The 57,671-nt window shown below is 63.3% G+C and carries 48 protein-coding genes, 1 tRNA gene and 2 pseudogenes (2 of these 51 only partly in view); 32 read left to right on the top strand and 19 right to left on the bottom strand.

Translation table 11 applies throughout. From position 1 onward, the window contains the following. Positions 1–700, top strand: partial view of a phosphoglycerate dehydrogenase gene (gene serA / locus VGN93_RS18550; protein WP_319321085.1) — the 3' portion only. It extends 896 nt beyond the left edge of the window; only the last 700 of its 1,596 coding nucleotides appear in the window; its start codon lies beyond the left edge, outside the window; its stop codon occupies positions 698–700. Positions 701–736: 36 nt separating this feature from the next. Here the strand turns inward: serA and VGN93_RS18545 are convergent, their stop codons facing one another. Then, on the bottom strand, positions 737–1,639 hold the full coding sequence (locus VGN93_RS18545; RefSeq protein WP_327508607.1) for a DMT family transporter: 903 nt from the start codon (positions 1,637–1,639) through the stop codon (positions 737–739). Positions 1,640–1,841: 202 nt separating this feature from the next. Between VGN93_RS18545 and VGN93_RS18540 the strand changes: the two genes are divergently transcribed. Both VGN93_RS18540 and VGN93_RS18535 read left to right on the top strand, forming a co-directional pair. Beyond that, positions 1,842–3,137 (top strand): adenylosuccinate synthase, encoded by a 1,296-nt coding sequence (locus VGN93_RS18540; RefSeq protein WP_327508606.1) that lies wholly within the window; start codon positions 1,842–1,844, stop codon positions 3,135–3,137. 69 nt (positions 3,138–3,206) lie between these two features. Further along, a complete protein-coding gene (locus tag VGN93_RS18535; RefSeq protein WP_327508605.1) occupies positions 3,207–5,360 on the top strand; it encodes a hypothetical protein in 2,154 nt (717 codons plus the stop codon). A 72-nt stretch (positions 5,361–5,432) separates the two neighbouring features. On the opposite strand, the gene rpoH is transcribed toward VGN93_RS18535, so the two are convergent. Then, positions 5,433–6,338, bottom strand: coding sequence for an RNA polymerase sigma factor RpoH (rpoH, locus tag VGN93_RS18530; RefSeq protein ID WP_319321095.1), 906 nt, complete (start codon positions 6,336–6,338; stop codon positions 5,433–5,435). A gap of 241 nt (positions 6,339–6,579) precedes the next feature. Next, complete coding sequence (locus tag VGN93_RS18525) at positions 6,580–7,623, bottom strand: RluA family pseudouridine synthase (protein WP_327508604.1); 1,044 nt, start codon at positions 7,621–7,623, stop codon at positions 6,580–6,582. A gap of 38 nt (positions 7,624–7,661) precedes the next feature. On the opposite strand from VGN93_RS18525, the gene VGN93_RS18520 reads away from it, so the two are divergent. Both VGN93_RS18520 and VGN93_RS18515 read left to right on the top strand, forming a co-directional pair. Further along, positions 7,662–8,048 carry a hypothetical protein gene (locus VGN93_RS18520; RefSeq protein ID WP_319321101.1) on the top strand — a complete coding sequence of 129 codons (387 nt, stop codon included), beginning with the start codon at positions 7,662–7,664 and terminating at the stop codon, positions 8,046–8,048. Between the two features lie 6 nt (positions 8,049–8,054). Next, positions 8,055–8,879 carry an RNA methyltransferase gene (locus VGN93_RS18515; protein WP_327508603.1) on the top strand — a complete coding sequence of 275 codons (825 nt, stop codon included), beginning with the start codon at positions 8,055–8,057 and terminating at the stop codon, positions 8,877–8,879. A gap of 61 nt (positions 8,880–8,940) precedes the next feature. On the opposite strand, the gene VGN93_RS18510 is transcribed toward VGN93_RS18515, so the two are convergent. Continuing rightward, positions 8,941–10,089: a hypothetical protein gene (locus tag VGN93_RS18510; RefSeq protein WP_327508602.1), complete on the bottom strand. Its 1,149-nt coding sequence runs from the start codon at positions 10,087–10,089 to the stop codon at positions 8,941–8,943. Positions 10,090–10,261: 172 nt separating this feature from the next. Next, positions 10,262–10,843 carry a DUF1134 domain-containing protein gene (locus VGN93_RS18505; protein ID WP_319321110.1) on the bottom strand — a complete coding sequence of 194 codons (582 nt, stop codon included), beginning with the start codon at positions 10,841–10,843 and terminating at the stop codon, positions 10,262–10,264. A 218-nt stretch (positions 10,844–11,061) separates the two neighbouring features. Here VGN93_RS18505 and chpT point away from each other — a divergent pair, with 218 nt between their 5' ends. Together chpT and VGN93_RS18495 are read left to right on the top strand one after the other, a co-directional pair. Next, a complete protein-coding gene (gene chpT / locus VGN93_RS18500) occupies positions 11,062–11,715 on the top strand; it encodes a histidine phosphotransferase ChpT (RefSeq protein ID WP_327508601.1) in 654 nt (217 codons plus the stop codon). A gap of 117 nt (positions 11,716–11,832) precedes the next feature. Next, the gene (locus VGN93_RS18495; protein WP_256121028.1) at positions 11,833–12,195 is read left to right on the top strand and encodes a response regulator; all 363 of its coding nucleotides are present in this window, start codon (positions 11,833–11,835) and stop codon (positions 12,193–12,195) included. Between the two features lie 146 nt (positions 12,196–12,341). Here the strand turns inward: VGN93_RS18495 and ctrA are convergent, their stop codons facing one another. Continuing rightward, the gene (gene ctrA / locus VGN93_RS18490) at positions 12,342–13,040 is read right to left on the bottom strand and encodes a response regulator transcription factor CtrA (protein WP_037163974.1); all 699 of its coding nucleotides are present in this window, start codon (positions 13,038–13,040) and stop codon (positions 12,342–12,344) included. Between the two features lie 527 nt (positions 13,041–13,567). On the opposite strand from ctrA, the gene VGN93_RS18485 reads away from it, so the two are divergent. Then, positions 13,568–13,918 (top strand): flagellar export protein FliJ, encoded by a 351-nt coding sequence (locus VGN93_RS18485; protein WP_319321362.1) that lies wholly within the window; start codon positions 13,568–13,570, stop codon positions 13,916–13,918. Positions 13,919–13,996: 78 nt separating this feature from the next. Here VGN93_RS18485 and VGN93_RS18480 read toward each other — a convergent pair whose 3' ends face one another. Continuing rightward, complete coding sequence (locus VGN93_RS18480; protein WP_327508600.1) at positions 13,997–14,278, bottom strand: GNAT family N-acetyltransferase; 282 nt, start codon at positions 14,276–14,278, stop codon at positions 13,997–13,999. Positions 14,279–14,420: 142 nt separating this feature from the next. Between VGN93_RS18480 and VGN93_RS18475 the strand changes: the two genes are divergently transcribed. Further along, positions 14,421–14,870 (top strand): paraquat-inducible protein A, encoded by a 450-nt coding sequence (locus VGN93_RS18475; protein ID WP_327508599.1) that lies wholly within the window; start codon positions 14,421–14,423, stop codon positions 14,868–14,870. A 64-nt stretch (positions 14,871–14,934) separates the two neighbouring features. Here VGN93_RS18475 and VGN93_RS18470 read toward each other — a convergent pair whose 3' ends face one another. Next, positions 14,935–15,210, bottom strand: a complete 276-nt coding sequence (locus VGN93_RS18470) for a DUF1153 domain-containing protein (protein ID WP_319321127.1) — start codon at positions 15,208–15,210, stop codon at positions 14,935–14,937. Positions 15,211–15,648: 438 nt separating this feature from the next. Here VGN93_RS18470 and VGN93_RS18465 point away from each other — a divergent pair, with 438 nt between their 5' ends. From VGN93_RS18465 to VGN93_RS18455, 3 genes are all read left to right on the top strand, one after another. Continuing rightward, positions 15,649–16,398 carry a helix-turn-helix transcriptional regulator gene (locus VGN93_RS18465; RefSeq protein WP_327508598.1) on the top strand — a complete coding sequence of 250 codons (750 nt, stop codon included), beginning with the start codon at positions 15,649–15,651 and terminating at the stop codon, positions 16,396–16,398. 186 nt (positions 16,399–16,584) lie between these two features. After that, complete coding sequence (gene mnmA, locus VGN93_RS18460; protein ID WP_319321131.1) at positions 16,585–17,781, top strand: tRNA 2-thiouridine(34) synthase MnmA; 1,197 nt, start codon at positions 16,585–16,587, stop codon at positions 17,779–17,781. 133 nt (positions 17,782–17,914) lie between these two features. Continuing rightward, positions 17,915–17,991, top strand: a tRNA-Met gene (locus VGN93_RS18455). Here the strand turns inward: VGN93_RS18455 and VGN93_RS31335 are convergent. Further along, complete coding sequence (locus VGN93_RS31335) at positions 17,948–19,081, bottom strand: recombinase family protein (protein WP_414714125.1); 1,134 nt, start codon at positions 19,079–19,081, stop codon at positions 17,948–17,950. The two genes, VGN93_RS18455 and VGN93_RS31335, sit on opposite strands and share 44 nt — an antisense overlap. 312 nt (positions 19,082–19,393) lie before the next feature. Beyond that, positions 19,394–19,687: pseudogene (locus VGN93_RS18450) on the bottom strand (hypothetical protein); the annotation flags it as partial. Positions 19,688–19,782: 95 nt separating this feature from the next. Between VGN93_RS18450 and VGN93_RS18445 the strand changes: the two are divergent. Then, a complete protein-coding gene (locus VGN93_RS18445; RefSeq protein WP_327508597.1) occupies positions 19,783–20,628 on the top strand; it encodes a hypothetical protein in 846 nt (281 codons plus the stop codon). Between the two features lie 209 nt (positions 20,629–20,837). On the opposite strand, the gene VGN93_RS18440 is transcribed toward VGN93_RS18445, so the two are convergent. Continuing rightward, the gene (locus VGN93_RS18440; protein ID WP_327508596.1) at positions 20,838–21,917 is read right to left on the bottom strand and encodes a type I restriction endonuclease; all 1,080 of its coding nucleotides are present in this window, start codon (positions 21,915–21,917) and stop codon (positions 20,838–20,840) included. Between the two features lie 390 nt (positions 21,918–22,307). Here VGN93_RS18440 and VGN93_RS18435 point away from each other — a divergent pair, with 390 nt between their 5' ends. Both VGN93_RS18435 and VGN93_RS18430 read left to right on the top strand, forming a co-directional pair. Beyond that, the gene (locus tag VGN93_RS18435; RefSeq protein WP_327508595.1) at positions 22,308–22,949 is read left to right on the top strand and encodes a hypothetical protein; all 642 of its coding nucleotides are present in this window, start codon (positions 22,308–22,310) and stop codon (positions 22,947–22,949) included. Positions 22,950–23,059: 110 nt separating this feature from the next. Beyond that, entirely contained in the window at positions 23,060–23,221 is a 162-nt protein-coding gene (locus VGN93_RS18430) for a hypothetical protein (RefSeq protein WP_319321195.1), read from the top strand. A gap of 162 nt (positions 23,222–23,383) precedes the next feature. Here VGN93_RS18430 and VGN93_RS18425 read toward each other — a convergent pair whose 3' ends face one another. Next, complete coding sequence (locus tag VGN93_RS18425; protein ID WP_327508594.1) at positions 23,384–24,223, bottom strand: fumarylacetoacetate hydrolase family protein; 840 nt, start codon at positions 24,221–24,223, stop codon at positions 23,384–23,386. 119 nt (positions 24,224–24,342) lie between these two features. Between VGN93_RS18425 and VGN93_RS18420 the strand changes: the two genes are divergently transcribed. Next, positions 24,343–25,017, top strand: a complete 675-nt coding sequence (locus VGN93_RS18420) for a GntR family transcriptional regulator (RefSeq protein ID WP_327508593.1) — start codon at positions 24,343–24,345, stop codon at positions 25,015–25,017. A 3-nt stretch (positions 25,018–25,020) separates the two neighbouring features. Here the strand turns inward: VGN93_RS18420 and VGN93_RS18415 are convergent, their stop codons facing one another. Beyond that, on the bottom strand, positions 25,021–26,448 hold the full coding sequence (locus tag VGN93_RS18415; protein ID WP_319321204.1) for an efflux transporter outer membrane subunit: 1,428 nt from the start codon (positions 26,446–26,448) through the stop codon (positions 25,021–25,023). 654 nt (positions 26,449–27,102) lie between these two features. Here VGN93_RS18415 and VGN93_RS18410 point away from each other — a divergent pair. Further along, a complete protein-coding gene (locus tag VGN93_RS18410) occupies positions 27,103–27,321 on the top strand; it encodes a hypothetical protein (protein ID WP_319321206.1) in 219 nt (72 codons plus the stop codon). 158 nt (positions 27,322–27,479) lie between these two features. Continuing rightward, a complete protein-coding gene (locus VGN93_RS18405) occupies positions 27,480–29,036 on the top strand; it encodes a VOC family protein (RefSeq protein ID WP_327508592.1) in 1,557 nt (518 codons plus the stop codon). A gap of 54 nt (positions 29,037–29,090) precedes the next feature. Here VGN93_RS18405 and VGN93_RS18400 read toward each other — a convergent pair whose 3' ends face one another. Together VGN93_RS18400 and VGN93_RS18395 are read right to left on the bottom strand one after the other, a co-directional pair. Next, positions 29,091–29,648 (bottom strand): NADPH-dependent FMN reductase, encoded by a 558-nt coding sequence (locus tag VGN93_RS18400; protein ID WP_327508591.1) that lies wholly within the window; start codon positions 29,646–29,648, stop codon positions 29,091–29,093. A 72-nt stretch (positions 29,649–29,720) separates the two neighbouring features. Further along, a complete protein-coding gene (locus VGN93_RS18395; protein ID WP_327508590.1) occupies positions 29,721–30,674 on the bottom strand; it encodes a ring-cleaving dioxygenase in 954 nt (317 codons plus the stop codon). 377 nt (positions 30,675–31,051) lie between these two features. Between VGN93_RS18395 and VGN93_RS18390 the strand changes: the two genes are divergently transcribed. The 7 genes and pseudogenes from VGN93_RS18390 (at position 31,052) to VGN93_RS18360 (ending at position 44,383) form a co-directional block, all read left to right on the top strand. Further along, a complete protein-coding gene (locus VGN93_RS18390; protein ID WP_327508589.1) occupies positions 31,052–33,370 on the top strand; it encodes a methyl-accepting chemotaxis protein in 2,319 nt (772 codons plus the stop codon). Positions 33,371–33,899: 529 nt separating this feature from the next. Continuing rightward, complete coding sequence (locus tag VGN93_RS18385) at positions 33,900–34,964, top strand: efflux RND transporter periplasmic adaptor subunit (RefSeq protein ID WP_327508588.1); 1,065 nt, start codon at positions 33,900–33,902, stop codon at positions 34,962–34,964. Further along, positions 34,961–36,034: an efflux RND transporter periplasmic adaptor subunit gene (locus tag VGN93_RS18380; protein WP_327508587.1), complete on the top strand. Its 1,074-nt coding sequence runs from the start codon at positions 34,961–34,963 to the stop codon at positions 36,032–36,034. The genes VGN93_RS18385 and VGN93_RS18380 overlap by 4 nt, the downstream gene beginning before the upstream one ends. Continuing rightward, a pseudogene (locus VGN93_RS18375) lies at positions 36,031–39,118 on the top strand (efflux RND transporter permease subunit). Before VGN93_RS18380 ends, VGN93_RS18375 begins: the two are co-directional and overlap by 4 nt. A 343-nt stretch (positions 39,119–39,461) precedes the next feature. After that, positions 39,462–40,679 (top strand): polysaccharide biosynthesis/export family protein, encoded by a 1,218-nt coding sequence (locus VGN93_RS18370; RefSeq protein WP_327508909.1) that lies wholly within the window; start codon positions 39,462–39,464, stop codon positions 40,677–40,679. A gap of 91 nt (positions 40,680–40,770) precedes the next feature. After that, on the top strand, positions 40,771–42,798 hold the full coding sequence (locus tag VGN93_RS18365) for a capsular polysaccharide biosynthesis protein (RefSeq protein ID WP_327508586.1): 2,028 nt from the start codon (positions 40,771–40,773) through the stop codon (positions 42,796–42,798). Positions 42,799–42,991: 193 nt separating this feature from the next. Further along, a complete protein-coding gene (locus tag VGN93_RS18360; RefSeq protein ID WP_327508585.1) occupies positions 42,992–44,383 on the top strand; it encodes a capsular biosynthesis protein in 1,392 nt (463 codons plus the stop codon). Positions 44,384–44,464: 81 nt separating this feature from the next. Here VGN93_RS18360 and VGN93_RS18355 read toward each other — a convergent pair whose 3' ends face one another. The 4 genes from VGN93_RS18355 to cysQ form a co-directional block, all read right to left on the bottom strand. Then, positions 44,465–45,151 carry an ABC transporter ATP-binding protein gene (locus tag VGN93_RS18355; protein WP_327508584.1) on the bottom strand — a complete coding sequence of 229 codons (687 nt, stop codon included), beginning with the start codon at positions 45,149–45,151 and terminating at the stop codon, positions 44,465–44,467. After that, the gene (locus tag VGN93_RS18350) at positions 45,148–45,942 is read right to left on the bottom strand and encodes an ABC transporter permease (protein WP_319321241.1); all 795 of its coding nucleotides are present in this window, start codon (positions 45,940–45,942) and stop codon (positions 45,148–45,150) included. The genes VGN93_RS18355 and VGN93_RS18350 overlap by 4 nt, the downstream gene beginning before the upstream one ends. Before the next feature lie 25 nt (positions 45,943–45,967). After that, positions 45,968–47,377, bottom strand: a complete 1,410-nt coding sequence (locus VGN93_RS18345; RefSeq protein WP_327508583.1) for a hypothetical protein — start codon at positions 47,375–47,377, stop codon at positions 45,968–45,970. Between the two features lie 206 nt (positions 47,378–47,583). Next, positions 47,584–48,390 (bottom strand): 3'(2'),5'-bisphosphate nucleotidase CysQ, encoded by an 807-nt coding sequence (gene cysQ, locus VGN93_RS18340; protein WP_327508908.1) that lies wholly within the window; start codon positions 48,388–48,390, stop codon positions 47,584–47,586. A gap of 193 nt (positions 48,391–48,583) precedes the next feature. Between cysQ and VGN93_RS18335 the strand changes: the two genes are divergently transcribed. The 7 genes from VGN93_RS18335 to livM all read left to right on the top strand — a co-directional run. Further along, on the top strand, positions 48,584–49,834 hold the full coding sequence (locus VGN93_RS18335) for a sarcosine oxidase subunit beta family protein (protein ID WP_327508582.1): 1,251 nt from the start codon (positions 48,584–48,586) through the stop codon (positions 49,832–49,834). Positions 49,835–49,841: 7 nt separating this feature from the next. Then, complete coding sequence (locus VGN93_RS18330) at positions 49,842–50,117, top strand: sarcosine oxidase subunit delta (RefSeq protein WP_327508580.1); 276 nt, start codon at positions 49,842–49,844, stop codon at positions 50,115–50,117. Further along, complete coding sequence (locus tag VGN93_RS18325; RefSeq protein ID WP_327508579.1) at positions 50,114–53,071, top strand: sarcosine oxidase subunit alpha family protein; 2,958 nt, start codon at positions 50,114–50,116, stop codon at positions 53,069–53,071. The genes VGN93_RS18330 and VGN93_RS18325 overlap by 4 nt, the downstream gene beginning before the upstream one ends. Before the next feature lie 10 nt (positions 53,072–53,081). Further along, complete coding sequence (locus tag VGN93_RS18320; protein WP_327508578.1) at positions 53,082–53,636, top strand: sarcosine oxidase subunit gamma; 555 nt, start codon at positions 53,082–53,084, stop codon at positions 53,634–53,636. Between the two features lie 120 nt (positions 53,637–53,756). Beyond that, positions 53,757–56,183 (top strand): FAD-dependent oxidoreductase, encoded by a 2,427-nt coding sequence (locus VGN93_RS18315; RefSeq protein ID WP_327508577.1) that lies wholly within the window; start codon positions 53,757–53,759, stop codon positions 56,181–56,183. Positions 56,184–56,466: 283 nt separating this feature from the next. Next, positions 56,467–57,369, top strand: a complete 903-nt coding sequence (locus VGN93_RS18310; protein WP_319321262.1) for a branched-chain amino acid ABC transporter permease — start codon at positions 56,467–56,469, stop codon at positions 57,367–57,369. Between the two features lie 3 nt (positions 57,370–57,372). After that, positions 57,373–57,671, top strand: the 5' portion of a protein-coding gene (gene livM, locus VGN93_RS18305) for a high-affinity branched-chain amino acid ABC transporter permease LivM (RefSeq protein WP_327508576.1). It continues 1,093 nt past the right edge of the window; only the first 299 of its 1,392 coding nucleotides appear in the window; it begins with the start codon at positions 57,373–57,375; its stop codon lies beyond the right edge, outside the window.

Here is a 57,671-nt window from a genome sequence, read left to right as displayed (position 1 = left end):
ACAGATGTCGGACTATCTGGTGCGTGGTGCCGTTTCCAACGCCATCAACATGCCGTCGATCACCGCCGAGGAAGCGCCGATCCTGAAGCCGTTCATCCGGCTTGCCGACGTGCTCGGCGCCTTCGTCGGCCAGGTCACGGAAAGCGCGATCAAGGAAATCGAGATTCTTTACGATGGCGCGACCGCGACGATGAACACCAAGGCGCTGACCAGCGCCGCACTTGCCGGCCTCATCCGCACCCAGGTTTCCGACGTCAACATGGTTTCGGCGCCTGTGATGATCAAGGAAAAAGGCATCATCCTCTCCGAGGTCAAGCGCGACAAGTCGGGCGTCTTCGACGGCTATATCCGACTGACCGTCAAGACGGAGAACCAGACGCGTTCGATCGCCGGCACGGTCTTCTCCGATGGCAAGCCGCGCTTCATCCAGATCAAGGGCATCAACCTCGACGCTGATGTCGGCAACCACATGGTCTACATCACCAACACCGACGTTCCCGGCATGATCGGCTTCATCGGCACGACGCTCGGTGCGGCCGGCGTCAACATCGCGAACTTCCAGCTCGGCCGCGACAAGCAGGGCGGCGACGCCATCGCGCTGCTCTATGTCGATGCCGCCCTCTCCGACGAGGTGCTGAACAAGCTGCGCACCAATGAAGCGATCCGCCAGGTCAAGTCGCTGGTCTTCAACGTCGACTGATCTTCGTCCTCCCAAGACGCAAAGAAACCCGCCGGCTCATCCGGCGGGTTTTTTGTTGTCCTTCGGCCGGCCCCATTCGGCAATGGCGATGCCGCCGAGCACGAGGAGGAGGGCGATGACGTGGAAGGGGTAGAGCGTCTCGCCGATCAGCAGCACGGACAGAATGGTGCCGAAGACCGGGATGGCGTTGATGAAGAGGCCGGCGCGGTTGGCGCCGATCATCTCGACGCCGCGCACATAGAGCACCTGCGAGAGCAGCGACGGGAAGATGCCGGCATAGAGCACGATCGCCCAGCCGGTCGTATCCGGAAAGATCGCAGCACCACGCGACAGTTCCCAGAAGAACAGCGGGATGGCACTCAGAAGCGCGCCGAAGGCGGGGGCGGCGATAAAACTCTGCCAGTGCAGGTCCGGCTTCCAGCGCAGCGACACGGTATAGGCGGCGTAGACGATGGCCGCGCAGAGCATCAGCGCATCGCCGAAGTTGAATTCCAGTGCGGCCAGTGCCGAGAATTCGCCATGAGCGGCTGTTATCAGCACTCCGATGAGCGTGACGCTGAAGCCGACGATCTGGGCGATGGAGGCCTGGATGCGGAACAACACGAAGTTGAAGACGAAGATCAGCATGGGAATGCCGGCCTGCTCGATGACGGCATTGATGGCGCTGGTATAACCGAGTGCGGTATAGAGCAGGGCATTGAAGGCGGTGAAGCCGAAGATGCCGTAGAGCAGCAACTGGAGCCAGTGCTGGCGGATCACCGGCCAGTCGCGCTTCACCTGCGGCAGCATGAAGGCGAGGATGATGATGAGCGCGAGGATCCAGCGGTAGGTCGTCAGCACCATCGGGCTGACATGGCCGACGGCGAGTTTGCCCGCCACCGAGTTCGCGCCCCAGAAAAGGGCGGTGACGCTGAGATAGAAATAGGCTCTGCTGTTCAAGGCGGGGTGATCCGGACGGTGGAGGCATGTGCGCGGGGTGCGCCGGCAGGTGGCCCACATAAGGCGAAAAAGCGCGCAATGTCATGTAAAAAGCGGATTGTGGCCGTCATAACAGGGTCGCATTCCCAAAGACAACACAGTATAGATGCGCGGGTTTGTGTCAGGCACGCGGCTATCCGCGTGCAAATACGGGAAAGATGAAATGACGAACGTCGTGGTGGTCGGATCGCAATGGGGTGACGAAGGCAAGGGCAAGATTGTCGACTGGCTTTCCGAACGCGCGGATGTCATCGTCCGCTATCAGGGCGGCCACAATGCGGGTCATACCCTGGTTATCGATGGTGTCAGCTACAAGCTGGCGCTGCTTCCGTCCGGCCTCGTGCGCGGCAAGCTCAGCGTCATCGGCAACGGCGTCGTCGTCGATCCTCACCACTTCGTCGCCGAAATCGAGAAGCTGCGCGGCCAGGGCGTGAACATCACGCCGGAGGTCCTGCGCATCGCCGACAACGCGCCGCTCATCCTGTCCCTTCATCGTGACCTGGACGGCTTCCGTGAAGACGCCGCCTCCAACAGCGGCACGAAGATCGGCACGACACGGCGCGGCATCGGCCCGGCCTATGAAGACAAGGTCGGCCGTCGCGCCATTCGCGCCATCGATCTTGCCGACAAGGAAGCGCTGCCGGCGAAGATCGACCGGCTGCTGACCCATCACAATGCGCTGCGGCGCGGCCTCGGCCTGCCGGAAATCTCGGTGGAATCGATCGAGAAGGAACTGATGGAAGTCGCCGACCGGGTGCTGCCCTATGTCGATCAGGTCTGGCGCATCCTCGACGACCACCGCAAGGCCGGTTCCCGCATCCTCTTCGAAGGGGCGCAGGGCGCGCTGCTCGACAACGACCACGGCACCTATCCCTTCGTGACCTCCTCGAACACGGTCGCCGGACAGGCCGCCGCCGGTTCCGGTCTCGGCCCGACGGCGATCGGTTATGTCCTCGGCATCACAAAGGCCTACACGACCCGCGTCGGCGAGGGGCCGTTCCCGTGTGAACTGAACGACGCGATCGGCGAGCACCTTTCGACCGTCGGCCGCGAAGTCGGTGTCAATACCGGTCGTCCGCGCCGCTGCGGCTGGTTCGATTCGGTTCTCGTGCGTCAGACGGTGAAGACCTCGGGCATCACGGGCATCGCGCTGACGAAGCTCGACGTTCTGGACGGTCTCGACGAGTTGAAGATCTGCGTCGCCTACAAGCTCGACGGCAAGGAAATCGACTATCTCCCGGCAAGCCAGGGGCAGCAGGCTCGCCTGGAGCCGGTTTACATCACGCTCGAGGGCTGGAAGGAATCGACCGTCGGCGCGCGCAGCTGGGCGGACCTGCCGGCCCAGGCGATCAAATATGTACGACAGGTCGAGGAGCTGATCGGCGCGCCCGTCGCCCTGCTTTCGACCAGTCCGGAGCGGGAGGACACGATACTTGTGACCGACCCGTTTGAGGACTAATCTCAAGCTCAACACCAGTTCCGTAACGTATTCCAATGAGATAGCGAGCGGACACGACGGAAAGTTCTGATGGCGGATTTTGTAGCAGTCATTCGGAGGGCCGTGGACGGCCTCTCGGACAACAATGCCGAGATGCGGCAGAAGGTTTACGAGAAGGCGCGCGGTGCCGTGCGCCGGCAACTCGAATCCATGAACCCGCGCCCTTCCGATGACCTGGTAAAGCGTCAGCTCGACAAGCTCGAAGCGGCGATCGGCAGTGTCGAGATCGACCATGCCGAGGCGCTTCCTGCCGACGATGTCGCACCGGACCTCGTCGAGGATGTCGTGCAGCCGGAGCCGGTGGCGGAAGAACCCGTCCCGGTCGATGAGCCGGAAGAGGCGGTCGCGCAAGCCGAACCGGAACAGCGCTACGAGCCCGTCGAAGAGCATGCCGAGGGCGAAGCGCAAGTCGAGCCGGTTGCCGAAAACCCCATCGAGCCTGAGCCCGTCGCCGAGGAAGAGACCGTCGAGCACGAGCCGCAGCCGGTCGTAGCCGAGGCGCATAGCGAGCCGTCCTGGCATGTCGAGGCAGCACCCGCGGACGATTATGTGCCCTCGTGGCAGGAGCCGGAGCCGGATCGCGCCCTCGAGGCCGAAGCCGAGGCGGCGGAAACCGTTGCGGCCGTGGAGCCGGAGGCACAGGTCTACCCGGTTCACGACGAGAAGCTGCCTGAAGCCGAGCCGGTCGCGGATGCCCGCATGCCCTCGGCGGAAGCCCAGTGGAGCTGGAACGAGGCCGCGCCCGTCGCGGTCGCAGTGGAAACACACGAGCCGACGCCCGCGGTGGCCAGCGATCCGCTCGCCTGGGACTGGCCGGACGACAAGGCCGCACAGCCGGAAGCCGAGCGGGAAAAGACCGCCAAGACCGCGGAATGGGGAGATCTCGACGACCTTCTCGGCCATGCGCCGAAGGCTGGCGTCGCTGCCGCATCGTCCGTGGCGGCGGCTGGCACGACCGAGGCAGCATCGTCCACGCCCGCCTTCGAGCCGGCCCGTGCGCCGCAGCGCTCCTTCCGCGCCGAGCCGCGCAAGTCGCGCATCAATTTTGGTGCGCTGGCGGCCGTCATCGCGCTCGTCGCCATCGTCGGCGGTCTGGGCGCTGGCTACTGGTTCAACCGCGATATGGTGAACGGCTGGGTCAACGAGCGCATCGCCTCGATCACCGCGCCCTCGACCGAGACGCCGGCAGAGACCCAGCAGCAGAGCAACGACACCGCCGAAGGCGGCCGCAACCTGCCGGCAAACACCACGCCGGACGATACGGCCGAGACGACGGGCAATGCCGCCGGCACGACCACGCCGACGACCGAGGTGGCCTCTGCAACGCCGACCGGCAACGGCAAGTTCACCCAGCGGCTGCTGACGGACGGGTCCGAAGTGGACGAGGGCCCGGCGGCAGCGCTTGACGGCGCGACACCGGAAGAGGGCAAGTCGGTTGCCGCCCAGTCGACGGAAACGGCGGGCGCGGTGACCGAGGACGGTGCCGCGGCCGGCACCACCGGCACCGGTACGACCACCACGGACGGCGCGACGCAGACGCCGGCTGGCACTGACACCGGCACCGCGACGACGACGGACACGCAGACGCCTGCGGCCACGGGCGAACAGCCGGCCGCCATCGGCGTCACGCAGAAAATGTTCCTCTATGAGGAACGCCTCGGCCAGACGGCGCCGACGGCGATCGAAGGCACGGTCGCCTGGTCGAGCGCCGAAGAATCGCCGGGTGGCGAGGCCAAGGCGGAGCCTGTGGTGCGCGCGCAGATCAACGTGCCTTCCAAGGGCCTGACCGCGCTGATCACTTTCCGCCGCAACGGCGACCGGTCGCTGCCGGCAAGCCATCTGGTCGAGCTCGTCTTCTCGCTGCCGGAGAATTTCGAGGGCGGCGGCATCGAAAGTGTCCAGCGCGTGGCGATGAAGCGGACCGAGCAGGACCGCGGCGATGCGCTGATCGCGGTACCGGCGAAGATCACCGACGACTTCCACATGATCGCGCTGAACGACTTCCCGGAGGCGATCGCCAAGAACACCGAACTCCTGCGCACGCGCAGCTGGATCGACATTCCGATCACCTACCGCAACGGCCGGCGCGCGCTGATGACGCTCGACAAGGGCGCTGCCGGCACTGAAGCCTTCGACACGGTGATGAAGGCCTGGGCGACGCTCGGCGCCGCCGGCAGCCAGTAAGGCGCTTCGCTTCTTCAACAAAAAAGGCCCGGCATCGCTGCCGGGCCTTTTCGTTTGCATTGCCGTCTGGGCTCAGGCGTCTTCGATGACGCGCACCGCGCGGGCCTGTTCGGCCGCGTATTTCTGAACGGCTTCCTGCACCTTCTCGAAGGCGCGGACTTCGATCTGGCGGACGCGCTCGCGGCTGATGTCGAACTCGGTGGAGAGCTCTTCCAGCGTCACCGGGTCTTCGGAAAGGCGGCGGGCCTCGAAGATACGGCGTTCGCGGTCGTTCAGCACGGCCATGGCACGCGCCAGCATGGCGCGGCGGGTGTCGAGTTCGTCCTGCTCGATCAGCGTCTGTTCCTGGCTGTCATGGTCGTCGACGAGCCAATCCTGCCACTGGCCGGATTCGCCTTCGCCCGCCTTGATCGGCGCGTTGAGCGAGGCGTCGCCGGTGAGGCGCTGGTTCATCGAGACGACTTCGTCTTCCGAAACCTTCAGCTTGGTCGCGATTTCCTTGACCTGGTCAGGCTTCAGGTCGCCGTCGTTGATCGCCTGGATCTTGCTCTTCATGCGGCGCAGGTTGAAGAACAGGCGCTTCTGATTGGCGGTCGTGCCCATCTTCACCAGCGACCACGAGCGCAGGATATATTCCTGGATCGAGGCCTTGATCCACCACATGGCATAGGTCGCCAGGCGGAAGCCGCGTTCCGGGTCGAACTTCTTGACGGCCTGCATCAGGCCGACATTGCCCTCGGAAACGACTTCGCCGATCGGCAGGCCGTAGCCGCGATAGCCCATGGCGATCTTGGCCACGAGCCGAAGATGGCTTGTGACGAGCTCATGCGCCGCGGTGCGGTCGCCGTGCTCCTGATAACGCTTGGCGAGCATGTATTCCTGCTGCGGCTCAAGCATTGGAAACTTGCGGATTTCATCGAGATAGCGGTTGAGACCACCTTCTCCGGCCGTGATCGACGGCAGCGTATTGCGGGCCATTCAGCACCCCTTTCTGAAGCGGCTTCCATTCGGCAAGCCTTGGTACGGAGCACGATCCTCTGAAACCGGATCCCCGTCAGCAACCATGCTCCCCAGTGGGTCATGGCGACCCCACTGAGTGTACAGATAGGTATGGCGAAACAATGGTTCAAGCGCCCGCGAGTTTCACGGATGCGTGAAAGCGGGCCAGTCGGAATGGATTTTTCGATACATTGTCAAAGTGGGGTTTTGTACCCGGAAATCAAGGCTTGGTGGTTTTTTCCACTGCGCGCAGCGCCAAAATAAGTCGTTCGAGATCCTCCGGCGGCGGCGCCTCGAAATGCATGGTCTCGCCGGTCGCGGGATGCTCGAACTGCAGCATGAAGGCATGCAGCGCCTGGCGCCGGAAACCGTTGACGACGTCGCGCGCCTCGTCCGGCAGGCGGTTCGCCTTGGTCTTGAAGGCGGCGCCATATTCCGGATCGCCGACCAGCGGATGGCCGATATGGGCCATGTGCACACGGATCTGGTGCGTGCGGCCGGTTTCGAGATGGCATTCCACGAGGGAGGCGAGGCTGGTGGCGTCGGGGGTTTCCCCGTAGCGCTCGACCACCTCGTAATGGGTGATCGCCTCGCGGGCGTCGTCGGCGTCCTCGCGCTTCACGGCGCGTTTGGTGCGGTCGTTGCCGCGGCCGAGCGGCGCGTCGATCGTGCCCTTCAACTGGCGGGGGCGGCCCCAGACGACGGCCTGGTAGGCGCGCTCCAGCGGGCCCGTGCGGCCGTGGTCGGCGAACTGGTCGGAGAGGTGGCGGTGCGCGGCGTCGTTCTTGGCGACGACCATGACGCCGCTCGTCTCCTTGTCGAGCCGGTGCACAATGCCGGGACGGCGCACGCCGCCGATGCCGGAAAGGGTTTTGCCGCAATGGTGGATGAGCGCGTTGACCAGCGTGCCCGTCCAGTTGCCGGCGCCGGGATGCACGACGAGGCCCGCCGGCTTCACCAGCACGATCAGGTCGTCATCCTCGTAGAGCACGTCGATCGGGATGTCCTCGGCCTGCGGCTCGGGATCGCGCGGCTCGGGCAGGTCGATCTCGACGCGGTCGCCGGGGTGGACCTTGCGCTTCGGCTCGCCGATGGCCGTGCCGTTGACGAGAACGGCCCCTTCCTCGATCAGCGCCTTGATGCGATTGCGCGAAAAATCGCCCGCAAGCGTGGCCGCAAGCCAGGCGTCGATGCGCCCTTCGGCCTCTTCCGGCACCGTCAGGACTTTTCTTGTCGCCTCGGCTTCTTTAAAGGGGTCGGTCATCGTTCAACTCAGCTCATTGCCGGAAGGTGTCGCCTGCCATGTCCAATATCGAAAACGACGATCAGGAAGACAAGCCGCTCGACCCGGTGATGGAAAATGTTCGTCGCAAGATGATGCGCCTGCAACTCGTCTCGGGCGGCATCATGCTTTTGATGTTCATGGCGGTGCTTGCGGCCATTGTCTACAAGATCAACACGCGCGAAAGCAAGCCGGAAGCGGTCGCCGCCGGCAGTCTTGCCGTGCCGAGCGATGCGCCCGTCAAGGCGACCGCGACGCTGCCCGATGGTTTCGCCGTCTCGGCCGTCTCGCAATCGGCCGGCCAGATCCTGTTCTACGGCGTGATGGCGGATGGCCTGCGCAAGGCCTTCCTCTTCGACATCACGGCCGGCCGCATCGTCGCCGAGATCGACGTCAAGGGCAACTGATCCGCCATGGCGGCGGCACCGATCCCGATCGACGATCCCGCCGATCCGCGCATCGCCGGCTTCGTCTCGATCCGCGAGCGCGATCTCACGGGTCGCGAAGGCCTGTTCATCGCCGAGGGTACGGTGGTGCTGCGCATGCTTGGCGGCGCGCAGGCGCGGCAAAACGGCTTTGCCGCCGAGGCGATCCTGCTTCTCGAAAGCCGCGTCGCGGGCGTCGCCGCGGTGCTTGCCGCCTTTCCGGAGACCGTGCCGGTCTATGTCGCCGCGGCGCCCGTCTTCGATGCGATCGCCGGGTTCAACATGCATCGCGGCGTGCTGGCGCTCGGCCGCAAGCCGGCGCAGGCGGCGCCGCTGCTGCAATCGTTGCCGGAAACGAGCCTCGTGCTCGCCGGCTGCGGCCTCTCCAACCACGACAATGTCGGCTCGATCTTCCGCAACGCCGCCGCCTTCGGCGCGGATGCGGTGTTTCTCGACGAGACGAGTTGCGATCCGCTTTACCGCAAGGCGATCCGCGTCTCCGTCGGCTCGGTGCTGACGGTGCCGTTTTCGCGCGGGCTCGCTGCCGAGGCGATGCTTCGGGGCCTGGCCGATGCCGGTTACGAGATCTGGGGTCTGTCGCCGCGCGGCGCGGTGCCCGTGGGAGAAATCCCGGCGGCGCGGCGCATTGCGCTGGTGCTCGGCACGGAAGGCGAGGGGCTACCGGAAAGCATCCTGTCCTCCTTCCGCACGGCGCGCATCCCGCAACGGCCGGGGCTGGACAGCCTCAATGTCGCGACGGCGAGCGGCATTGCGCTCTACCAGATTGCGCTCACCATGGGGCGTGTCGCCTAGCAGCGCACGCTGCTCACAATTCGTTCGGTGAGCCGGTGGCGGTCGCGCCGGAAATGCCGAATCAAGCTTCGTCGCCGCTGATCTGTTCACGAACGCGTTGGGCGAGGCTGCGCTCGTCGCCGTCCAGCGCCGGGTCGATCGTCGCGATGAGGTCGTGCACCGGCGAGCCGGCGCCCTCGCGCGCGGCCGTCAGCACGATCATCTTGCTGGCGAGGTCGGCCATTTCTTCGCGGAGCGCCGCGTCGTTGTCACCGGTTTTCGCGGCGAGAAGCCGTTCCGAAAGTGCTGTGCCCTGGTTGCGCACGTCCTCCTCCAGCGCGCCGATATCGATCGGCGGCGGGATCAGCTTTTCCGTGCGGCGGGCGGAAAGGCGGCTCGTCGCGATGGTGCGGGCGAGCCCGGTGGACCGCACCGCCTTCACCGCATCCTTGTTTTCCGCTGTCAACGTCTTCACCTTGTCGCGCAGGCGGTTGATTTCCGCGATGCGCCGTTCGATTGCATTGTCCTTGTCGGCGTTGCCGGCGAGTTCGCGCGTCAGCCGCGTTTCGAGCTGGCGCACGCGACCCTCTTCGCGCGACAGGCGCATTTCCAGCGATTTCGCCGCCTGGTTCGCCGTCTTGATATCCTCGCGCAGCTTGTCGCGCTCGTCCTTCAGGTTGCCGATGCGGCTCATCAGGTTCTCCATCGCCGTGTCGCGGGTGGCGAGGTCGATCTTCATATTGTCGAGGTCCGTCTCGAGATGGTTGATGCGGCCCTCCAGCCTGTCGATATCGGCAACCTTGCTGCGGATCTCGCGGTCGGCGGTCGAAAGCGCCGTCTTTAGCTGCTCGGTCTTCATTTCCTCGCGGCGCAGCGCCGAGCGCATGTCGCCGGCCTCGATGTTCATGTCGGCGATCTGGGCGTGCAGTTCGGCGTTTTCCGTGCCGATCGCCGCGGCCTGTGCGAGGAGCTTTTCGTTGCGCACCATTTCCAGCGTGTGTTTTTCGCGCTCGCGGCGCACGCTCTGGGACAGGCGGGCGTTTTCAGCGGCATAGGCGGCGCGGGCCATGTCCTTCTGCGCCCGCACTTCCTGCGGGCTCAGCGGCATGGTGGCGCGCATGCGCTGCTCGGTGAATTTGACGACGCGTTTCTGGACTGCCGGCGCGACGAGCAGGCCGGTCAGCGTGGCGGCGAGAAAGCCGAGCGCGAAGAGAAGGGCATACTCGATCACGGGTCAACTCGTTCCAAAACGGGCCCAAAACAGGTTCGAACGAGCGCACTATAGCGGCTCGTCCGAGCTTGCGGGAGGGGTATCCAGCGAGAAATCAACTCTCGGTTAACCTGACGGGCGAGGGCCGCCGTTCATTCGACCCGGGGGCGATCAGGGAGCGACCAGGGGGCTATCAGAAGGGATTCCAGGTCGGCTCGCGGGTGAGCTTCAGGTAGCCGGCATTGATGCCGATGCGGGCGCCGACGCCGGTGCGGATCGGCACGAGCACCATGTCGCGGTTGACATTGACCTGCATGCCGACGCCGGCAACCACGTAGGCCGAGCCGGAAACGCCGCCGAAACGGTCGTAGAGCGCATTGACGTCGGGCAGATTGTAGACGAGCATCATGGTGCGGCTGCCCTGGCCGCCCCAGTCGAGGCCGAGCGACGGGCCCTGCCAGAAGACCGAATGCTGGCCGGCATTTTTGGTGTTCAGCGTGCCCTCGCCATAGGTCAGGCCCGCGACGAAGGCGCCGGACCCTTCCTGGCCGAGAATGTAGCCGTTCGGCAGGCCGTGGGATTCGAAGGCGCGCTCGATCACCTTGGCAAGGCCGCCCGAGGTCGAGCCGAAGAAGCCATGGCCGGCATCGACGATTTCCTGCATGGAATATTGGCCGTTGCTCTGCTGCGCCTGAGCCGGCAAAATCAAGAAGAGCGCCAGAAACGCCGTTGTGACGATCCTGAACGCCGTCGTGACCAGATTTGAAACACGCATGTCCCGTTCGCCTTCCTTCATGTCTCGGCCCCGTTCCATGCAGCAATTTGATCCGATCATCTTAACAATCGGTTTACCAAATGTGGTGTCATTATGGCTGTCTTCAATTCGGGCACGCCTCGCGCAATTCCGGCGTGTTATGCGTCGCGCAGCATGCCCGCGACAGTGCCCTGTGAGGCCGGCCGCGTTGAAAGAATGCGTGGATCTGGGAGAAATTTATGGTGAAAAATCCGAACCTTACGCTGACCGGTCCCGATCTGGCGGCGCTTCTTTGCAGCCGCGTCTGCCATGACGTCATCTCGCCCGTGGGCGCGATCAACAACGGGCTGGAACTGCTCGACGAGGGCGGTGCCGATTCGGAGGCGATGGACCTCATCCGCACCAGCGCGCTGAATGCGTCCGTCCGGCTGAAATTCGCGCGGCTCGCTTTCGGCGCTTCCGGCTCGGTCGGCGCCTCCATCGATACGGGCGAGGCGGAAAAGGCGGCGCGCGATTTCGCCATCGCCGAGAAGAAGACCGAGATCACCTGGACGGGGCCGCGCGCCATCATCGCGAAGAACCGGGTCAAGCTGCTGCTCAACCTGTTCCTCGTCGTCTATAGCGCCATTCCGCGCGGTGGCTCGATCGACGTGACGCTGGAGAATCCGGAAACCGACGCCGTCTTCAAGCTCACCGCCAAGGGCCGCATGCTGCGCGTGCCGCCGAAATTCCTGGAAATCCTCTCCGGCACGCCCGAAGAGTCGGTCGATGCCCATTCCATCCAGCCCTATTACACGGTGCTGCTCGCCGCAGAGGCGGGCATGGAGCTCGATGTGGCGGCTTCGCCCGAGGAGATCGTCTTCTCCGCCCGTGTAGTCGCGGCCGAGGCGTAAAACAAAAGCGGCCTGGTTCGTTAACCATGGCCGCTAACGCTTTGTTTGCCAGGCGCCGGTACAGTTGCAACCTGTAATCTTCCCGCAGTTCAACAGCGGGAGACCTAGGAGCAGCTAATGCAGCGGTTGATGATCGCCGATGGTTCCGATGTCGTCCGTAAGGTCGGCAAGCGTATTCTCTCCGGTTTCAATTTCCTCGTGCTGGAAGCGTCGAGTTCGCTCGAAGCGCTGGTGCGTTGCGAGGCGGAACTGCCGAACATCATCATCGTCGATGCGACGATGGACGGCGCGATCGAGCTGATCGGCAATATCCGCAACCTGCCGCAGGGCAAGTCGGTGCGCATCTACTATTGCGTGGTCGAGGCGGACCTCAAGAAGATGATGATGGGCAAGCGCGCCGGCGCCGACGACTTCCTGCTGAAGCCGTTCGATCGCAAGATCCTGACCCAGGTCTTCGGCAATCTCTCGATCGCCGCCTGAAACGATCGACCTTAATCTGACGACATGAACGCGGCGGCTCGTGAAGAGCCGGCCGCGTTTTTCGTTCCGGGCTTATCTCTCGGTCGCACAACGAAAAAACCCGCCGGCGAAGCGGCGGGTTGAATTTTGGAGCGGGGAAAGGTCTATCAGGCGCTTTCGGCGAAATCGCCTTCGGGCTCGCGCAGCACGTAGCCGCGGCCCCAGACCGTCTCGATGTAATTCGCGCCGCCGGCGGCGTTTGCGAGCTTCTTGCGCAGCTTGCAGATGAAGACGTCGATGATCTTCAGTTCCGGCTCGTCCATGCCGCCATAGAGGTGGTTCAGGAACATTTCCTTGGTGAGCGTGGTGCCCTTGCGCAGCGAAAGCAGCTCGAGCATCTGGTATTCCTTGCCCGTCAGGTGGACGCGCTGGCCACCGACCTCGACCGTCTTGGCATCGAGGTTGACGATGAGTTCGCCCGTCGAGATGACCGACTGGGCATGGCCCTTGGAACGGCGCACGATGGCGTGGATGCGGGCAACGAGCTCGTCCTTGTGGAAGGGCTTCGTCATATAGTCGTCGGCGCCGAAGCCGAGGCCGCGCACCTTGTCCTCGATGCCGGCCATGCCGGAGAGGATGAGGATCGGCGTCTTGACCTTGGACAGGCGAAGCGTGCGCAGAACCTCGTAACCCGACATGTCGGGGAGGTTCAGGTCGAGCAAGATGATGTCGTAATCGTACAACTTGCCCAGATCGACACCTTCCTCGCCGAGGTCGGTGGTATACACATTAAAACTTTCGGACTTCAGCATCAATTCGATGCTCTGCGCTGTCGCGCTGTCGTCCTCAATGAGTAGAACCCGCATATCTGTCCCCTTTTCCGCCGCTCAAGGTTTCTGGCCCCCTACGCGATACGGATCCAGTCGTTGCCTGATTTGGAGGCTGCCACGAAATGGTTAACAAATCCTGATTCACTTTGGCAAGATGCATCGATCTGTTAATTATTTTAGGCAGGCTCCTGATTTTATGGATAAATCGGAATTGTGTCTCTTAATCTGTTCCTTCAAGAAACGCAGTTAACCGACTCTTTCGACTCATCAATGCGCCCCACCTCTTTTTTAGCGAACCGCATTTACAGAGCCTTAAATCCTCGCACCTATGATTAACGATGCCCGTAAACGAAAGGTTACCAGCGGTAGGGTTTTATTAATATCGCTGAATTTTTTTCGGGGCCCGGTGCGTTTTGCCGGGTTTCGGGCAGAAGGGCGGTCTCCGGCATGCGCAAAATACGCATTTCGGGTGCCGATTTGGAATGCCGAGTGACCGGTTGCCAGAGAATCAGGCTGCCGTTCGCTCCAATGCCGGGGTCTCGCTATCCACGGGAGTATTGCGTATGAAGTCGCGTGAGAGCCTAGTTCGCCTGAAGGAATTTCAGGTGAAAGACAAGAGACGGCAGCTGGCCCAGCTTCAGTTGATGATGTCCGAATTCGACCGGATGTCGAAGGAGCTGGAAACCCAGATCGCCATCGAGGAAAAGAAGTCCGGGATCACCGATCCCAACCACTTCGCTTATCCCACCTTCGCCAAGGCAGCGCGTCAGCGCTCCGACAATCTTCAGGTCTCCATTCGGGAACTGAAGGTGCAGCAGGATGCGGCGGAACTGGCACTGGAAGAAGCGGAGGCGGAGTTCGCCAAGGCTTCGGCGCTGGAAGAGCGCGACAACGCGGTTCGGCTTCGCGCCTGATCCGCGTCAAATCGAAGAACCTTCGCGAGCGGCCGGAAGACCGCTCACGAGGGCTCTTCGCGTTGCGTCGATTTCCGTTCAGAGATTGACGACGTCCTGCCAGTCCTGATGGCGCATCGCCTGTGCCCGGAAGAAGGGGCAGAGCGGTATGATCTTCCAGCCGCCCGCGCGCGCCGCCTCCACGGCATGGGCGGCAAGCGCCTGGCCGACGCCCTTGCCGCGCAGCGCATCCGGCACGCCGGTATGATCGACGATGATGAGTTTCGGCGAGGTGCGGGAATAAGTCACTTCCGCCTCGTGCCCCTCGACGGTGGTGGAATAGCGGCCCTTCGAGCCGGTTTCTTCGCTGCGGATCTCCATGATGCTCCTCGCTTGCGGTTGCGTTGGCGCCATCCTTTCCTGTCCCGGCCGATCCGGCAAGGCATCAGGATGTGAACAGAGCGTGCTGCACTGGCGCTAGGGCAATGCTATGCAGACCACATCGTAACCCCGATGTGTGCCCATGATTCTTGCCGTTCCCGTTCTTCTCGTGCTCTCCGCGCTGTTCCTGGCCTTCGGTCTCGTCCTGCCGCTCGTGCGCTTCGAAAAATTGTATTTCTTCAACGAGACGCCCTCGCTGATCGATATCGTCGTCTCGCTCTGGGCGCAGGGCAGCGGCGGGCTTGCCGTGCTGGTGGTCCTGTTCTCCATCGTCTTTCCGGTCGTCAAGCTGTTCGCCATCGCGCTGGAGGCGACGACGCCCACGCCCGCCGACGGCAAGGCGCATTGGATCGCCCGGCTGCTGCCGCTGCTTGGCAAATGGTCGATGATGGATGTGATGCTGGTGGCGCTGGTCATCGTCGCGGCGAAGACGAGCGGCATGGCCTCGGCCTTCACCCAGCCCGGCCTGTGGTTCTACGCCGCCTCGGCCATCATGACCGGGCTCTTGCAGATGAAACTGCAACGCCATTGAGGCGTCAAAACGAACTGCGGCCGCGCAAGGCGCGACCGCAGGTGGTCTTGATCAAAATGGGACGCTAGTGGCGGTACTGCTGGATGCGCGTGGTGCGCAGGCCGGCAAGGCCATGGTCGGTGATGGAGGACTGCCAGGAGAGGAATTCTTCGACCGTCAGCGTATAACGTTCACAGGCTTCTTCCAGGCTCAAGAGCCCGCCGCGGACGGCGGCGACGACTTCTGCCTTCCGGCGAATCACCCAGCGCCGCGTATTGGCCGGCGGCAGATCGGCAATTGTCAGAGGGCTGCCATCGGGGCCGATGACGTATTTAACGCGTGGTCGTATCAGATCGGTCATTGGACTCTCTACATAAACTCAAGACCATATTCCCGAACTGTAGCTTGCCACATTTAAGATTTGCCTAAACGCATGCTAACAATTTTCTAATCATTTGAGCGGCTTCGCCGGTCGCGTGGGGCTCTGTAAGCCCCGGTTTCCGTTACGTTTGCCATGCATGCTCGCGCGGCGGTCGCATGGGAGCCATGCAAATAAAACGTTTCTCTTTTATTCAAACGCTGCTAATAAGCCCCAAAATTTGGGGGCGGCATCGTTGATGTCACCGGAAGCCCCCAGGATGCATCCAAATGAATTCTATCCGCGCGCTGTTTCCCTTTGGGACATGGCTGGCGCGGCGTTTTTCGTCGCGCTTGTCCGCGATGGTGCTCCTGTAATTTTCCGGACAGAGAATGCACACGAGCCCGGCGCGCGTTCTGCGCCGGCTGTTGGAAACGGAAAATGAGAGATCCAGACAACATGCTCCTGCAGCAGGGTTGGTCGCCCGAATTCCTGTCGACGGCCAATATCGAATCCGTGCAGACCGAATATGAGGTGCTGCACCTCATGCGCCAGTGCGCCAACCATTTTCGCTTCAGCCATTTCCTGGTGTCGCGGTTCCCGGCCAATGCGCAGCAGCGCTTTGCCGAACGCCTGCTCGTCAGCAACTGGCCGGCCGATCTCGTGCGCAAATATGATGCGATGAACCTGTTTCACGCCAGCCGGCTGGCGATCGAGACCGGCATGACGAAGCTGCCCGTTCAGGGCGACAGTTCGCTTCTCGCTCCGTCCGACTTTGAAAGCGGGCAGGCCGGCGAGGCGATTGCGCTGGCCGAAAGCCACGGCCTTTCCGCCTCCACCGCGCTCCTCATGCATTCCACGACCTCCGATCCCTATCTGATGGTGTTTTCCGGCACGCGCTCCCCGCTCGCCCGTCCGGAACTGACGGAGCTGCATTTCGCCGCCCTCCAGCTGTTCGAATGCCTCGAAAAGACCTTTGTCGCGGCCACCGCAGGCCGGGAAAAGCTGTCGAGCCGCGAGGTGGAGTGTCTGCGCTGGGCGGCGGCCGGCAAGAGCAGCGACGAGATCGCCGTCATCCTCGGCATCTCCGTCTATACCGTGAGCAGCTATTTCAAGAGCGCCACCCGCAAGCTCCAGGCCGTCAACCGCATGCAGGCGATCGCCGTCGCGCTGCGCCTGCGGCTCATCTGATCCGGCGCGGCCGGAACGACGAGGTTTCCGGCCTTCTCTTGCCCTCGGCGGGGCAAGTTTCTATATGTCGCCCGAAGGCGCGCTCACGAAGAGGGCACGCCGCAACGGCCGGTTTGCGGCCTTTCAGCCAAAGGTGCCCTGCGACACGTCATGAAGGTGGCGACGCAGCACCGGAACGGACCGCGCGTGAACAGTCTCGATTTCGACCGGAAGCCAGAAGATACGCGTGTCGTCGTCGCCATGTCGGGCGGCGTCGACAGTTCCGTCGTGGCCGGAATCCTGAAACGCGAGGGCTATGACGTTCTCGGCATCACCCTGCAGCTCTATGATCATGGCGCCGCCGTGCACCGTGCCGGCTCCTGCTGCGCCGGCCAGGACATCGACGATGCGCGCCGCGTCTGCGAAACGCTCGGCATCCCGCATTATGTGCTCGATTATGAAAAGCGTTTTCGCGAGACGGTGATCAACCCGTTTGCCGAAAGTTACATCGCCGGCGAAACGCCGATCCCCTGCGTCGCCTGCAACCAGACCGTCAAGTTCGCCGATCTCCTGGCCACCGCCAAGGAACTCGGCGCGGATGCGCTGGCGACCGGCCACTATATCCGCTCGCGCCCGAACCCGACCGCCGCAGCGCCTGAGCGCCGCGCGCTCTACCGTCCGGTCGATGCGGAGCGCGACCAGAGTTATTTCCTCTTCGCGACCACCCAGGAGCAGATCGATTACCTGCGCTTCCCGCTCGGTCATCTCTCGAAGGCGGAAACAAGGGCGCTTGCCGAGGAGATGGGCCTCGTCGTCGCCAAGAAGGCCGACAGCCAGGACATCTGTTTCGTGCCGCAGGGCAAATATACCGATATCGTCAACAAGCTGAAGCCGAACGCGGCGCTCGCCGGCGACATCGTGCATATCGACGGCCGCGTGCTCGGTCAGCACGACGGCATCCTGCATTATACGATCGGCCAGCGCCGCGGCATCGGCATCGCGACCGGCGAACCGCTCTACGTCGTCTATCTCGACGCCCGCTCGCGCCGCGTCATCGTCGGCCCGAAGGAAGCGCTGGAAACGCGCCGCCTCTATCTGCGCGACATCAACTGGCTCGGCGACGGCGATCTCGAAACCGTTGCCGCGGCCGGTTTCGATTGCTACGCCAAGGTGCGCTCGACCCGCCCGCCGCGTCCCGCCCGCCTCCAGTCCGGCCCCGGCGGCATCTATGTGGAACTGGCGGAAGGCGAAGCCGGCGTCGCTCCCGGCCAGGCCTGCGCGCTCTATTCCGGCGAAGGCGAAGACGCCCGCATCTACGGCGGCGGCTTCATCCAGCGCTCGGAACGCGAAACGGCGGCGGAAGACGCCCTCAAGCGCATCCTGTCCGCCCCGGTCGCCGCCTGAAAAGCCACGCCCGCCAAGGCCTTTGCGGACAAAGCGATTTTTGTGCGAACGTCGCTTGACACCCGCGGGAACAGCACCTTATAAGCCGCCCACCGGACGGAAAACGGACTTCGTTTCCATCGTCCCTTCGGTCGGCGGAGTAGCTCAGTAGGTTAGAGCAGAGGAATCATAATCCTTGTGTCGGGGGTTCGAATCCCTCCTCCGCTACCATCTGCCCCCCCAACGAATGACCATAGCCGATAAAATCGGTTTGGCCCGTCAGCGCGGCGATGTAGGTCACGACATCGACCTCATAATCGCCCTCAATCTCACCGTCTCCAACGATGATGTGCGAGACCGCAGCGCGGAACGCTTCTGATGCTGCACGATCGAAGATATTACCCTCATTCTCGATGACCTGTTTGATGCGCTCAAGCTTGCGAATGAACTGACGGAGCGCGCTCGGGTGAAGCTCGACCTTCGGCACCTTGCGCTGTGCTTCTTTCAAGCTCTCCGCTAACTGGCCCCGCTCTACCTGCAATTCCTTCAAGCGGGCCTCGACGCGATCCATCGGGAACGTGCCATCACCATAGAGCTTGATGAGGCGATCCTGCTCGGCCGTCAGCTTGATCAGATTGCGTTCTATTTGGCCGGCGTGCTTGGCCGCCTCGTTGATTTTGGACCGCTCCTTTTCGAAAAAGCGATCGATATATTCCTGCGTTGCCTCGGGGCGTCGAAGCAGATTGAGCATACCGTCGATCACGCCTCCCTCGATCCGATCGAGGCGGTAGCTCTTGTTGTTCGTGCACGATCCGCTTTCGGAATATCGAGAGCACCGCATGCGCACAGTACCTCGATACACCCCCTTCGAAGCCATGCCGCCGCCGCAGTAGCGGCAGCGCAGGAGCCCGGAAAAGATGCGCTTCGGCTTGTTCGCGCGGCGATGGTTCTCATGATCGTGACTGCGCACTGCCTTACGCTTTTGCACAGCGTCGTAGAGAGCGGCGGGCACAATCCGTAGTTCGGGCGCCAGGGCGGTCTTCCACTCGCTCTCCGGGTTCTGCCGGCTCACGCGCTTGCCGGTGTCGGGATCGCGCACCATCTGCACGCGGTTCCATATGATTTTCCCCTCATACATCGCGTTTTGCAGGATGCCGTAGTTGCGACCCTTGTTGCCGTTAATCGTGCTGGCATTCCATTTCGAGCCTCGCGGCGGGAGAATGCCCTCATCGTTGAGCTGCTTGGCGATATCGCGCGGCGACATCCCACCGAGATACATGCGAAAGACACGGCGCACCACCTCGGCCTGCTCTTCGTTGATCGTGCGCTCGCCAGGGCGGCCGAGGACAAGATCATAGCCGTAAGGCGCTGGCAGATACGACGAATGGAGGGCGCTTCATTCCTTGGCGTCGAATAGTGAAGGATATGCCAGCGGAGCCGGCTGAGGCGGGCGAGAGTGCGCGCGAGCGCCTCCGGCGGCTGGATACCTCTCGGAAGCGTTTCTCGCGCATGAGGGCCGCCTGCTTGGATGCTGGCGCGATCGAGGTGGATCAGGAGCGCGGCGTCAGATTGACCCTGGCTGGAGAAATTGCGGTTACGGAGATCGGCCCGTCCCTCCGCTCTACGGTCGATCCTTGCCTCGCATCCGCCTGATGCTCTCGGCGAGGTCTGGAAATACCTCGGCGAAGGGCCGAGCGCGGGCAAGCTCCTCGTCAGTCGCCGGCCGCTCTATCTCGGGATCAGGGCCTATCAGTTCGCCGGTTGCGGTGTGAACCCACCATCCATCTCCGTCCCGATGGATGCCTCCGGCTTCGATGAGCGCGCGCATCTGGCGATCATAGACCTCCCAACGGCGCTGCATCTCTGCATCGCCCTCTCCGGTATCAGGGAGGTCGCCCGTTTCAAAGCTCGGCCATTTTTTCTTCATGAACACCACCGCTTCTGTGAAGCCTAGAACGAGCCATCTTTCTCAGAAGTCGCAAACCATCTACGCTTCACCTAACGATAGCATGTGGGGCAGGAATGACCGACGAAAAGCCGAAAGCCGACCGAACTTCGACATTGCCATATGGCGCGGGAAAGAAATTGTGTTGGTTCGGCGGAGCGTCGGTCCTGTGGATAATCATTTCTGGAGCAATCGGTCTCTATCTGGGCGTTCCAGACGGTGCAAACACCTGGGGCGATTTTCTAGCCGGGGTGTCTGCTCCGGCTGCATTCGCGATGCTATTTGCCGCTGTGTGGATACAATCTGACGAGCTGCGCGAGCAGCGAAAGGAACTCGGATTGACGCGGGAAGAGCTTAAACTCACTCGCAAGGAATTTGTCGAAAATAGAAAGGTGATGAAAGAACAAGCCGAGCAGGCAACGAAGCAGGCAGAGTTCATTGCAGCTCAAACTGACATCCTTCTTCGGGACCGAACTGATGAAGAATTTAAGGTCCGGCTCCGGCTTCTTCGGACATTCGTCACGTCAACTTTCGACGCGAAATATGGATATGTAAAAAATAGCGGCAACAGGGCCATCGAAGATACGGGCCTAATGACCGGCGCAATGCCGACAGACCCGGAGAAGTTTTTTATCAAACTGTGCAAGCGCCTTTCCGGCGCGCTTCCGGTTAAGCCTGATGAAACCTCTGAACCAAAGACCCGCGAACTAGCTCAAATGCCGCTCGACGCTCTCGTAATGTTGAACGGAAAGCTTCGCCGGTTATTGGAAATGGAGGAGAGGCTATCGGGTTCGATGGCGGCAGTGTTGCAGTCGGTCAATCTTCCTTACGTCGTTGAACAGTTGAATTCCTTCAATGAAAAACGATGGAAAGAGGAGCCTGACTATCAAGCTGGCCCGCGCGACGCACATATTGATGGTTAGAAGCCCTGCAACGCGAATGGGTATTCAAACCCGAAAACCTGAAAAAACAACGAGTAAGTCGCGTTGATCGAATTCGGGGCGGTGAAAAGAATTCGCCTCCGCTACCAAAAAATTTCTGCAAAAAACTAGCGGTTTTTGCGGATATGGTATGCCGGGATATCCGGCGTTTAATGCCGTATCTCGTTCGCATTCAATTTTTGAGTTTGCGCTCAACCACCGTCGGCGATTGATGCTTTAATCTCCCCATATTTTTTCGCGGTCCCGCGCAATCTCTCACTATGATCGTAAATCTGGTCGAGGGAATCGATAATCAGCCGCTCTTCATTTTCGCCATCGAAGAGACCGATGTACTTGACCGAGCGATTAAACCACAAACGGGCGAGGGGGCGACGATTGTTGTTGTCGATAAGAATGCCGCAGTAAGACTTCTGATCCCGCATGACGACCCGCTTCGGGCTGATCGTGTCGCGGACGATGGCTTTGACAATCATATAACCCTCCCGCTCTTCCTCAGTCGTTACGACTTCCGGCTCATCTGCTGTGGGCTCGTCGATCTTTTCGATAACCTCCTGTGTATCGGCCAAGGCGCTGGACAGCCGGTTCTTCACTGCATCCATAATGACTTCGCGAAAGGCGGTTCGCACGACGCCCGTGAGCATCTCCTTCGCCTGCGCTCGTAGTTGCCCTTCGTAGACGTTTCGCGATACCAACCGTACAAAGTCTTCCGAAGGCTCTTCGATGAGCTTGGATATCTCCTGTTTGATGCCCGATGTGTATTTCAGTCGCTCGGCAGTCGCCAGAATTGCCGAAATATCGAAAGTGCCCTTCTCGAATTTTCTCAGTTCAGCAATAATTCCCGAGTTGAAATCGGTGACGTCGAAGACAAAGAACGGGCGAGTATCGAGTTTATTAGTCGCCTCCAGGTCAGTGTAGAAGTTGAACGTGCGGCCGTTGGTCAAGATCGCGAACTTCGCGTTTGTGACGGTAAAATATCGGAAAAGCTGGTCCAGGTGCTTTTTCTCAAGTTGGGCGGAGATGGGCTTGCATTCGATCAGAATGCGGATCTCTCCATCTATCTTGATTGCATAGTCGACTTTCTCTCCTTTCTTGCCGACAGCATCGGCAGTGAACTCTGGCACCACCTCAGTAGGGTCAAAGACGTCGTATCCCAGCGCACGAAGGAACGGCAAGACGACTGCGGTCTTAACCGCTTCCTCTGTGGCCATGGTGCTGGAATGCGACTTTACACGCTCTGCAATCGCTCGCAGGCTTTCTTCTATCGTGCTCATTCAGTCCCCCACTCGTTTAAAGTGAAGCGTCGCGCAGAGAAGGGCTCACGTCAAGTTGCATTATGAGTGGCCGAGACAGACAGCGAGGGTTGTGGCGAGAGCAAAGGCCACGACAGACAATCCTGCGACGAGCAATGCGAACTGCAGGGAGGACAATCTATCCAGCCAAAATTTCCGTTGAAGGTCCTCTGCAAGCACCTTGAGCTTTTCGCGGGGGTTTGCCCACTTAACACGTCGAAATTTGTAGACGTTGTTGACCATCGCGACACGGTAGAACGTCGCAGGTTAAATCGAGGTTAGCCTCGATCCGGTGTGAGGCCTCCCCCTCTCCACATCCCGGTAACCATATCTTCAAGAGATCGGAGCACTGTCTCGCGCAGGAGACAGGTGATGGTGAAGAAGACGACCAGGCGGAAGAAGGCGTCGGGGACGAAGCGTTCCACGGCGGCGCGGCGGGGCGGCATGGCGCATTGGTATGTGCTGGGCGCGGCCGTCGTGGGCGGGATTCTCTATATGGACAATTGGGTGCCGGGGCCGGAAACGGCGGCGACCGGGATCCGGACGGCGTCCATCGAGCGCAAGGCGAAGACGGTCGAGCGCGAGGCTGTTTTGGCGCGGCCGAAGCAGCGGCCGGTCGAGGCGGTGGAGCAGGCGCTGCCTGCGGCAGAGAAACTGCCGGCGTTCTCGGGAAAATGGTTCATCTGCACCACGCAGACCGATTATTGCGTGCTCGACGGCAGCACCATCCTCTATGCCGGCCGCAAGGTGCGGCTCGCCGATATCGATGCGCCGGCGATTGCCGATGCACGGTGCGATGCGGAGCGTTCGCGCGGCGGCGATGCCAAGTTGCGGCTGCGCGAAATCCTGAACGAAGGCGATGTGACGCTGGTTTCGGCCAAGAGCGGTGCGGCGGGAAAGGCCAAGGCGGCGCCGCATCTCGTGCTGCGCAACGGGCAGTCGATCGGCCATCGACTGGTGCGCGAGGGCTTTGCAAAGCCCTGGACGGGGCGTCATCAATCCTGGTGCAGTTGACGGTTTTGACGCTTGCACAACCTGTACCTTTCCGGCACAAGCCATGCGCAAGCCTGCTTCCCTATGCTTTCCGTCAACCGGGATGGTGCCGGCTGGAAAGGGACAATGACATGTCGAACGACCTCGAGCGCTACAGCGATCCGGACAATGCAACGGTCGCGCTCTTCCTCCTCGAAAACGATGCGGACGAGCTGACGGACATCCTGGTGGCCGCGCTGAACGAGGCCTTCCGCATTCTCGACGACGAAGCGTCGCCTGCAACCTTCCACTGATCGCCGAGACGAAAGAGGGGCCCTTGAGGCCCCTCTCGCTTTTTAGAGTTTGTCAGGGAAAAGTGGGAATCGGTTTTCCCGAAAAGACAAACGAAAACAAAGGAAACTAGAGTATGTCTGGTTCAGTCTGAACCAGACATACTCTAGGGATTGCGAAGCGAATTAGCTTACAGCCACGACCTGGCGCTGCGTGCCGAGGCCGGCGATGGAGACCTCCATGCGGTCGCCGGGCTTCAGGTAACGCGGCGGCTTCATGCCCATGCCGACGCCGGGCGGCGTGCCGGTGGTGATGACGTCGCCAGGCTCGAGCGCCATGAACTGCGAAATGTAATGCACGAGGAAGGGCACCTTGAACACCATGGTGCTCGACGAACCGTTCTGCACCAATTCGCCGTTGACGCTGAGCTTCATGGCGAGATCGCCCGTTTCCACCTCGTCCGTCGTCACCAGCCAGGGGCCGATCGGTCCGAAGGTCGGGCAGCCCTTGCCCTTGGTCCACTGGCCGCCGCGCTCGATCTGGAAGGCGCGTTCGGACACGTCGTTGCACACGCAGTAGCCCGCCACATAGTTGAGGGCGTCGGCTTCCGAGACATAGGACGCGCGCTCGCCGATGACGACGGCGAGTTCCACTTCCCAGTCGGTCTTTTCCGAGCCGCGCGGGATGAGGATCGTGTCGTCCGGGCCGACGATGCAGGAGGGTGCCTTGTTGAACAGCACCGGCTCGCTCGGCACCGCCATGCCGCTTTCCGCCGCGTGGTCGGCATAGTTGAGGCCGACGGCGATGAAATTGCCGACGCGGCCGACACAGGCGCCGAAGCGGCTGTCTTCCGGGGCGAGCGGCAGGCTCTTCGGATCGATCGCGGCGAGGCGTTTCAGGCCCTCGCGGCCGAGCACGTCGCCGGCAATATCCGGCACCACGCCGGAGAGGTCGCGGACCTTGCCGTCCGCATCGATCATTCCGGGCTTTTCCGCGCCCGCCGCGCCAAAGCGCACCAGCTTCATGAGAATCTCCGTAAACTGCCAGTTTCACCGATTTCGGTTGCGCGCACCTTCCATCCGGTTTTACATCGAGTCAATGATTTTCGAAAATCCATGTGATTTTATAAGTTGGGTGAGGGGCGATGGACCAGAAGAAGCCGGGCGGGCGCACGCTTGCGGGCGATGCCTATGAGGCGATCCGCCAATCGATCCGCACCGGCGCGGTGAAGCCGGGCGACCGGCTGCGCTTCACCGATCTCCAGGCCCTGTGCGGCATGAGCGTGACGCCGGTGCGTGAGGCTCTGGCGCGGCTGACGGCAGAAGGTTTTACCGTGCTGGACGATCACCGCGGCTATAGTGTCGCGGTCCTCTCCCTGGAGGAGCTGCGTAACATCACGGCCGCGCGGCAACTCTGCGAGGGCGAGGCGCTGCGGCTGTCGGTGACGAAGGGGGATGGCGATTGGGAAGCGGGCCTGATCGCCGCGCATCACCTGATGGCGCGCATCCCGCAGGCGCGTGACGATATTCCGTCCGCCATGCGGGAGGATTGGGAAGCGCGGCATGCGACGTTTCACGCGGCGCTGATCGCCGCCTGTGGTTCGCCGATCCTGCTGGAAATCTGTGAAAAGCTGTTCTCGCGCGCCGATCGTTACCGGCGCATGTCGGTCAGCCTGTCCGGCGGCACGCGGGACGTGACGGGCGAACACCGCCGGCTGATGGAGCTTGCACTGGCGCGCGATGCCGAGGAGGCTGCTGCCGCACTCCGCGAGCACTACGGCCGGACGGCCGCAGCGCTCGAGGGTTTTTTGAAGGCATGACGCTTATTTGCTGGCGACGGCCGTCGGCGCACCGATCTCCGCGCCGCCACCGATCGCCACGTTGAGGGCCACATAGTCGCGGGCAAGCTGGCGAATTGCCGAAGCGAGCGCCAGGCGGGCATCGGCGACGTTGCGTTCGGCATCGAGCACGTCGAGGATCGTGCTGGCGCCGCCGCGATAGCTTTCGCGCGCGAGGTTCAGGGTCTGCTCGAAGGTGCTGACGACCTTGCGCAGGGCTGCAACCGTCTGGCCGTCGCGGATCAGCGCCGTCTGGGCGTTTTCCACTTCCTCGACCGCCTGCAGCACCGTCGACTTCCAGGTCAGGTACTGCTGCTCGGCTTCAGACCGGGCGATCTTGACCTGTGCCTTCAGCGAGCCGCCGTTGAAGATCGGCAGGGAAAGCGTCGGGCCGAAGGACCAGCTCGTCAGGTTGCCGGTCGCAGCTTTGGTAAAGTTGCGCGTCGCGCCGATCGAACCGCCGAGCTCGATGCTCGGATAGAGATCGGCTTCCGCGATGCCGATGCTGGCCGTTGCCGCCTGCAGGCGACGCTCGGCCGCGCGGATATCCGGACGGTTGCGGATGAGATCGGCCGGCACGCCGGTGCGCGTCGCATAACGCGGCATCGGCTGGGACGAGCCCTTGATCAGGCTGGAGGTGATCGTGCTGGCCGGCACGCCGAGCAGCGTCGCGATGTGGTTGGCCGCCTGGTGGAAGCCGGTTTCAAGCGCCGGCAGGTCGGCGAGTGTCTGGTTGACGAGACCCTCGGCCTGCAGCACGTCGAGGTTGGAGGCGGCGCCCGCTTCCTTGATCTCGTTGGTGAGCTTTAGCGTTTCGCGGCGCGACACCAGGTTCTTGCGGTTGAGCGCAAGTGCTTCCTGGTAGTAGCGTGCATTGACATAGCTCGATACGAGATCGGAGAGATAGGCGAGGCGAGCAACGCCGACGTCGTCATAGGCGGCGTCGAGTGCGGCATTCGCGGCTTCCTTCGACCGGCGGTACTGGCCGAAGAAATCGAGCAGCCAGGAGGCGCTCAATCCGGCATTCAGCGACTTCGTCGACGAGGAATCGCGGCCCGAGGTACGGCGCAGGTAGTTGCCGTCCTGGCCGCTGGCATTTGCGTCCGCTGAAGCGCCGAGGCTCGGCAGCGCGCCGGCGCCGGCGACGATGACATTCTCCTCGGCCGCGGTGATGCGCTCCAGCGCCTGCCGCACGGTGAGGTTTTCGCCCAAGCCCTGGTGCACGAGATCATTGAGGCGCCGGTCGCGGAAGGATTCCCACCACGGATTGAGCGACACACTCTCGCCGCTCGTCGCCTTGCTTTCCGAAAACTTGGCCGGAAGGGCGGTGTCGGGCTTCTGATAATCGGGACCGACGACGCAGCCCGACAGGAGGAGCATGCTCAGAGGAAAAAGCGTCCTGGTGAAATTCATGGTCATACCTTGTCGGCCGTCTCGGCATATTAACTGAACAAAATCGAGATTCACTCTTTATTCATGTTTGGACGGAAGATCGAGCCCCCGCCCAAAAAAGAATGGTCCCACAACGTTTTTTCCCCGCTTCCCTTGAAGGGTGTGTCCGCCGTGCAACTGGGGCAATTGCTCCAATGCTGCGCCTTTGCCCGCTTAGCGGAAGCATTTGATTTTGAACGCCCTGCCAGGTTGCGTCACGGCATTTCCCCGGAATATCCGTCTTCGCGACATATTTTCCTGAAAAATGCTGCAAGCGCGAACATTATTTTGCGATTCGATTTGTCACACAAATTCAGCAGCAATTTTTTCCAAAATTCTGCCGATTCCATTGACAAAGAAAGGAGAGCTGACTATGTGTTGGAGCATCGCATGAGGACCGCATGCGTTTCCCCCCGGTCCACCCTGACGCCTTCGATTTAAGGCGTCAGCGCCAACAAGAGGGAGTGTGTCATGTACTATATCAACTGCATCGCCTCCGTGCGTGTGGCGTGCTCCTGTCGTGAAACGATTACAGGGAAAGCGCATACGGCCCTCCGCCGAATGTGAGTTGGTTTCCCTCTTCGAATTAAGCGCAAGTTGAGAATTGGCTGTGCCCTCGGCACGGCAGGAGTTGTTATGCAAAAGCAGGTTATCGAAATCGGTGGTGAGGCCGTTGGCGTTGTCGTTCCCGATGAGGATCGATTGAAGTTCGTCGCGGTCAAATATTCCGTGTGGGATCTGGATTCCCAGCGCTTCTCGTCTGCAGACGAAGTGCGCATGGCGATTCGCCGTCTCCTCAACGATCCGTCCGCCTCGACGCGGGCGCTGTCCCCGGCCAATATTGCGGCCGCCTGAACCCGAATTCTGAACGATCTGGCGCTGCCCGCGCCGGACATCGGCCGGCCTCGCTCGTCAGCGGGGCCGGTCTCGTTTTGTGGACAGTGCTTTCACCGGCCGCCTGCTGGCGCGCGCTGCCAAATCCTGCTTGTGTACCTCCCGAAAGGAGGTGCTCCATGACCAGCGGCATCCATCACATCACGGCGATCACCCGGAAAATCCAGGCGAATGTCGATTTCTACGTGGGTTTTCTCGGCCTCCGGCTCGTCAAGCGCACGGCGGGTTACGAGGACGCCGACCAGTTGCACCTGATTTACGGCGACGCGGTCGCGAGCCCCGGCTCGCTGATCACCTTCCTTGCCTGGGAAGACGGCTCCCCCGGCCGCGTCGGGCTCGGTCAACCCTCCGAGATCGCGCTCGCCATTCGCCCCGAAGCGATCGGCTTCTGGCTGACGCGCGCGCTGACATACAATATCGCGCTTACCGGGCCGGCGCAGGAATTCGGCGAACCCGTGCTGCGGCTGAAGGATCCGGACGGCATCATCGTCAAGCTTGTCGGCGAGCGGGAGGTCGAAGGGCCAGCGCCGCATGTCACACGCGAGATCGCGGCAGCGGATGCCATCCAGCGCATTCGCGGCGCGACGATCCTGTCGGAAAAGCCGGCGGAGACGGCGGCCTTCGTCGCCGGGCATTTCGGCTTTCGCAGGGTTGCCGAGGCGAATGGCATCACCCGGCTTGCGGGGGAGGCGGGCGATGTGCTCGACATCCGCAATGCCAGCGGCTTCTGGACGTCGGCGCCCGGCACCGGCACGATCGATCATGTCGCCTTGAGGGCGCCGGACCGGGCTGCCGTGGAAGCGGCCGCCGCGCGGCTTGCAGCGGAAGACGCGGGCGATACCAACATGCACGACCGGAAATATTTCTATTCGCTCTATGCGCGCGAGCCCGGCGGTTCGCTCGTCGAATATGCGACGGACGGCCCGGGCATGGCGATCGACGAGCCGGTGGAAACGCTTGGCAGCGCCCTGTTCGTGCCCCGGCATTTCCGGGCCGATCCGGATGATGTCCGTGCCCGGCTTCCGCAGTTTTCGCTGCCGGGGGAGGAGCGCATGCGCGAGCGCGACCTGCCGTTCGTGCACCGGCTGCACCGCCCGGATGAGCCGGACGGCACGGCCATCGTGCTGCTGCACGGCACCGGCGGCAACGAGACGAGCCTGCTGCCCTTCGGCGCACGCCTGGCGCCGCGTGCCGCGTTGCTCAGCCCGCGCGGGCGCAGTTTCGACGAGGGCGTTCCACGGTTCTTCCGCCGGCTGACCGCTCTCACCTTCGACCAGAAAGACATTGCCGGTGAAGCGGAAGCCTTCGCGGCCTTCATGGAGGAGGCGAATGCGGCTTATGGGCTCGATCCGGCGAAAACGCTGTTCGTCGGTTATTCGAACGGGGCGAACATGATCGGCGCGGTCATGCAGCTCTATCCCGGCCTCATCCGCAACGCGGTGCTGCTGCGGGGCATGAACGTGCTGGAAAGCCAGCCCGAAGCCGATCTTTCGGGCACGAACGTGCTGATGCTCACCGGCCAGTCGGACCCCTACGGTTCGCATGCGGTGGAACTCGAAGCGCGTCTGAAGGCGGCCGGCGCCTCGGTCGAGAACACTGTGCTCGCCGCCGGCCACGATATCGGGGCCGCCGATGCGGAAATGGCGAAGGCCTACAAAGAGCGGATCATCGGCTGACAAAAAAGGGCGCGCCGGGAAACCGGCGCGCCCTTCTGATTCGCGCCGTTCCGTCTATCGCTTGCACTCCGCCACGAAGGCCGAAAAGCCGGCGACGAAGTCGCGCAGCTTCTTTTCCGTCGCCTCGTCGGCGATCTTTCCGTCCTGGATGACGGTGCCGGCGCGCGATACCATCAGCTTGGCGCCGAACCATGGCAGGGTGCCGAGCGTGCGCATCACCGGCAGCCAGGCTTCCTGCGAGAGCAGCGTGCCGAAGTTGCCGGGCGAGGCGCCGGTAATGGCAAAGGGTTTTCCGCCGAAGACACGGCCGATATCGGCGGAAGGGCGGCTCATCCAGTCGATGGCGTTCTTGAAGACGCCGGGAATGCCGTTGTTGTATTCCGGGGTGAAGAGCAGCACGCCATCGGCGGCGGCGACCTGGTCCTTCAGCCGCGTCACCGCCTCGGGGATGCCCTCGGCCGCCTCGACGTCGCCGTCATAGAGCGGAATGCCGTGGATCGAACCTTCGACGATTTCGACGCTCTCGGGCGCCATGGCGAGTGCGGCGCGCAGCAGCGCCGTGTTGAAGGAGCCCTTGCGCAGGCTTCCCGAGATGGCCACCAGTTTCGTCATCCGACGTCTCCTCTTGATAGCGGGCATAAAAAACCCCGGCGGACCGTTTGTCACGCCGGGGTTTTGTCTAAGTTAGGCGAGCGGCTTCAGCCGGGCCTCGATCTGCGCGCGGCGCGGCTCGAGGAAGGGCGGCAGCGACAGGCTCTCGCCGAGCGTTTCGAGCGGCTCGTCGACGGCAAAGCCCGGGCCGTCGGTGGCGATCTCGAACAGGATGCCGTTCGGCTCGCGGAAATAGAGCGAGCGGAAGTAGAAGCGCTCGACCTCGCCGCTGGAGGGCAGGCGGAAGCCGCGCAGGCGCTCCGTCCAGGCATGCAGGGCCTCCTCGTCCGGTGCGCGGAAGGCGACGTGGTGCACGGCGCCGGCGCCCTGGTGGGCGGTCGGCAGGTCCGGCTCGACGGCGACATGCAGCTCGGCTGCCGGGCCGCCTTCGCCCATCGAGAAGACATGCACGTCGCCGGCACCTTCCGGGTTCGGATAGGTCGAGGTCTCCGTCATGTTCATGACCTGCACCAGCACGGTCTGCGTGTTGCGGATATCCGGCACACTGAGCGTGATGGGGCCGAGGCCCTTGATCTGGTGTTCGGCAGGAACCGGGCTCTTCTTCCATGGGTTAGACGGTATGCCGGCATCGTCGACGACGAGGCGGAAGCGCTGGCCTTCGCCATCCTCGAAATCGAGCGTGGCGCGGCCGCCGACATCGCGGATCTCGCCGGCGCGGACCTTCAGTTCGGCAAATCGGGCCTTCCACCATTCGAGCGTCGCGAGGCTTGCGACACGCAGGCCGGTGCGCGCGATGCTGTGCGTGCCGCGCCGCTCATGGCCGACCGGCCAGTCGAAGAAGGTGAGGTCGCTGCCGGGCGAGGCGAGCCCGTCGGCATAGAACAGATGGTAGGCGCTCGTATCGTCCTGGTTGACGGTCTTCTTGACGAGGCGCAGGCCCAGCACCTTTGTGTAGAAGCGCAGGTTCTCCGGCGCATTCGCGGTGATCGCGGTCAGGTGGTGGATGCCTGTGAGCTGTAGAGTCATGATGAAACTCCTCCTCGGAAACGTCCGGGGCGTTCTGGTGCGTACCCCGCTATCGGGGCCTTGCGTCGAGGTGAATATCGCCCCTCGCATGCGCTGTCGGAAGACCGGGCGGGGCGAACGGATTGTTCACTTTTCCTGAACGCTCATTCCGTTCGCGACCGCGTCGGGTAGGCCGCCGTTTTCTATAGAGCGCTTTTCCACCCGTTCTGTTCCATTATCAGCTCATTCGAATTTTATCGTTTCATAAACCATGGGTCGCTTACGCTGCCGGCCTGCGAAATGACTTCGTCTTCTGCCCTGCCGCGTCCGCCGGCATGTCCCGCCATTTCCGATGATTGCCGCTACGGATTTTCCGCACGGATGCGAGGAGACGATTGATGCTGCCCAAGACTGCGACTGCCCGAAACATGTTCGCCATCGTGGCGGCCGGTGTTGCCATGACCGTGGCAACGGCGGGTGTTCTTCTCTCGTTGTCCTACAGGACCGTCGAAGAACGGTCGATTTCGGAAATGGTGAATGCAGCAGAGGCCAGCGCCGGCGAGGTCGAAACGACCTTCGCGCATGTCAAGGCATTGAGCTGGAACATGCGTTCGGCCCTTTTCGCGATGAAGGATGGCGGTGAGCCGAGCCGCGAGGCGTTCAATACGATGATGAAGCGCCTGCTGATGGACAACCCCATGGCTGTGGGTGTTTACACGGCGTGGGAACCGGAAGCCTTCGACGGCAAGGACGCCGAGTTCAGCAGCCAGCCCGGACACGACGCAAGCGGCCGCTACGTTCCTTATGTGATCCGGTCGAACGGCAGTCCGGTGATCGAACCTCTGGTCGACTACGACAAGCCAGGCCCCGGCGACTACTATCAGGTGCCGAAGAAAACCGGCAGTGACTTCCTCTCGGAGCCCTATCTGTACAGTGTCGGCGGCAAGGAGACGTTGCTGACGTCATTCGTAGTGCCACTCATGTTCGACGGCACCTTCAAGGGGATGGCGGGCGTCGACGTCGAACTCAATGCGCTTGCGACCGATATGGCGAAGTTGAAGCCGCTCGGCGACGGTTATGTCGCGCTCCTGAGCAAGGGCGGCAGCATTATCAGTCACCCGGATCGAGCAGTGCTCGGAAAGTCGCTGAAAGATTCGGGCCTCGACATTGCCGTCTGGCAGAAACTGCTCGACAATCCCGGCGAGGCCTTTGAGCTGACGGATGCTGCGGGCGTTGCCTCGATGGCGGTGGCAGTGCCCGTCAATCTTGATCCCGGAACGGTCTGGTTCGCCATCGTCGCGGTGCCGAAATCCGTTCTGTTCGCCAGCCTTTCGACCCTCGCGATGACGTCGATTGCCGTCATTGCGGTTGCCGCTGGCCTGCTGATTTCGATTGGCTGGCTGCTCGCCGCCCGCTTCCGCAAGCGGCTTGCGACGGTCATTACGGCCACGAGCCAGATTGCGTCCGGTCACACCGATGTCGATCTCTCGGAATCCGGGCGCAAGGACGAAATCGGCGAGATGGCCCGTTCGCTTGCCGTTCTGCGCGATGCGACGCTTGCCAAGGTCCGCCTCGAAGGCGAGGCCGCGCAGAACCGTGCGCTCTCGGAAGAGGAGCGCCGCCACCGCGCCGAAGAAGCCGCCTTGCGCGAACAGGAGACGCGCATCGCCGTCGAGGCGCTGGCCGAAGGCTTGCAGAAGCTCGCCGATGGCGACATGACGCACCGCATCGAGCAGGCCTTTGCCGGTTCGCTCGACGAGGTCCGCCGCGATTTCAATGCCTCGGTGGAAAAGCTGCAATCGGCGCTTCGCTCCGTCGGCAGCAATGCCAATGCCATCCAGGCCGGCTCGGCGGAAATCCGCGCCGCCTCCGACGATCTCGCCAAGCGCACCGAACAGCAGGCAGCCTCGGTCGAAGAAACCGCAGCGGCGCTGGAGGAGACCACGACCTCGTTGAAGGACGCAACCAAGCGGGCGGAAGATGTCGGCCAGCTCGTCGAGCGCACCCGGGCAGGCGCCGAAAAGTCGGGCGACGTCGTGCGCCGGGCGGTGAGCGCGATGAGCGGCATCGAAAACTCCTCGCGCGAAATCTCCAACATCATCGGCGTGATCGACGAGATCGCCTTCCAGACCAACCTCTTGGCGCTCAATGCCGGCGTCGAGGCGGCGCGGGCCGGCGAGGCGGGCAAGGGCTTTGCGGTCGTCGCGCAGGAAGTGCGCGAGCTCGCCCAGCGCTCGGCGAACGCGGCCAAGGAGATCAAGGCGCTCATCACCAAGTCCGGCGAGCAGGTCAATCTCGGCGTGGCGCTGGTCGGCGAGACCGGCTCGTCGCTCTCCGAAATCGTCAACCAGGTGCAGGAGATCGACCAGAACGTCGCGGCGATCGTGCGTTCGGCGCGCGAACAGTCGACCGGCCTCAACGAGATCAGCGCGGCGGTGAACTCCATCGACCAGGGCACGCAGAAGAACGCGGCCATGGTGGAAGAGCAGACCGCGGCAAGCCATGCGCTGGCCACGGAAGCCGCCGCCCTCAACAGCCTCATCGCGCAGTTCCGCCTGGCAGCGGGCGCCGTCGCGGACCGTCCGGTTGCCGCATCCACCACCGTGCATCGCCCGGCCGCGTCCGGTGCAAGGGCGCTCGGCAACACGCTCACCCGCGCCTTCGGCGGCGGGCAGGCCGCGACGGCAGCGGCGGCACAGGACTGGGAAGAGTTCTGAGCCATCCCGTCAGGCTGACAAAACGAAGGCGGCCCGGTTGAACCGGGCCGCTTTTTTGTTGGGCGGAAAAATGCGCACAAGTTTTGTGCGTTGCACAAGAATTGCCCAGGATAGGGACGCTCAGCGGCTCCGCTTTCATTAGGATATTCTTTAGTAATATGAAATCATTTTTCTATTTTATGCATTACCGAGTTGGCACGCTTCCTGCTTCTCTTCGGCAGGTCCAGAGGGGACCGAGATAGAAGCGTCCAACGAATGACGCTCCGGTAAAGCCGTCGTGCAGCTTGATGAAAACCGTTATGGTTTCGAAGCTGCCGACGGCTTTCTTGTTTCGGCTTTAGAGCGCTGAAAAACATGCTTTATTATATTTTTCTATCTTAGCGCCTCGCCGATTGGCTTTTTTCACCGGTTCCGCCACACTCGGCTGCGACAAGTTCAACATCCGGTGGTGCTGCGGCTTGTCAGTCTGATCTTCGCGATATAATGAGGACCCATATTAAATGGGTCACCTGCAAGGGTGGAGACGACAATGCTGAGACGAACGATGCTGGCGGCGCTGGCTTTTTCCGCCGTCGCCTGGCCGGCTCTGGCCGATGGCGCGCCACGGCCGGTGCACGTCGCGCCGGTTAAATTCCAGGAACGCGAGCAGACGATCACCATTACGGGCGAAGTCGTGGCGCGGGTGGAGACCGATCTGTCCTTCCGCGTCGGCGGGCGCATCACCGGCTGGTTCGTGGATGTCGGTGCGGCGGTCAAGGAGGGGCAGGTTCTTGCCCGACTCGATCCCGAAGAGCAAAAGGCGGATGTGGTGGCGGCGGAAGCGGGCGTGCGCGCCGCCGACGCGCAGCTGAAGCTCGCGCGTACCAATTTCGACCGCCAGAAATCGCTTCTGAATGACGGCATCAGCACGCAGCGCGATTTCGACGACGCCGAAACGGCATTGCGTACGGCGGAAAGCGCGCGCGAGGCATCGATCGCCCAGCGCGATACGACGAAGGAGGTGCTCTCCTACACGGAGCTGCGCGCGCCCGCCGATGGCATCGTCACCGGGCGGCTTGCCGAAAGCGGCCAGGTGGCGCAGGCGGCGCAGACCATGTTCACCATCGCCGACAACGGCCCGCGCGACGCGGTCTTCGAGGTCTACGAATCGCTGTTCTTCTCGCGGCCCTCCGAGGACGGCGTGGTCATCACGCTCCTCAGCGACGACCGCGTGCGCACGGAAGGCAGGGTGCGCGAGGTCTCGCCCACCATCGACGCGGAGACCGGCACGGTGCGCGTCAAGATCGCCATGGCCGAGACGCCGCCGGAAATGACGCTCGGCGCCTCAGTCGTCGGCGTCGGGTCGCTCGCGCCGCGGCGGGTGGCGGTCGTGCCCTGGCAGGCGCTCTCCGGCACCGATGGCAAGCCGGCGCTGTGGATCGTCGACAAGGCGAACGACACGGTCGACCTGCGCCCGGTCGAGGTCATGTCCTTCGAGACCGGTGCGGCGCTGATTTCCGGCGGCATCGAGGAGGGCGAGACCTACGTTTCCGATGGCACGAAGCTGCTCCGGCCCGGCCAGACCGTCACCGCGACCGAAGGGGCTGCGCCATGAGGATATCCATCCTGCTGACGACCGTCGTGCTTGCCGCGGCGGCGCTTGCCGGCTGCCAGAAGGAAGAGGAGGCCGCAGCACCGCCGCGTCCGGTCCTGTCGCTGGTCGTCACGCCCACCGCGCTGCCCGGAACGCGGTTTGCCGGCATGGTGCAGGCGAAGGTGCAGGCCGCGCTCGGTTCGCGCGTCGCCGGACGCCTCGTCTCGCGCACGGTGCATGTCGGCGACCTCGTGAAGAAGGGTGATGCGCTCGCGGTGCTCGACGCGACGGCCTATGAGCTTGCGGTGCGCTCGGCGAGTGCCGAGCTTTCCAGCGCCGAAGCCACGCTGTCCAGCGCGGTGGCGACGGAGGAGCGGCAGAAGACGCTGCTCCAGTCGAATGCCGCGGCACAGGCCGCCGTCGAAAGTGCCGAACAGTCCCGCGAAGCGGCGGATGCCGGGCTGGTCAGGGCGCGCACCGCGCTGGTGAAGGCGGAGGAACAGCTTTCCTATACCCGCATCCTGGCGGAATTCGACGGCGTCGTGGTGGCGACGGGCGCCGAGGTCGGCCAGACCGTTTCGCCCGGCGAGGCGATCGTCACGGTCGCGCGGCCGGATGAGCGCGATGCCGTGGTCGACATTCCGGAGACGGCGGAAACCATCGCGGTCGGCAGCCGGTTTACGGTGTCGTTGCAGATCAATCCGGCCGTGAAGGTCATGGGCACGGTGCGCGAAGTCGCGCCCTCCGCCGATGCCGTGACGCGCACGCGTCGCGTCAAGATCGCGCTGGAAAACCCGCCGGAAACGGTGCGGCTCGGCACGACGATCACCGCCGAACTGGAGGGGCCGGACCTGACCGCCATCATGATCCCCGAGACGGCAGTGCTCCGGAAGGACGGCAAGCCGCATGTCTGGCTCGTCGATGCCGGCAAGGGCGAGGTTCATCTGGCGCCGATCGAAACGGGCGCCGCTGTCGGCCGCAGCCTTCTCGTGCTGGGCGGGCTGAAGGACGGCGACCGGGTCGTCACCGCCGGGGTGAACAGCCTCGAAGAAGGCCAGAAAGTCAGAATCGAAGACGGGGCAAGCCTATGAAGAAATTCAACCTTTCGGACTGGGCGCTCGATCATTCGTCGCTCGTCTGGTACTTCATGATCGTCTTCGCGCTGCTCGGCTTCTTCACCTATCAGAATCTCGGCCGCGAGGAGGATCCCTCCTTCACCATCAAGACGATGACGATCAGCGCCGCCTGGCCCGGCGCCTCGGTCGAGGAGACGACGCTGCAGGTGACGGAGCGCATCGAGCGCAAGCTGGAAGAGCTGGAATCGCTCGATTTCACCCGCTCCATCACCACACCCGGCCAGACGCTGATCTTCGTCAACCTGAAGCCGACGACGCGCGCGCGGGACGTGGCGCCGACCTGGGTGACGGTGCGCAACATGATCAACGACATCCGCGGCGACTTCCCCTCCGGCGTCGTCGGGCCCGCCTTCAACGACCGGTTCGGCGATGTGTTCGGCAATATCTATGCCTTCACCTCCGATGGCCTGACCTCGCGCCAGCTGCGCGACTATGTGGAGGACGCGCGTCGGCGCATCCTCACTGTCGCCAATGTCGGCAAGGTCGATCTCGTCGGCGCGCAGGACGAGGTGATCTACCTCGAATTCTCGACGCGCCAGCTTGCCGCACTCGGCATCTCGACGCAGCAGGTCGTCTCGACTCTCCAGGCGCAGAACGCCATCGCGCCCTCCGGCGTCGTGCAGGCCGGCGGCGAACGCGTCAGCGTGCGGGTCGGCGGACAGTTTTCCTCAGAAGCCAGCCTTCGCGACGTCAATCTCAGGGTCAACAACCGCTTCTTCCGCCTGAGCGACATCGCCACCATCACCCGCGGTTACGAAGACCCGCCGTCGGCGCTGTTTCGTTTCAACGGCGAGGCGGCGATCGGGCTGGCCATCGGCATGAAGCAGGGCTCGAACCTGCTGGAATTCGGCGCGGCCGTGGAGAAGGAAATCGAGCTTCTCTCGCACGACCTGCCGATCGGCGTCGACGTGCACCGTTTCCGACCAGCCGAAGGTCGTCGAGGAGGCGGTTTCCGGCTTCACGCGGGCGCTGTTCGAGGCGGTCATCATCGTGCTCGCCGTCAGCTTCGTCAGCCTCGGCATCCGCGCCGGCCTGGTCGTCGCGCTCTCCATACCGCTGACGCTCGCGATCACCTTCGTCTTCATGTATTACGACGGCATATCCTTGCAGCGCATTTCACTTGGCGCCCTCATCATCGCGCTCGGCCTGCTCGTCGACGACGCGATGATCGCGGTGGAAATGATGGTGGCGCGGCTGGAGGCGGGCGATACGCTGCGCAAGGCCGCCACCTATGTCTATACGTCCACCGCCTTTCCCATGCTGACAGGCACGCTGGTGACGGTGGCGGGCTTCATCCCGATCGGCCTCAACAACAGTGCCGCCGGCGAATTCACCTTCAGCCTCTTCGTCGTCATCGCCATTTCGCTGCTCGTCTCCTGGGTGGTCGCGGTGGTCTTCGCGCCGCTGCTCGGCGTGACGCTCCTGCCGAAATCCATGAAGAAGCACCACGAGCAGAAGGGCTGGTTCGCCCGCACCTTCGCGCGCCTGCTCGACACCTGCATGCACTGGAAATGGACGACCATCGTCGCGACCGTGCTGATCTTCGGCGTCTCGGTCTTCGCCATGCGCTTCGTGCAGGAACAGTTCTTCCCGTCCTCCGACCGGCCGGAACTCATCGTCGACTGGTCGCTGCCGCAGAATGCCTCGATTGCCGAGACCAATGCGCAGATCGCCAAGTTCGAGGAGGAGAAGCTGAAGGGCAATCCCGATATCGAGCGCTGGTCCTCCTATGTGGGTCAGGGCGCGGTGCGCTTCCTCTTGTCCTTCGACGTGCAGCCGCCGTCGCCGGCCTTCGGCCAGACGGTCATCGTCGCCAAGGACCTGGCGGCGCGCGATCGTTTGAGGGCCGATCTCCAGGCCTATCTGCGCGAGACCTTCGTCGGCACGGATGCGCTGGTCAAGCTGCTCGACATCGGCCCGCCGGTCGGCCGGCCGATCCAGTATCGCGTCAGCGGCCCGGATATCGAGGAGGTGCGTAAACACGCGCTCGCCTTCGGCGAACTCGTCGGCAAGGACGACCGGCTCGGCGACATCGTCTACGACTGGAACGAGCCGGCCCGCGTGGTGAAGGTCGATGTGCTGCAGGACAAGGCCCGGCAGCTGGGCGTCACCTCGCAGGATATCGCCTCGGCGCTGAACGGCGTCGTCGGCGGCACGACCGTCACCCAGGTCCGCGACGACGTCTACCTGATCGACATCATCGGCCGGGCGCGGGCGCGCGAGCGTGAATCCATCGAGACGCTGCGCCAGCTCCAGCTTCCGACGGCAAACGGAACCTCCGTGCCGCTCGCGGCGGTCGCGAACTTCCGCTACGAGATGGAGCAGCCGGTCGTCTGGCGCCGCTCGCGCGAGCCGACCATCACCGTCAAGGCCAGCATCACCGGCGGCGTGCAGCCGGCGACGATCGTCGCGCAGATCGACAAGGACGTGTCAGCCTTCAGCGAAAGCCTGCCGACCGGCTACCACGTGGAAGTGGGCGGCACGGTCGAGGAGAGCGCGGACAGCCAGGCGCCGATCGTGGCCGTCGTGCCGCTGATGCTGTTTGCCATGGCGACGATCCTGATGGTGCAGCTCCAGAGTTTCTCGCGGCTGTTCCTCGTCTTCGCGGTGGCGCCGCTGGCGCTCATCGGGGTGGTCGTGGCCCTTCTCAGCAGCGGCGCACCGCTCGGCTTCGTCGCCATCCTGGGTGTCCTGGCGCTGATCGGCATCCTCATCCGAAACTCCGTCATCCTCGTCGTGCAGATCGAGGAACTGCGGCGGGAGGGCATGCATGCCTGGGATGCGGTGCGCGAGGCGACGGAACATCGCATGCGGCCGATCCTGCTGACGGCGGCGGCGGCGAGCCTTGCCCTCATCCCCATCTCGCGAGAGGTGTTCTGGGGGCCGATGGCCTATGCCATGATGGGCGGCATCATCGTCGGCACGGTGCTGACGCTGCTCTTCCTGCCCGCCCTCTACATCGCCTGGTTCCGCATCAAGCCGTCAGAAAAGGAAGAGTCCCCGCCGCCGCCCGAAGCCGAACCCCGGGAGGCGGCGTGAGTCGCCTCTTATTTTCGCCCATCTCCACCGTCATGGCTTTTCGCGGCGATGTCTTGACGCATGGGCAGGCGGGGAGATTGCGTTTTTTTTGCCGCACCCGCTGTGAAAAAGCCCATGGAAAAAGTTGATTTTCAACGCCAAAGAGGGAAGCGTCTTTTCAGGCCGTAACGAATGTGCAAGGGATTTGCTCCATGATATCGGTGGGGGCCGCATGGGTGGGACAAGGTTTGGTCATGGGACTTGACGAGACGTTGGAACTGCATGTCTATGGCGCCCTGTCGTGGCGAGCGGCTGGTTCTTGCCCCGTGCCTTGTGCGGCACGGTCGAAGGGAAATGCAGTGTGATGATTGTAATTGAAGACGTGAACAGGCCGCGCAAGGGTTTGAACGCATTCGTGCGTGTTCTTGCGGCGGGTTGCCTGTTGACGCTGGCCGGTTGCGTCGTTCCAAGTGACGGTCCTTTGACCCACGAGGTGCTGTCTGCCGGTGCCGGTGGCAAGTCTTACGAAATTCCCCAGACGAAGCTTGTCTTCGACGTGGTCAGCGTCGACCAGCGCGTCGCCAACAGCGTGAACTCGGCCAAGCGCTACGGCCTTTCCAGCACCTTCGGCTTCGGCGGGGGCGGCGGCACGCCGGTCATCGGCATCGGCGACCGCGTGGACGTCACGATCTTCGAAGCGGGGCCGGACGGCCTGTTCTCCACGGCCGAGCGCAAGTCGACGACCATTCCCGTCATCGTGCAGCCGGATGGCCATGGCCAGATTCCCTATGTCGGTTCCGTCCGGTTCGCCGGTATGACGATCGATTCGGCGCGCGCGACCATCGTCGATGCGCTGAAGGCCAAGGCCGTCGAGCCCGACGTCATCGTCACGCTTGCCGGCAATGCGTCGCGCACCGTCTCCATCCAGGGTGACGTGAACAAGTCGGGCATCGTGCCGCTCGGCCTCAGCGGCCAGCGTCTCAGCGAAGTGATCGCCATGGCGGGTGGTGCGGCCAAACCGTCCTATGACACCTATGTCACCCTCAAGCGTGGCGGCAAGTCGCGCGGCGTGCTGCTCCAGTCGGTCATCGACAGCCCGAAGGACGACATCTACGTCAAGCCGGACGACCAGATCTACCTGACCTATGATCCGCAAACTTTTGCGGCGCTCGGCCAGACGAAGAAGAGCGGCAAGATTCCGTTCGATGCGGCCAATCTCAGCCTCGTCGAGGCCGCCGCACTCGCCGGTGGCGGCAATGTCGCGACGGCGGACCCGAAGGGCTATTTCGTCTTCCGTTACGAGGATGAGGGCGTCTACCGCAGCGTCGTCGGCGACGACCGGTTCCGCGACCTGATCTCGCGCGGCATGATGCCGGATGGCGAAGGCCGCTATCCGATCGTTTACCGCCTCGATCTGGGCGCGACGCAGAGCTATATCGTCGCGCAGAACTTCCCCGTGCGGAACAAGGACGTCGTCTATCTGGCGCGCCACGTCGCCACGGACCTCGCCAAGTTCCTGACGATCGTCTCCAGCGGTTCGACTGCGGCCTACAATATCCAGCGTACGGCGGACCTGCTGTAACCAGCGGGCGCCGGCCGAACACTTCAGTGTGGGCGCACGATCTCGGCTGAGCCGCGTCGCCGCTTTTGCTGGAATTGCTCTAGAGGGCTGCATGGCCGGTCAGGCACGCAAAACCTACGCGCTTCTTTCCTTCGGTCTCTGGCAGCAGCGGGACGATATCGCGCGGTTGCTCGACGCCGAGATCGTCGCCTGGCCTTTCGCGCTGCCGGGACGGATCGATGGTTTCATCGGCTGGGGGCGAAAGGCTTCCGGCCGTCGCGCCGGGTGGCTTGCAGCGCGCACGGGCAAGGAAACGATCACTCTCGAAGACGGTTTCCTGCGCGGTTTCTCGCCGGGGCAGGGCGAGCCGAGCCATTCTTACGTGGTCGACCGGGACGGCATCTATTTCGATGCGCTCCATCCGAGCGGCCTCGACCGGCTGCTCTCCCGGCCGGTCACCGATGCCGCGGCGCTCGATCGGGCTCGTCGGCTGATAGCACTGCTGCGTCACGAACGCCTGTCGAAGTACAACAACAGCCCGCTGCTGACGCCAGCGGCCGCCGGCGTGCCGGCCGGCCGGCCGTTCGTGCTGCTCGTCGACCAGGTGGCGGGCGACGCCTCGATTGCCGGGGCAGGGGCGAGTGCCGCGCGTTTTCGCGCCATGCTGGATCATGCGGCCGCCAACAATCCGGGCAAGACGCTGGTCGTGCGCATGCATCCGGCGGCAGGTGGCCGCAGCCTGCTGCGGCAGGCGGCGACCGCCATGGGCATCGAGATCACCGTGCCCGCCCGCATGAACCCCTGGCCGCTGCTGGAGGAGGCCGACAGCGTCTACACCGTGTCGAGCCAGCTCGGCTTCGAGGCGCTGATGGCGGATCGCCCGGTCCATTGTTTCGGCACCACCTATTATTCGGGCCGCGGCCTCACGGCCGATCACAATGGTCCGTCCGCCGTGCGGTCGCCGGCTTCGCTGGAGCAGGTCTTCCACGCCGCCTATATCGACTACTCACACTATCTCGACCTGCACACGCGCCAGCCATGCACGCCGGAGCATGCCGTGCAGCAGGCGATCACGGTGCGGGACCAGCGTGCGCGCATCGAGCGTAAGGTTTTCACCGCCGGATTTTCTCCCTGGAAGCGCAAGGCCATGACGCCCTTCCTGAAAGGCATGGCAGGCGATCCGGTGCATGCGCGCTCGCTGGACGCCGCTGCGGCGGCCGCGCGGGCGGCCGAGGGGATTGTCGCCCTCTGGGGCAGCGATGCGGCTTTGCCGGCCGACGTGCCGGCCATCCGGCTCGAAGACGGCTTCATCCGGTCTCGGGGCCTCGGCGTCAACCTGACGATGCCGTCTTCCGTCGCGCTCGATGGCGAGCATGTCTATTATGATGCGCGCGGCGAAAGCCGGCTGGAGGCGCTGATCGCCCATGGCGACTTCGATGAAAGTCTCAAGGCGCGGGCGCGCGATCTCGTCCGCCTGCTGATCCAGCGCGGCGTTTCCAAATACAATCTCGGGACGGATGCCGATCTGCCGGTCGTGGCCGAGGGACGGACGAAAATTCTCGTGCCGGGGCAGGTGGAGAAGGACGCCTCCATCCGCTACGGCTCTCCCGCCATTCGCTCCAATGCCGCGCTCGTGGCCGCCGTGCGCGCGCGCTTTCCCGAGGCCTTCATCGTCTACAAGGCGCATCCGGACGTGGTTTCCGGGGTGCGTGACGGCGGTGCTGCGCCGCAGGAGGCCGATCTCACCGTCGGCAGCGGCGATATCCTGCAATGGATCGGCTGGGCGGACCGGGTCGAGACCATGACCTCGCTTGCCGGCTTCGAGGCCCTGCTGCGCGGCAAGGCCGTCGGCGTTCACGGCGCACCGTTCTATGCGGGCTGGGGGCTCACCGATGATCGTTTGGCCATTCCCCGCCGAATGCGCAGCGTCGATCTGGAAACGCTCGTCGCCGCCAGCCTCGTTCTCTACCCGCTCTATGTCCACCCGCTCAGCGGTTTGCCGTGCCGGCCGGAGGACCTCGTGGAAGAAATTTCCGCCGGCGCCTTGAAATCGCCCGGACTGGCGCAGAGGCTGTTTTTGTGTGCGGCGCAACAAATCAACCGTGTCGGGGTGTTGCTTCGCGACTCGCGGTTGCGGTAAACATAGCCGGAAACCGTGGGGCGGTCCGAGTCGCCGCAGATGCGAGGATCTGCCAGTCGAGGGGCTGGCGGCAAAAATCGGGGAATAGAGTAGATGTGGTTGCTAAAACAGCGCCTTTGTGCGAATACCATTCTATTCTGCATCACATTTTGAGTAGAGCCGACCTGTCATGAGCGTACAGCATGATAACGATATGAAGGTTGGCCGCTCCGACGCCGAAGCCAATGGTGCGGCGCGTGCATCCCGGCTGATCAATCTGTCGCTGCGTCGCAAACTTTCCAAGCGCTTCCCCTCCAAGAGTGCGCCGCGCGTGCTCCTGTTGCAGGGTCCCGTCGGCCCGTTCTTCCGCAAAGCCCAGGCGCTGCTCAACGACAGCGGTTTCGATGCCTGGCGCATCTGTTTCAACGCCGGTGACCGGCTTTTTGCCCGCGGCAGCAAGATTTTGCATTTTTCCGGCACGGCCGATGTCTGGCGGGACTGGTTTTCCGAAATCGTCGGCGAACATGGTTTCGACTATGTGGTCCTCTTCGGCTGCGAGCGCGATATCCACAAGATCGCGATCGAGCAGTGCACCGCGGCGAACATCCCCGTGCTCAGCCTGGAAGAGGGCTACATTCGTCCCGGCTTCGTGACGATGGAGACCGGCGGCAACAATTGGCGCTCGCCGATCGCCGGCCTGCTGCCGGCCGACACGGATGAGGAGAAACGGCGCGAGCGTCCGCGGGGCACGAACTATCCCTCGTCCTTCGGCGCCATGGCGACCTATGCCTTCACCTATTTCTCCGTGCGCGGCATCTTTTCGACGCTGAGCGAACGCAAGCTCTTCCACAAGCACAAGCGGTCGCTGGCGCCCGAGGCCTTCTACTGGGTCAAGAACTATTACCGGAAGTTCCGCAACCTCGGCAGCAACTATCGCAGCATGGAGCGGTTGCTCGAGCATCACGACAAGAAATATTATATCGTGCCCCTGCAGGTGCATGACGACAGCCAGCTCGGCGCTGCCGCCAGCGGCTGGAACAACCAGAAGCTCATTCTGAAGACGATCGTGTCCTTCGCGCGAAACGCGCCGCCGACACACCAGCTGGTGTTCAAGATCCATCCGATGGAGCGCGGGCACAGCCAGGACAAGCAGTTCATCCGCCAGGTGGGCGTGCTCAACAACGTCTCCGACCGCATCCACATTCTCGACAGCGGTTCGCTCGGCCTGATGACGCGGCATGCGGCCGGCATGGTGACGATCAACAGCACGTCCGGATTGTCGGCGCTTCAGCATGGCATTCCGCTTGCCGTTCTCGGGCAGGCCTTCTACCGCCATCCTTCGCTTGCCTTCTGCGTCAACAAGGGTATCGAGCTCGACAGTTTCTGGTCGTCCGGCCACGTGGGCTCGCCGGCGCTGCGGCGCGAGTACCTGAACTGGATTGCCCAGCAGTGCCTGCATCCCGGCGATTATTACGCCTATGAGGGCATGGAAGTCGCGACCAATTCGCTGCTTGAAAAGCTTCGTGCCATGGACGAGGCGGCGCGGGCCGCCGGCCAGTTGCCCCGGGCAAGCAACGTGCTGCCCCTGCTCGCGCAGTCGCAATAGGCCGCTATTCTCTCATGGATACGCGTTTTCAGGCCGTCGGGACGTTCCCCGGCGGCTGCGCGTTTGTGTTTCGTGGAAAATTCAGGCGGAACGGCGCTGGTTGACCGAGGAGGCCCGAAGGATTTCTTCGTGGACCTCGATTGCTTCTTCGATGTCGTTGTAGAAGGTGAGCTGGCCGTTGTTCATGACGCCGCCGATGTCGCAGAACGAGCGCAGCAGGCCGGAGGAGTGGGAGACCAGAAGCAGCGTGGCGTTCTCACGTCGTTCGTCGAAGACGTCCTTGCACTTCTGCTTGAAGGTGGAATCGCCGACCGCGATCACCTCGTCGATCAGGTAATATTCAAACCCGATCGCCATGCAGATGCCGAAGGAGAGCCGCGCCTTCATGCCCGCGGAATAGGTCTTGACCGGCATATCGAGATAGGCGCCGAGTTCGGAAAAGTCGGCGACGAAATCCAGGACCTGGTTGCGGTTCTTGCCGTAGATATCGGCGATAAAGCGGGTGTTCTGGGCACCCGTCAGCTTGCCGTGCACGCCGCCATTGAAGCCGAGCGGCCAGGAAATCTTGCCCTCGCGCAGGATGCGCCCGGAATCCGGCATTTCACCGCCGGATATCAGGCTCATCAGCGTGGACTTGCCGGCGCCGTTGCGCCCGAGGATGCCGACATTCGTGCCGGGGCGGAAGGCCGCGGTAAACCGGTCGAGGATAATCTTCTTGCCGCCGCCGGGACGGGGGTACGCCTTGCTGACATTGTCGAAGATGATCATGCGCTTATGATCCTGCTACGGAAGACCCGCTCCAGGATGAGCGCAGAGGTCAACAGCGCGGTGGAAAGGCTGAGCAGATAGGATTTGCTGAGCAGGGCATTGTAATCGAGATAGGTCGAGGTACGGAACCATTCGACGCAATGCAGGAAGGGGTTCCACCATAGGACGGCCTGGAAGCTCGGCGGCATTTCCGCGGGCATGAAAAAGACGCCGGACATGAGCATCAGCGGCATGCTCACCATGCTCATGAACGTGTCGTAACGGGGTATGAGCGCTCCGGCCATGGCGTTGAACGCGGCATAGGAGAAGGCGAAATAGAGGATGGCGAACATGCATTCCGTGAATTCGCCGGGATAGACGATGACGTCGCGGTCGAGCGAAATCGCAAGGCCCCACATGAACAGGGCGCAGATGATCAGCCAGATCGTCGATTCCAGCAGGAAGGTCGCAATGATCGTATCGAGTGGGCGCACGAGCGGATAGGTCAGCATCGGCTGGTTGTTGGAGATCGCGCGTTCCGTCTTGCGTGAAATGCCGCGCGTCATGCGGAATCCGAACACGCCGGCCAGGATGAATAGAAGCGCATTGTCGCCAAAGGGGATCTGCGCCTTCATGCCGGCATGGATGAGCAGGAAGATGCCGATATAGGCGGCGGGCTCGATGAGGATCCAGACGAAACCCAGGCGGCTTTCGCCGAACCGCGTCACGGCGCTGCGCACGACGAGGGCCGAAATCACCCGCGCGTTCTCGCGCAGGGCGTAGCTCAGGGGTTTTTCAGCTAGCAGGGCCATAGCGCCACTCGTTTCTGCATCGCGATCAGATCGCGTGGTCCTTCACGGACCGGACGGCGAAGTAGCCGATGAGCCACAGGCAGGCCGCGGCCGCAAGGACGATAGCGGTGTTCACGGCGCCGAGCGGGTAGAGCGCGATTTCCGGCTCCCGCGGCGGCACGTAGACAGCAAAATAACGCTCCTGCTTCTGGGCTTCCTGCATGGCCGTTTCCAGCGCGGCGAGCGAGGTCGTATAGGCCTTGACGGCGAATTCCTGCTCGACGCCGAGTTCGGTGAAGCGGTCGATCATCGCCGGCAACGCGCGACCGCCATCCATGCCGCTACGCGTCGTCTTGCTGGTGGGATCGTCGCTCTCGCTCTCGCCGCTGATCCTGTTCCGCTGTTCGACGAGCTGTGCCTCGAGCGCGGTGATTTGCCGCTCGATGACGCGGGCGGAGGGCGCATCCTTGCTGATCGAATCGACCAGGGCCTTGTAGCGGGTACGAAGCGAGGCCAGTTCCTGCTCCAGCGAGCTGATGATGGTTGCTTCCATCGTCGCGACGGCCGTCGGGTCGACGGCCTGCTCGGTGATGCGCAGGTCGGTGATCTGGTTGCGGATGTTGCGCAGCCGTTCTTCCGAGCGCGCAACCTGGTGGTTGGCGACCTCGATGAACTGCCTGCGGGACTTGTCGGACAGCGTGTTGACCAGGTTTTCGGAAACAGTGAGAACCGAATCCGCCACTTGCTTTGCGTCCGTCGGCGAGAAGGCGAAGACGCGCATCGTCACGTTGCCGGTCGTCGAATTGTAGCTGATCTCGACCATGTTCCGCCAGTAATCGCGGAACTCGTCGAGCGGTCTCGTATCGTTCTCGCGATAGAGAAAATCGATCGCCGGGCGGGAGTAGACCGTTCGGATGTCGAGGCCCGTCTGGTCCTTGATATCCGGCAGGATCTGCGAGGAATGGATGTAGTCGGTGACGATGTAGGAATCGCCCGCCTGGGCGGCGCCGCCGACGAGCCCGGTCAGGCCGAGCGCGTTGAGCGACGCCTGCTGCGCACCGCGAACGGAAAACTGCGTCTCGACCACATATTGCGGGGTCGCGACGAAGACATAATACAGCCCGCTCAGGATCGTCGGAACGATAACCGCCAGCACGAAGGAAATGAGCGCCCAGGGCCGCTCCTTCTTATGCTTGGGCATGTCGGGCAGGGTCAGAACGCTCTTGGTGATATCGACGGGCGGGCGTGCACGCGGTTCGATACGCGACCGCAGCGTCGCCTCCTCGTCGATTGTCGGCTGGGCCCGGCGCCTGGCGGGCGTCTGTTTGATCGTCACGACTTTCTGGTCGTTCGCGCGTTGGCGCGCTCGCTGCTTGGCGAGCTCGAGCAGGCTGCTCGTCTGGTCATCGACGTGGGTCGGGGTTTCCGCCGCGACGGGCGCGTTTTCATCTTTCACGTCGGCTCACTCTGATTTTCAAACAGCAAACTGGTTTGTCGCCTCTATGCCTGTCGCCGCAACTTATTCGAATTTGCCTTTACAGACAATAAAAATGCCGCGTTCGACCGGTGGCGGGAAATGCCGTGCATCCGCCGGGCGAGGAGGGGGCAGCTCCCTCAACCGGCGTCTTTGCGATCGGGCGCATTCCTCGTCGAGCAATCTGGTTATTTTGTGGTCTCGGCCGGCGCTGCGCGCCAATCCGCGCTTGCGGCGATGAAATTCGGGTTGGCGAAGTCCGCGTCGCTCGCTTGGTTGGTCTTGCCATAGAGGAGGGGGCTGCCGTCCAGCGTGTGGGTGATGCCACCGGCCGCGCGCAGCACGGCATCGCCCGCGGCGGTGTCCCACTCCATAGTGCGGCCGAAGCGCGGATAGACATCCGCTAGCCCCTCCGCCACGAGGCAGAATTTCAGCGAAGAGCCGATCGCCGTGCAGGCGTCGATGCCGTGATCATCGAGAAAACGCGCGGTTTCCGGCGTGGCGTGCGAACGGCTTGCGACCGCGGTCAGCGCGTCGCCGCGGCTGCGGCAGCCGATGGTCTGGCGCTTGGAAATCGTGGCGTCGCCGGTTACCTCGAAGCGCTCCGCCCGATCCTCTTCGGCGATAAAACCCACCGAAAGTGCCGGGGCATAGACGATGCCGGCAATCGGGGCGCCGTCGCGGATCAGGGCGATATTGACGGTGAATTCGCTGCGCCCGGCAATGAATTCCTTCGTGCCGTCGAGCGGATCGACGAGAAAGAAGGTGCCGCTGGAAATATCCGGCACGCTGCCGGCGGCGACGGCTTCCTCGGCAACCACCGGGATCGCCGGAAAATTGAGCGCCAGCGCTTCGAGAATAAGCCGTTCGGCTTCCTCGTCCGCGGCGGTCACCGGTGAGCTGTCCGACTTGTAGTGGACGTCCGCCCCGGCGCTATGGATGGCCATGATGGCGCGCCCGGCGGCGAGCGCCGCACTTTCCATCACCTGCTTCAGCTCTGTCCTGTCTGGCTGCATGCGTCTCGTCCTGCCGTTCTTGCCCATGCCTTAGACGCGGTGCCGCGCGAAAGCAAATGGTGTGCATTGCCATTGCGGGCGGCGGTGGAAAGTTTCCGGTGCGGCAAGACGCCGCCGGCCTTGCTGTTTGTGCTGCATATGCGAATGTGGGCCGACTGATCCGGGATTCTGCATGCGCTACTCCGCCCTTTCGATCTTCAAACAAGCCCTCGCCGGAAACCTCGGCTGGACGCCCGCCTGGCGCGAACCGGCGCCGAAGCCGCACTACGACGTGATCATCGTCGGCGGTGGCGGTCACGGGCTGGCGACGGCCTATTACCTCGCCAAGGAATTCGGCATCCGCAATATCGCGGTGGTCGAGAAGGGCTATCTCGGCTCCGGCAATGTCGGGCGCAACACGACCATCGTGCGCTCCAACTACATGCTGCCCGGCAACGAGCCGTTCTACGAGTTCTCGCTCAAACTCTGGGAGCGGTTGGAGCAGGAGCTCAATTACAACGTGATGCTGTCGCAGCGCGGCATTATCAGCCTCTATCACAACGACAGCCAGCGCGATCACTATACCCGCCGCGGCAATGCCATGATGATGGAAGGCGTTGCGGCGGAACAGCTCGACCGTGAGACGCTGAAGAAGATGCTGCCCTTCCTCAATTTCGAGCATGCGCGGTTTCCCATCATGGGCGGACTTTTGCAAAAGCGGGCCGGCACGGCGCGGCACGATGCGGTCGCCTGGGGTTTTGCGCGCGGCGCGGACCGGCTCGGCGTCGATCTCATCCAGAATTGCGAGGTCACAGGCATCCGCCGGGAAAACGGTGCCGTCACCGGCGTCGAGACGACGAGGGGTTTCATCGGCTGCAACAAGCTGGCGCTCGCCGCTGCGGGCAACACCTCGCGCGTCGGCGAGATGGCGGGGCTGAAGCTGCCGATCGAGAGCCATGTGCTGCAAGCCTTCGTGACGGAGGGGCTGAAGCCCTGCATCGACCACGTCATCACCTATGGCGCCGGGCATTTCTATATCTCGCAGTCCGACAAGGGCGGACTGGTCTTCGGCGCGGAGATCGACGGTTATTCCTCCTATGCGCAGCGCGGCAATCTCGCGACGGCCGAGCATGTCATGGAGGAGGGCGTCACGATGATCCCCGGCCTTTCGCGCGTGCGGGTGCTGCGTGCCTGGGGCGGCGTGATGGACATGTCGATGGACGGCTCGCCGATCATCGACCGCACGCCGATCGAAAACCTCTACCTGAACTGCGGCTGGTGTTACGGCGGCTTCAAGGCGACGCCGGCCTCCGGTTTCTGTTTCGCGCACCTGATCGCCAAGGGCGAGAGCCATCATGTGGCGCGCGCGCTCAGGCTCGATCGTTTCGAGCGCGGCTTCCCGATCGACGAGGCGGGTGTGGGCACCCAGCCGAACCTGCATTGAGTGAGTGATGGCAAGCCTGATTTCCTGTCCGCATTGCGGCACCCGCGCCAAGGAAGAATTTTCCATTCGCGGCGATGCGACCCCGGTTCGCCCGGCGCCGATGGCTGCGGACGAAGCGTGGAACGACTATGTTCATGTGCGCGCCAATCCGCGCGGCCGCATCCGTGAACATTGGCAGCATGTGGCCGGCTGCCGGCGCTGGCTTGTGGTGGAGCGGGACAATTTTACCCATGAGGTGTTTTCCGTCAGCGATGCCGCGGCGGGAAGGGGAGGCGAACGATGACCGCCTATCGCCTCGCCACCGGCGGCCTCGTCGACCGCAGCCATGCGGTGCGCTTCTCCTTCGACGGCGCCCAACTCAACGGCCATGCCGGCGATACGCTCGCCTCGGCGCTCCTCGCCAACGACCGCCTGCTCGTCGCGCGCAGCTTCAAGTACCACCGCCCGCGCGGCATCGTGACGGCCGGGCCGTCCGAGCCGAATGCGCTCGTCACCATCGGCGAAGGCGAGCGGCGCGACCCGAACACCAAGGCGACCGTCGCCGAACTGCATGACGGCCTCGTCGCGACAAGCCAGAACCGCTGGCCGAGCCTCGCCTACGATATCGGCGCGGTGAACAACCTGATGTCGCGTTTCCTCTCGGCCGGCTTCTACTACAAGACCTTCATGTGGCCCGCCGCCTTCTGGGAAAAGGTCTACGAACCGCTGATCCGCCGCGCCGCCGGCCTCGGCCGCACGAGCCTGCCGCGCGATCCGGACGCTTACGAGAAAAGCTGGGCGCATTGCGACCTGCTCGTCGTCGGTTCCGGCCCGGCCGGCCTTGCCGCGGCGCTCACCGCCGCCCGGTCGGGCCTGCGCGTCCTCGTCGCCGAGCAGGATTTCGTTCTCGGCGGTGCGCTGCTGTCCGAGACGACGAAGCTGGACGGGGAGACCCCCTACATCTTTGCCCGGCGCGCCATCGACGAACTCCAGAACCATGCGAATGTCACGCTCCTGCCGCGCACCACGGTGTTCGGCTGGTATGACGACAATGTCTTCGGCGCGGTCGAGCGGGTGCAGAAGCACGGCGTGACCATCGATCCCGGCAAGCCCGTCGAGCGCCTGTGGCGCATCGCGGCGAAACACGCGATCCTCGCCACCGGCGCCGAAGAACGGCCGCTGGTCTTCGGCGGCAACGACCGGCCGGGCATCATGACGGCCAGCGCGGTCAGCACATATGCCAATCGCTTTGGCGTTGCTGCCGGCAAGTCCGTCGCGGTGTTCACCAACGGCGCGTCCGGCTATCGCACGGCGCAGGACCTCGTAGCGCAGGGCGTCGAGGTCGCAGCCCTCATCGATAGCCGAACGGATGCGGCCGACAATGCGCCGGCGGGCGTGCGGCTCATTCGCGGCGGCTCCGTCATCGATACGAAGGGGCGCCAACGCATTCGAGCGATCGTCGCCGATCGCGGCGGGTTCGAGGAGCTGATCGCCTGCGATGCCGTGGCGATGTCCGGCGGCTGGAGCCCCGTCATCCACCTCGCCTGCCAGCGCGGCGGCAAGGCGGTCTGGTCGGAAGCCTTGCAGGCGTTTGTGGCCCCGGAGGTGGGCGCCGTGCTGGTGATGGCCGGTGCCGCGGCGGGGCACTATCGCCTGTCGGAATGTTTCGAGGATGGCGCGCGCAAGGCGTCCGCAATTGTGGAAGCCTTCGGTCGGCTCGTTGCCGGCTTCGAGCGCCCTTCCATCGGCGAGGAGATCGATCCGTCGTTTACGGCGCTCTGGCATGTGCCGGGGGCGAAATCCAGGGCCTTCGTCGATTTCCAGAACGACGTGCACAGCAAGGATCTCGGCCTTGCCGTGCGCGAAGGGTTCGGCCATGTCGAACATGCCAAGCGCTACACGACGGGCGGCATGGCGACGGACCAGGGCAAGCTCGGCAATATCAACGCCATCGGCATCCTCGCGACGATGCGCGGCGTCAGCCCCGCCGAGGTCGGCACCACCACCTTTCGGCCGTTCTACACGCCGGTCTCCTTCGGCGCGCTCGCCGGCACGTCGGTCGGCGAACACAATATGCCGACCCGCCGCTCGCCGCTGCATGGCTGGGCGGCGCGCAACGGCGCGGTCTTCATCGATGCCGGGCTCTGGTATCGCTCCTCCTGGTTCCCGAAAGCCGGCGAAAAGGCCTGGCGCGAGAGTGTCGACCGGGAAGTCAGGACTGTTCGCGAACATGCCGGGCTTTGCGATGTCTCGACGCTCGGCAAAATCGAGGTTTTCGGGCCGGATGCGGCCGAGTTCCTGAACCGGCTCTACTGCAATCCCGTGCTGAAGCTCCCCGTCGGCAAGGCCCGTTACGGCCTGATGCTGCGCGAGGACGGCATGGTCTATGACGACGGCACGGTGAGCCGGCTGGCGGAGGAGCATTTCCTCGTCACCACGACGACGGCCATGGCGGGCGGCGTGCTCTCGCATATGGAGTTTGCCGCGCAAGCGCTATGGCCGGAACTGCGCGTGCGCTTCCTCTCCGTCTCCGACCAATGGGCGCAGATGGCAATCGCCGGGCCGAAGGCGCGCGCGATCCTGCAAGCCGTGGTCGAGGACGACCTGTCGCCTGCGGCCTTCCCGTTCCTCGGCGCCCGCGAGGTGCGGCTGAAGGGCAATCTGAAGGCGCGGCTCTTCCGCATTTCTTTCTCCGGCGAGCTTGCCTACGAGCTGGCGGTGCCGGCGGGTTATGGCGAGGCGGTGGCGGATGCGCTGATGCGGGCCGGGCAGCCGCATGGGCTTTGTGCCTATGGCGTCGAGGCGCTGAACGTGCTGCGCATCGAGAAGGGGCATGTGACGCATGCCGAACTCGACGGCCGCGTGACGCCGGACGATGCCGGCCTCGGCCGCATGATGGGTTCGGCCAAGCCGGATTTCATCGGCAAGCGGCTGTCGACACGGTTCGGCCTGACGGCGGCGGATCGCGCGCAGCTCGTCGGCCTTCGGGCGCTGGAGGCGGAGACGGATATGCGCGCCGGCGCGCATCTTCTGAAGGACGGCGCAAAACCTTCGACGCTGAACGACCAGGGCTGGGTGAGTTCGGCCTGCTTCTCGCCGACACTCGGCAGTCACATCGCACTCGGTTTCCTCAAGTCCGGCCGCGAGCGTTATGGCGAAAAGGTCCTCGTTTGGGACCAGTTGCGCGGCGTCGAGGCGATGGCGGAGGTCTGCGATCCGGTCTTTGTCGATCCGGAAAACCGCAAGGTGATGGCGTGAGGTGAGGGCGATGGCTTACGATTATCAGGCGGTGCATGCGCTGGACGGCACGATCGGCGCGATTGCCGAGCGACGCGCGAATCATCTCGCCGCCCACCGCATAACGGCGATCGCCACGGTGCTGGCGGCCCCCGGCCAGACGGCCGAGGCGGCGGGCATCCTGGTCGCGAACGGCGAGTTCGAGGCCCGCTTTTCCGGCCCCGGCGAATGGCTGGTACTTTCCGAGGTGCATGCGCCGGAAACGCTTGCCGCCGAACTCGGCCTGCGCCTCGGTCCCTTCGCCTTCGTCGTGGACCAGAGCCACGGCCGCGTCGTGCTGACGCTCTCGGGCCCGGATGCCGCGCGCATCCTCGCCAACGGCATTGCCGTCGATCTCCATCCCGACGCCTTCCCGGTCGGCCGTGCGGCGAACGTCCTGTGCAACCACCTCTCGGTGAACCTCGCCCGCACGGGTGAGGCGAGCTTCGATCTCGTCGTGATGCGCAGCTTTGCCGAGGCTTTGGTCGGCGACCTGAAGGTGATGGCGCGGAGCTTCGACCTGTCGGTGGATTTCGCCACGCGCTGACAAAATCGGCAAAGCGACATGAGGTTTCGCACCACGGGCTTGTCGGGCGTCCGCGGGACAAAATAGGCTGCGCTTCGTTCGCCGCAATTCCCTTCAACCCGCCGAAAGCCGGAGTTTTTCATGAAGAGCCATGCAAGGGTCGTCGTCATCGGGGGCGGCGTCGTCGGCTGTTCCGTCCTCTATCATCTCACCAAATTCGGCTGGACCGATGTCGTGCTCGTCGAGCGCTCGGAGCTGACCTCCGGCTCGACCTGGCATGCGGCCGGCGGCATGCACACGATCAATGGCGACCCGAACGTCGCCAAGCTGCAAAAATATACGGTGGAGCTCTACAAGGAGATCCAGGATTATTCCGGCCAGGATATCGGCCTGCACATGACCTCCGGCATGATGCTGGCGTCCACCAAGGACCGTTTCGACTGGATGAAGTCGATCCTCGCCAAGGGCCGCTACATGGGTCTCGACGCCCACCTCCTGACGCCGAAGGAAGCGCATGACCTGATGCCGCTGCTCGATCCCGACCAGTTCGTCGGCGCGGTGTTCGATCCCGTCGAAGGCCATCTCGACCCCTACGGCACGACGCATGCCTATGCGAAATCCGCCAGGAAGAACGGCGCCGACATTTATCTGCACACCAAGGTCGAAGACCTCGTGCAGCGCGAAGACGGCAGTTGGCGCGTCATCACCGACAAGGGCGAGATCATCGCCGAACATGTCGTCAACTGCGGCGGCCTGTGGGCGCGCGAGGTGGGCCGCATGGTCGGGCTCGAACTGCCGGTGCTCGCCATGGAACACATGTATCTCATCACCGAGGACATGCCCGAGGTCATCGAGTTCAACCGGACCGCTGGCCGGGAGCTAATGCACTGCGTCGACTTCGACGGGGAGATCTATCTCCGCCAGGAGCGCAACGGCATGCTGATGGGCACCTATGAAAAGGCCTGCCGTCCGTGGTCGCCGCTTGCCACGCCGTGGAACTTCGGCCACGAGCTTCTGGCGGAGGACATCGAGCGAATCACGCCGGAGCTGGAAGTCGGCTTCCGCCACTTCCCGGCCTTCAACAAGGCGGGCATCAGGAAGGTCATCAACGGCCCCTTCACCTTCTCGCCGGACGGCAATCCGCTGGTCGGCCCGGTGCGCGGCATGACGAACTACTGGTCGGCCTGTGCGGTCATGGCGGGCTTCAGCCAGGGCGGAGGCGTGGGGCTGGCGCTCGCCAACTGGATGATCCACGGCGACCCCGGCTTCGACGTCTTCGCCATGGATGTCTCGCGCTACGGCGACTTCGCGACGCTCGCCTATACCAATGCCAAAGTGCGTGAAAACTATTCGCGCCGCTTCTCGATCCGCTACCCGAACGAGGAACTGCCGGCCGGCCGCCCGCTGCTGACGACGCCGGTCTACGACAAACTGAAGGAGGCCGGTGCCGTCTTCGGAGCGTCCTATGGCCTGGAACAGCCGCTGTGGTTCGCGCCAAAAGGTGTCGAGGATCATTTCTCCTGGCGCCGCTCGACGGATTTCGACACTGTCGGCGCGGAAGCGAAAGCAGTGCGCGACAGCGTCGGCTTGATGGAGACCTCGGGCTTTGCCAAATATGCGGTGAAGGGGGAGGGCGCGGAGGCCTGGCTCGACCGGCTGCTCACCTGCCGCATGCCCGCGACCGGCCGCATGACGCTGGCGCCCATGCTGAAGGACGACGGCAAGCTGATCGGCGATTTCACGCTGGCGAAGCTCGGCGAGGGGGATTTCCTGCTCATCGGCTCCGGCATCGCCGAGGACTATCATATGCGCTGGTTCGAGACGCACCTGTCGAAGGACGGCTCGGTGACGCTCGAAGCGCTCAACCTCGCGCTGGTCGGCCTCGCGATCGCCGGACCGAAGGCGCGCGAGGTGATGCAGAAACTGACGCATCTGGACCTCTCGACCCCGGCCTTCCCCTTCATGGCGGTGCGCCGCATGGATCTCGGCATGGCGCCGGCGATCGTCGGGCGCGTCAGTTATACCGGCGATCTCGGTTACGAAATATGGATGAAGCCGCAATACCAGCGATACCTCTATGATCTCCTGCTGGAGGCCGGTGCCGAATTCGGCATCAGGCTCTTCGGGCTGCGGGCGCTCAACGCGCTTCGCCTCGAAAAATCCTACGGCAGCTGGTCGCGTGAATACCGCCCGCTCTATGGGCCGCTCGAAGCGGGGCTGGAGCGTTTCGTCGCGGTCAAGAAGGACGCCGACTTCATCGGCAAGGCGGCGGCGAAGGCCGAGCGCGAATCAGGCGGTGCGCTTCGCCTGCGCACTTTCATTCTCGACGCGAAGGATGCCGACGTCATCGGCGACGAGCCGATCTACCTGAATGGCGACGTGCGCGGCTGGGTAACGTCGGGCGGTTATGCCCATGCGGCCGGCGTCTCCGTCGCGGTCGGCTACGTGCCGAAGGAGATCGCCGACGTCGAAAGCGGCTGGTCGATCGAGCTTCTCGGCGAGATCCTGGCGGCGCGCCCGCAGTCGGAACCGCTGTTCGATCCCTCCGGCGCGAAAATGCGCGGCTGAGTGTTTCGCTTCAGGCGGCGCTGTCTCGAAACGGGACAGCGCCGCTCGCGGCTTTCATGCACCATTTCAGGCAAGGGTGCGGCATTTCCTGCCGATTTTTTGGTTTCCCTGGCGTTAAATGCGTCATTTAACCGTTCTTGCCAAAGAAATTGTCGATCCCGGCTTTTTGGGCTTCCCTTTTGTATCGAAAGCGGTATGGAATCCTCCCTGTCTAACAAGCGCAAAAAAGAGCGTTAAGAACAAGAGATGTGGCCGATCAGGAACCGCATCCGGGGGATTGCAAATGGAATATTTTGTCCAGCAGCTCGTCAACGGGCTGACGCTTGGATCTATCTATGGTTTGATAGCCATCGGCTACACCATGGTTTACGGCATCATCGGCATGATCAATTTCGCCCATGGCGATATCTTCATGCTGGGCGGTTTCGCCGCTCTCATCGTCTTTCTCCTCCTTACCAGCCTGTTTGCCGGCCTTCCGGTCGTCCTTCTGCTGCTGGTCATGATCATCGCCGCCATGTTGACGGCGTCGTTGTGGAACTGGACGATCGAAAAGGTGGCCTATAGGCCGCTGCGCGGCTCGTTCCGCCTGGCGCCGCTGATCACCGCAATCGGCATGTCGATCGCGCTCTCGAACTTCATCCAGGTCACGCAGGGTCCGCGCAACAAGCCGATCCCGCCGATGGTGTCGTCGGTCTACAACGTCTTCGGCATCTCGATCTCGCTGAAGCAGATCATCATCATGCTCCTGACGATCGTCCTCTTGACCACCTTCTGGTACATCGTCAACAAAACCTCGCTCGGTCGCGCCCAGCGCGCCACCGAACAGGACCGCAAGATGGCGGCGCTGCTCGGCATCGACGTCGATCGCACGATCTCCGTGACCTTCATCATGGGGGCCTCGCTCGCGGCCGTCGCCGGGACGATGTACCTGATGTATTACGGCGTGACGGTGTTCACCGACGGCTTCGTGCCGGGCGTCAAGGCCTTCACGGCCGCGGTTCTGGGCGGCATCGGCTCGCTGCCGGGCGCTGTTCTCGGTGGCCTGCTCATCGGCCTCATCGAGGGTCTGTGGTCCGCCTATTTCACCATCGACTACAAGGACGTCGCGACGTTCTCCATCCTCGCCATCGTCCTGATCTTCAAGCCGTCCGGTATTCTCGGACGACCGGAAGTCGAGAAGGTTTGATCCATGACCAACATTTCCAACACGTCTGAGCGCGCCGGCGGGAACCTGACGGCGCAGGCTCTGTGCGAGGGCTTTTATGCCGGTGTCATCTCGCTCGGCCTCTTCGTCCTCTTCGTCGGTCTCGAGACCACGCAGAACATCCGCAACGAGCTTGTGCTGAACCAGCGCTGGGGGCTGCTCGCGGTCTTCGTGATCGTCGCCGCCGTCGGCCGCTTCCTCACCGTCGCCTACCTCCGCCCCTGGATGGCCGCCCGCAAGGCTGCCGCCTCGGCAAAGGCAACGGGCGACACGGAAGAAAGCTT

This window comes from Shinella sp., assembly GCF_035998705.1.
Lineage (GTDB): Bacteria > Pseudomonadota > Alphaproteobacteria > Rhizobiales > Rhizobiaceae > Shinella.
Note: the sequence above shows the minus strand (reverse complement) of the source record. Positions and strands in the feature narration are given on the sequence as shown.

Coding starts and splice junctions, on each gene's coding strand:
- VGN93_RS18540 (WP_327508606.1), top strand. CDS start 1,842: ATGACGAACGTCGTGGTGGTCGGATCGCAATGGGGTGACGAAGGCAAG.
- VGN93_RS18535 (WP_327508605.1), top strand. CDS start 3,207: ATGGCGGATTTTGTAGCAGTCATTCGGAGGGCCGTGGACGGCCTCTCG.
- rpoH (WP_319321095.1), bottom strand. CDS start 6,338: ATGGCCCGCAATACGCTGCCGTCGATCACGGCCGGAGAAGGTGGTCTC.
- VGN93_RS18525 (WP_327508604.1), bottom strand. CDS start 7,623: ATGACCGACCCCTTTAAAGAAGCCGAGGCGACAAGAAAAGTCCTGACG.
- VGN93_RS18520 (WP_319321101.1), top strand. CDS start 7,662: ATGTCCAATATCGAAAACGACGATCAGGAAGACAAGCCGCTCGACCCG.
- VGN93_RS18515 (WP_327508603.1), top strand. CDS start 8,055: ATGGCGGCGGCACCGATCCCGATCGACGATCCCGCCGATCCGCGCATC.
- VGN93_RS18505 (WP_319321110.1), bottom strand. CDS start 10,843: ATGCGTGTTTCAAATCTGGTCACGACGGCGTTCAGGATCGTCACAACG.
- chpT (WP_327508601.1), top strand. CDS start 11,062: ATGGTGAAAAATCCGAACCTTACGCTGACCGGTCCCGATCTGGCGGCG.
- VGN93_RS18495 (WP_256121028.1), top strand. CDS start 11,833: ATGCAGCGGTTGATGATCGCCGATGGTTCCGATGTCGTCCGTAAGGTC.
- ctrA (WP_037163974.1), bottom strand. CDS start 13,040: ATGCGGGTTCTACTCATTGAGGACGACAGCGCGACAGCGCAGAGCATC.
- VGN93_RS18485 (WP_319321362.1), top strand. CDS start 13,568: ATGAAGTCGCGTGAGAGCCTAGTTCGCCTGAAGGAATTTCAGGTGAAA.
- VGN93_RS18480 (WP_327508600.1), bottom strand. CDS start 14,278: ATGGAGATCCGCAGCGAAGAAACCGGCTCGAAGGGCCGCTATTCCACC.
- VGN93_RS18475 (WP_327508599.1), top strand. CDS start 14,421: ATGATTCTTGCCGTTCCCGTTCTTCTCGTGCTCTCCGCGCTGTTCCTG.
- VGN93_RS18470 (WP_319321127.1), bottom strand. CDS start 15,210: ATGACCGATCTGATACGACCACGCGTTAAATACGTCATCGGCCCCGAT.
- VGN93_RS18465 (WP_327508598.1), top strand. CDS start 15,649: ATGAGAGATCCAGACAACATGCTCCTGCAGCAGGGTTGGTCGCCCGAA.
- VGN93_RS18445 (WP_327508597.1), top strand. CDS start 19,783: ATGACCGACGAAAAGCCGAAAGCCGACCGAACTTCGACATTGCCATAT.
- VGN93_RS18440 (WP_327508596.1), bottom strand. CDS start 21,917: ATGAGCACGATAGAAGAAAGCCTGCGAGCGATTGCAGAGCGTGTAAAG.
- VGN93_RS18435 (WP_327508595.1), top strand. CDS start 22,308: ATGGTGAAGAAGACGACCAGGCGGAAGAAGGCGTCGGGGACGAAGCGT.
- VGN93_RS18430 (WP_319321195.1), top strand. CDS start 23,060: ATGTCGAACGACCTCGAGCGCTACAGCGATCCGGACAATGCAACGGTC.
- VGN93_RS18425 (WP_327508594.1), bottom strand. CDS start 24,223: ATGAAGCTGGTGCGCTTTGGCGCGGCGGGCGCGGAAAAGCCCGGAATG.
- VGN93_RS18420 (WP_327508593.1), top strand. CDS start 24,343: ATGGACCAGAAGAAGCCGGGCGGGCGCACGCTTGCGGGCGATGCCTAT.
- VGN93_RS18415 (WP_319321204.1), bottom strand. CDS start 26,448: ATGAATTTCACCAGGACGCTTTTTCCTCTGAGCATGCTCCTCCTGTCG.
- VGN93_RS18410 (WP_319321206.1), top strand. CDS start 27,103: ATGCAAAAGCAGGTTATCGAAATCGGTGGTGAGGCCGTTGGCGTTGTC.
- VGN93_RS18405 (WP_327508592.1), top strand. CDS start 27,480: ATGACCAGCGGCATCCATCACATCACGGCGATCACCCGGAAAATCCAG.
- VGN93_RS18400 (WP_327508591.1), bottom strand. CDS start 29,648: ATGACGAAACTGGTGGCCATCTCGGGAAGCCTGCGCAAGGGCTCCTTC.
- VGN93_RS18395 (WP_327508590.1), bottom strand. CDS start 30,674: ATGACTCTACAGCTCACAGGCATCCACCACCTGACCGCGATCACCGCG.
- VGN93_RS18390 (WP_327508589.1), top strand. CDS start 31,052: ATGCTGCCCAAGACTGCGACTGCCCGAAACATGTTCGCCATCGTGGCG.
- VGN93_RS18385 (WP_327508588.1), top strand. CDS start 33,900: ATGCTGAGACGAACGATGCTGGCGGCGCTGGCTTTTTCCGCCGTCGCC.
- VGN93_RS18380 (WP_327508587.1), top strand. CDS start 34,961: ATGAGGATATCCATCCTGCTGACGACCGTCGTGCTTGCCGCGGCGGCG.
- VGN93_RS18370 (WP_327508909.1), top strand. CDS start 39,462: ATGATTGTAATTGAAGACGTGAACAGGCCGCGCAAGGGTTTGAACGCA.
- VGN93_RS18365 (WP_327508586.1), top strand. CDS start 40,771: ATGGCCGGTCAGGCACGCAAAACCTACGCGCTTCTTTCCTTCGGTCTC.
- VGN93_RS18360 (WP_327508585.1), top strand. CDS start 42,992: ATGAAGGTTGGCCGCTCCGACGCCGAAGCCAATGGTGCGGCGCGTGCA.
- VGN93_RS18355 (WP_327508584.1), bottom strand. CDS start 45,151: ATGATCATCTTCGACAATGTCAGCAAGGCGTACCCCCGTCCCGGCGGC.
- VGN93_RS18350 (WP_319321241.1), bottom strand. CDS start 45,942: ATGGCCCTGCTAGCTGAAAAACCCCTGAGCTACGCCCTGCGCGAGAAC.
- VGN93_RS18335 (WP_327508582.1), top strand. CDS start 48,584: ATGCGCTACTCCGCCCTTTCGATCTTCAAACAAGCCCTCGCCGGAAAC.
- VGN93_RS18330 (WP_327508580.1), top strand. CDS start 49,842: ATGGCAAGCCTGATTTCCTGTCCGCATTGCGGCACCCGCGCCAAGGAA.
- VGN93_RS18325 (WP_327508579.1), top strand. CDS start 50,114: ATGACCGCCTATCGCCTCGCCACCGGCGGCCTCGTCGACCGCAGCCAT.
- VGN93_RS18320 (WP_327508578.1), top strand. CDS start 53,082: ATGGCTTACGATTATCAGGCGGTGCATGCGCTGGACGGCACGATCGGC.
- VGN93_RS18315 (WP_327508577.1), top strand. CDS start 53,757: ATGAAGAGCCATGCAAGGGTCGTCGTCATCGGGGGCGGCGTCGTCGGC.
- VGN93_RS18310 (WP_319321262.1), top strand. CDS start 56,467: ATGGAATATTTTGTCCAGCAGCTCGTCAACGGGCTGACGCTTGGATCT.